The organism is Vulcanococcus sp. Clear-D1, assembly GCF_014654725.1.
Lineage (GTDB): Bacteria > Cyanobacteriota > Cyanobacteriia > PCC-6307 > Cyanobiaceae > Vulcanococcus.
Map to the genome: position 1 here is coordinate 56,544 of NZ_JACVZV010000005.1, position 41,180 is coordinate 97,723.

Genomic DNA, 41,180 nt, shown 5'->3' on the forward strand with positions numbered 1-41,180 from the left:
TCGTGCTCGAGGGGCTGGCCCGTCATAAGGACGAGCTGGGAGGTGCCCTGTGCCCCTGCCGCCATTACGAAGACAAGGAGGCTGAGGTGGCTCAGGCTTTCTGGAACTGCCCCTGCGTGCCGATGCGTGAGCGCAAGGAGTGCCACTGCATGCTGTTCCTCACCGAAGACAACCCCTTCCGCGGCGAGAAACAGACGATCACGCTCGAAGAAGTGAAAGCCCATTGCGCCGGTTGAAGGTCAGTTCATGAGCAACGCACAGGCTGTTGGTGATCTGGTGAGCCAGCCGTACAAGTACGGCTTCGTCACCGATATCGAAACCGAAAAGATCGCCAAGGGCCTCAGCGAGGACGTGGTGCGCTTGATCTCCAGCAAGAAGGAGGAGCCGTCCTTCCTGCTGGACTTTCGCCTGCGCGCCTACAAGCAATGGCTGCAGATGAGCGAGCCCGATTGGGCGGCTCTCGGTTATCCGCCGATCGACTACCAAGACGTGGTGTACTACGCCGCGCCCAAACAGCAGCAAAAGAAAGCCAGCCTCGATGAGGTGGATCCGAAGCTGCTCGAAACCTTCGACAAACTCGGCATCCCCCTCAGCGAGCAGAAGCGACTGTCCAACGTGGCCGTTGACGCGGTGTTCGACAGTGTGTCAATCGCCACGACCTACAAGGACAAGCTGGCCGAGCACGGCGTGATCTTCTGCTCGATCAGTGAGGCGGTGAAGGAGCACCCTGAGCTGATCGAGCGGTATCTCGGCACGGTGGTGCCTAGCAACGACAACTACTTCGCGGCGCTCAACTCAGCCGTGTTCAGCGACGGCTCTTTTGTGTTCATTCCCAAAGGTGTGGAATGTCCGATGGAGCTCTCCACCTATTTCCGGATCAACTCCGGCGATACAGGACAGTTCGAGCGCACGCTGATCGTTGCCGAAGAGGGTGCTTCGGTGAGCTACCTCGAGGGCTGCACCGCCCCGATGTTTGACACCAACCAGCTCCATGCGGCTGTCGTGGAATTGGTGGCTCTCGATGATGCCTCGATCAAATACTCCACCGTGCAGAACTGGTACGCCGGTGATGAAAATGGCGTGGGTGGCATTTACAACTTCGTGACCAAGCGCGGCCAGTGCCGCGGCGACCGCAGCAAGATCAGCTGGACCCAGGTGGAAACCGGCTCAGCGATCACCTGGAAATACCCCAGCTGCGTGTTGCAGGGCGCTGATTCTGTAGGTGAGTTTTATTCCGTGGCGCTCACCAATAACAAACAGCAGGCGGATACGGGCACCAAAATGATTCACGTGGGTCCGCGGAGCCGCTCCACCATCGTGAGCAAGGGCATCAGCGCCGGCCGCTCTGCCAATAGCTATCGCGGTTTGGTGCAGATCGGCCCGAAAGCGGTGGGGGCACGCAACTACAGCCAGTGCGATTCGATGCTGATCGGCGATCAGGCGGCCGCCAACACCTACCCCTACATCCGTTCTCAGCAGCCCCAGGCTTCGGTGGAGCACGAAGCCAGCACCTGCCGTATCTCCGAAGATCAGCTCTTCTATCTGCAGAGCCGCGGCATCGGGTTTGAAGAGGCCGTTTCGATGATGGTGAGTGGCTTCTGCCGTGATGTGTTCAATCAGCTGCCGATGGAATTCGCAGCCGAAGCCGACAAACTGCTCGCCCTCAAGCTGGAGGGCTCCGTGGGTTGAGTTCAGCCCCGTTGCCGAATCGGCGTTGATCCGCCTGCTCCCCTTCCGTTTCTGATTCCGTCCTCGCTCGCTCCTCCGCCGTGATTCGCCCCGACGCTCCCGTACTGCTTGAGATCCGCGATCTCCATGCCCGGGTGGAGGACAAGGCGATCCTCAAGGGCGTGAACCTCACCATCCGTGCCGGTGAAATCCACGCGGTGATGGGTCGCAATGGCAGTGGCAAAAGCACCCTCTCCAAAGTGCTCGCCGGCCACCCCGCTTACAGCGTGACCGGCGGCAGCGTGACCTACCGCGGCGAGAACCTGCTGGAGCTGGATCCCGAGCAGCGCGCTCGCATCGGGGTGTTCCTTGGTTTTCAGTACCCCGTGGAAATCCCTGGGGTGAGCAACCTGGAGTTTCTGCGGGTGGCCACGAATGCTCGTCGGCTGGAGCAGGGCCACGAGGAGCTCGACACATTCGCTTTCGAAGATTTGGTGCGTGAACGCCTGAAGGTGGTTCAGATGGACCCTGCTTTCCTCGATCGTTCCGTGAACGAAGGCTTCAGCGGTGGTGAGAAAAAGCGCAATGAGATCCTGCAGATGGCTCTGCTGGAGCCTTTGGTGGCGATCCTCGATGAAACGGATTCCGGTTTGGATATCGATGCCCTGCGCATCGTGGCTGGGGGTGTGAACCAGCTGGCCAATGCCGAGAACGCCACGCTGCTGATCACCCATTACCAGCGCCTGCTCGATGCGATCACACCGGATTACGTGCATGTGATGGCGGCGGGCCGCATCCTGCGCACAGGCGGTAAGGAGCTGGCGCTCGAGCTCGAAGAGCGAGGCTACGACTGGGTGGATCAGGAGCTCGCTGCCCTGGCGGCGGAGGTGGCCTGATGAGCGCAAGCCTCGCAACACCGGCTGCGGCCAAGGGTGCTTGGCTGGATGCCTGGTTGGCCCATCTGCCTGCCGCCAGTGGTGAGCTGGCGCCGGTGCAGGAGCGTGGCCGCCAGGCCCTGAGCCAAAGCTCGATTCCCTCGGGGCGTCACGAAGATTGGCGTTTCACAGATCTCTCACTGCTGCAGGCGCTGCCTCTTGCTCCGGCGGCCGCGGCAACAGCCACCTTGCCCGTCCCTGAATCCGGGGCTGTGCGGCTGGTGTGGAGCGGCGGCAGCAATCCCCTGGCGGGCCAAGCCCTGCCTGCGGGTTTGCAGCAGCTCACCCCTGGTGAAATTGCCCAGGGGCTCGGGCACACCCTCGCCGCTGCTGGCTGCCAGGAGCATTGGCCGGTGGAGCTCAATCACGCTGCTGCCGAGCGTGTGTTGGCCCTGCGTGTGACCAGCCGCAGCCAGGTGAGCCTGGAGTTGGTGAGCGCCGCGGCCGAGGGTCTGCAGGCGCTGCGCTTGTTGCTGCTGCTGGAGGAGAAGGCCGAGCTGGATCTCTCCCAGTGGATCGAAGCCCAGGCCTCCGGTTTGCACAGCTTGGTGATTGAGGCCCATCTTGCGCGCGGTGCCCGCCTCAGCCATGGCCTGGTGGCGCTGGGGCAATCCGATGCCGCTCTCATGGCTCATGTGGTGATCGAGCAGGAACCGGAAAGCCGGGTGCAACTGAGCAGCGTCACCTCCGGCTGGGGGCTGGCGCGGCTTGAGCCCCGGGCCGTGCAGGTGGATGGCGCGGCCCACACCACCCTGCGGGGCCTGCAGCTGGTGGACGGTCAGCGCATCGCCGACACCCACAGCTTTGTGGAGTTCAAAGGGCCGGAGGGGCAGCTCGATCAACTGCATAAAGCAGTTGCAGCCGGCCAGGGCCGCAGCGTGTTCAACGGTGCCGTGCGCGTGCCCCGCGCCGCCCAGCGCACCAATGCAGCTCAGCTCAGCCGCAGCCTGCTGCTCTCGGATCGCGCCAGGATCGATACCAAGCCGGAGCTGGAGATCGTGGCCGACGACGTGAAGTGCGCCCATGGCGCCACGGTGAGCAGCCTGCAGACCGATGAGCTCTTCTATTTACAGAGCCGTGGCATCGGCGCCGACCAGGCGGCTGGCCTGCTGCAGCGGGCCTTCTGCGAGGAAGTGCTGCGGGAGCTGCCTGCAGCGGCCCGCAGCTGGTGTTCGCTCGAGCGTTTGCTGGAGAGCGCGGCATGACCAGCACCCTCTCGGCACCCCAGGCCGCTGCCGTCACCCAGCCCGACAACCTGGCAGCGCTCACGCGCCCTGATTTCCCGCTGCTGGCCCAGACCGCCTGCCTCGGCCAGCCGCTGATCTATCTCGATCACGCCGCCACCAGCCAGAAGCCCCGCCAGGTGCTGGAGGCGCTGCAGCATTACTACGACCACGACAATGCCAACGTGCACCGCGGCGCGCACCAGCTGAGCGCCCGTGCCACCGAAGGCTTTGAAGGCGCCCGTGCCAAGGCGGCAGCTTTTGTGGGGGCCGCCAACCCCAACGAGATCGTGTTCACCCGCAACGCCAGCGAGGCGATCAACCTCGTGGCCCGCAGCTGGGGTGAGGCCAACCTGCGCCCCGGTGATGAGGTGCTGCTCACGGTGATGGAGCACCACAGCAATCTGGTGCCCTGGCAGCTGCTCGCCGATCGCACTGGTTGCGTGTTGCGCCATGCCGGCCTCACCGACAGCGGTGAACTCGATCTCCACGATCTGCGCAGCAAGATCAGCGATCGCACCCGGCTGGTGAGCCTGGTGCAGGTGAGCAACACGCTCGGCTGCCTCAATCCGATCGCGGAGGTGGCAGCCCTGGCTCACGCCGCCGGTGCCTTGGTGCTGGTGGATGCCTGCCAGAGTCTGCCCCACCTGCCGGTGAACGTGAAGCAGCTGGGCGCTGATTTTCTGGTGGGCAGCTCCCACAAGCTCTGCGGCCCCACGGGTATGGGCTTCCTCTGGGGCCGCGAGGCGCTGCTGGAGGCGATGCCCCCCTTCCTGGGCGGCGGCGAAATGATCCAGGACGTCTACCTCGACCACAGCACCTGGGCCGGCTTGCCCCACAAATTCGAAGCAGGTACCCCGGCGATTGGCGAGGCGGTGGGGATGGGCGCAGCTCTCGATTACCTGCAGGCCATCGGGCTGGATCGCATCCATGCCTGGGAGCAGCAGCTCACCCGCCATCTGTTCGAGCGCCTGCAGGCCATCGATGGCCTGCGCATCCTCGGCCCCACCCCAGAGCAACAGCCGGATCGTGCTGCTCTGGCCGCCTTCCACGTGGAAGGCGTGCACGCCAACGACATCGCCGCTCTGCTCGATTCAGCCGGCATCTGCATCCGCAGCGGCCACCACTGCACCCAGCCGCTGCACCGCCACTACGGCATCAGTGGTTCCGCCCGCGCCAGCCTCAGTTTCACCACCACCACTGAGGAGATCGATCGCTTTGCTGATGAGCTGCAGGGCTCGATCAGCTTCCTGCGGGAGCACAGCTGAGCGGATCCTCTTGGCTCAGGCTGGCGTCAGCACGGCCATCGCCTCAGCGTGTTGGCGTCCATTCCATGCCCAGCGCCACTGCCAACCTGCTGCTTTGGCCGTGGCCTCAATCGCGGCACGGTCGGCGGGGTGGTCGTAAGCGGCCAGGTGGCTACTCACGTGCTCTCGCTGCTGGGCAGAGAGCTGGGGCCAACTGCTGGCAATGCGTTGCTGGTAGCGCTGCACATAAATGTCGCGGCTCTCGCCGGGTTTCCGGAAGACATCCACCCAAATGAACAACCCTCCCGGTGCGATCCGGGTGCGCAGGCGCTCGAGCAGCCACTGTTTCTCCTCGGCGCTGAGGTGATGAATGGCGAAGGCAGAGTGAAGGATGTCGACTGGTTCTGCGTCATCGCCAGCTGGATCGCTTGCCCAACGGAGTAGATCTCCTTCCAGCCAGCGGCATGGATAGGCCACGTTGCCGAGAGCTTGCTGCGCCAGGGGCAGCACCTCAGGCGTGAGATCCAGCCCCGTGTAGGAGCCCAAAGGCAGGCGTTGCAGCAGAGGAGCCAGCAGCGCCAGATCGCCGCAGCCCAGATCCACCATCCGCGGTGCCGCGGCATCGTTGGGGCGAGCCTGGAGCCAGCCCTCCAGGGTTGCGGCCGTGGCGGAGGCCACGGCTTGGTGCTCCATCAGATCGTGCTCCACCACGGCCCGATAGGAGGCCCACTGCTGTGTGAAAAGGTCCATGGTGCTCAGCCTGGTTGGTCGTCGGCGGGTTTCATCCCCCGGGCTTGATAGGCGCTGATGCTGATCGCCGCATCGGGTCGCTCCGCCAGGCGCGCAAATCGCTTGAGCCCAGTCTCGATCAGGGCTACGGCATGGGGTGTGGGCGCAGCCTCGAACAAGGCTGAGCGTTCCGGCTCGATAAAGCCGAGCAGATAGCTGCAAAACCCATCAACCGCATCGCGCTGACTGGGACACCAGTGGTGGATCCCCACCATGGTGTTGTGCACCGCAGTGAAGCCGGCCTGCTCCAGCCAGGGGCCCAGCGCCGGGCCGGCGTGGGCATTGCCGTGGCGGTTGAAATGGGCAACGAAGGCGCTGAGCATCGCCTCAATCGCGGGGTCTGGCGGGGAAACGCGCAGGCTGGAGTAATCGGTTTCGGTGATGTGAATCGTGCCCCCTGGCCGCAGCACCCGCAGGGCTTCGCGCAGCACCGCCAGCGGCTCCTGCAGGTGCTCCACCACCCACACCAACCGCACACGATCCATCGAGGCGCATGCCCAAGGCAGCGCAGCGCCATCCCCCACCGCAAGGTCCACCTGATCCAGGCCCAGCCCCCTGAGGTGCCCTCGCGCGGCCGCGATCTGGTCGGGGCTGATGTCGATCCCGTGCAGTTGGGCATCGGGGTGCCTCTTGCCGATCTGCCCCAGCACCGCACCAACGCCGCAGCCGATCTCGAGGATCTGATCACCAGCCTGGTAATCCAGATTCGCTGCCAGTAGCTCGGAGAGCAGCTCTGCTTGATCAATCAGACGCTCTTGTTCGCGGCGACTCGTCCCATGGATGTAAGGCCGATCCTTCATGGGCTCAGGTGTCGGGCAACGGTTGATGCGGCTAGCTCCCCGGCCTCGATGGCGCCTTCGAAATAGCCGGGCCAGCGCGGGGAGACCTCGGTACCGGCCCAGCACACCCTCCCATGGCTCGCGGGAGCCGGGCCACACTCGGTGCCGGCAGCCAGGCGGGCATGGCTGGTCCAGCTGCCTGGTGCTGGAAAGCTGGTGAAGGCACCGCCGGTCCAGGCTTCGCCATTCCAGGCTTGTTCCACCAGATCGAGGGGGCTGGCGGCGTCGGGGCCCCAATAGCTCACAAGATCCTTGAGGATCAGCGCTCGCCGTTCCGCCTCCGGCAGTGCGGCCATGGTGATGGCCCGCTCCCCCGCCACAAAGCTCGCCAGCACAGCCGGTTGCTCGCCAGGGGGGCCGCTGTCGGCGGTGAGATCCAGCCAGGGCTGTTCACCGGTCCCTAGACCGTTCAGTCCCTGCTCACGCCAGAAGGGCCTGCTGTAGCGCGTGAGGATTTTGGTCATGCCTCCCATGGCTGTGCGTTGCAGCAGGGCTTGATGCGCCGGGGGCAAGGGCGGTTCAAAGCGGATCGCTTGCCGCTGCGGCGGTGGCACCGCCACGATCACTGCACGGGCCTGCAGCGGTTCGAGCCCCTCGGCTATCACGGTTGCCATGGCCTCGTTTTGCTGAATGGCCAGCACCGGGGCTTCCAGCACGAGGGCCTCCGGGCTGCGGGCCCGAAGGTCCGCCGCGAGCTGCAGGCTCACCGCTCCTGCCCCTCCCTGCACCAGCCATGCTTCCGGTGTCTCGGTCTGCGGCGCCACCGCTTGGGTCCAGGCGAGGTGCAGGATCGAGGCTTCCCAGGGTTCAAAGCCGCCCGATCCCCCCACTCGGCAGAGCCAGTCGAGGGGCAGATGGGCCAGGGGCAGGTTGGTCTGCTGAGCAGCCCATGCGCTCACGGTGAGCCGATCCAGCCGTTCGGCATCGGGGGTGAGCCAGGGCTGGCGTGGGTTGATCTGGGCGACGAGGGCGGTGAAGGCTTGCTGCAGGGCGCGGGTTGCCTCCAGCTCCTTCGCATCCAGGTCGAGGGCCCCAGGCTCAAAGAACACCAGGCTGTCCTCAAAACGCTCCGCTAGTGGGGCCTTGATGCACTTCCCTCGCCAACAGAAGATGCCGTCGCCTGCGTAGTAACTCGGATAGCGACTCAGCCCGAGTTCCTGCAGTAGCGCTGCGAAGCGGTGGTGTGTGTTGCCTCCCCACTGGCCTCCCAGATCCACCACGCTGCCGTCGCTGAGGGGCTGGCTCACCATGCGTCCCCCCACCCGTGGCCGCGCCTCCAGCACGCGCACCCGCTGTCCTTGTTCGATCAAGCGGCGAGCGGCGATCAACCCGGAGAGTCCGGCACCCACCACCACGACATCGACGGCATCGCCCATCGCGTCAGCGTTCTCACAGCTGCTGGAATGCTGACCATGGAGCTCTTGGCTGACCACGCGCAGTTGTTTTTGGTGGTACTTGGGGGCCGCACCGCCACCAGTCACATCGAGCTGCACGATGTGCGCTTCGTGGCAGGTGCCTGCATTGACGACACCATTCCTGAGCTGCGCCAGCAGTGGTTCGGGAGGCGTGAGGGCTTGCACCTAGATAGCTACATGGCGGTGCGGGCGATCGATGGCTGGACGGTGAGCCTTGCTCGTGAGCCGGCCGAGCCCCGGCCTGAGCGGCTCTGGTTTGTGAATCTGGGTGCCTATCGCCCCGATTCCCTGGCGGAGTTGCACCACTTCGGCCTGGTGGTGGCCCGCTCGTCTCAGGCGGCCAAGGCGGCGGCAAAGCGGCAGTGGCTGGCAGGGGCGGTCCAGCAGCACAAGGATGATCTCTGTGCCGTGGATGACTGCCTGGCGATCGAGCAGCTGGAGCTGCTCGGGGGTGAGCGGTGGTACGTGCAGCTCCATCCCCATCCCGAGGGGGTAAGCCAGCCCCAGGTGCCGGATTGGTTTGGTTACCGGCGGATCGATCGCTCCTGAACATTGCGGTTGAGGCCGCCGGCGCGGCCCATCAGGCTGGCGGGGAGGCGGCTCCAGGCCACGGGTTGGCCGCTGGCCACCGCAAAGGTGGTCTCCACCAGGGAGTTGTCCTGCCAGTTGATGTCGAGGGTTGTGTAGGTCTGCTGGGGAGGGATGTCTCCCTGGAGCAGGCGTCTGGGGCCACTGCCCATGGCCCCCAGCTGGATCAGATCCAGCTGCCCGCGGCGAGCGGGGAACCAGGCGTGCTGGTGGCCGCTGATGTAGGCCTGCACGCGGCCCTGCTCCAGCAGGCTCTGCACAGCTGCGGCCTGATCCAGGGTTTCGCCGGCGCGGTCGCGCCCCTGGCTCACGCCCACCAGGGGCAGGTGCCCCACCACCAGCCGCAGCCGCGCCTGCTGGGCTTCTGGGCTGGCCAGCTGTTGACGCGCCCAGCTGAGCTGGCTGGCGGGGATGCGGCCGGAGCTGGCATCCCACACCAGCCAGAACACATCGTTCTGCAGGGCGCTGTAGTGGAAGGGGAAATCGGCCACATCCACGAAGCGCAGGCCGAGGGCCTGGCGCCGGGGTGTCCAGAAGCGCCGCACTGCGGCTCGGTCGGCGTCGTAGCCGGGCGATCCATCGTGATTGCCAACGGCCGGCAGGAAGGGCAGGCCGGCCTGGCGCACAGGCGCGAGCACGGTGCGGGCGAAGCCCTCCCACATCGCATCGAGCTGGGCGGCGCTGAGGCCTGGTTTCTGGCCGGCCACCATGTCGCCGGCGCACACCACCAGCGCCGGTTGCAGCGCCAGCAGCTGTTTGAGGCCCTGGCTCACCTGGGGGATGTAGGTGGTGGAGCCGTAGCTGCTGTTGAGGTCGCTGATCAGGCCCAGGCGCAGATCGGGGCGGCGGCCTGGGGCGGCAGCGGACGGTGCCTGTCCCAGGCCCAGCAAGCTCAGCCCGCCGCCCGCCGCTCCCGCGGCGGTGAGCTGCAGCAGCTGGCGGCGGCTCAGGAGCATGGGGCGCTGGGGCGACGAGGGCGGTCGACGGGCAGCATGGAGCATTCGCCACGGCAACGCACCCCATGAAGATCGACGGCAAGGCCTGGCGCACCATCTGGCTCGAGCCCGATGGCCGCTCGATCGGGGTGATCGATCAGATCCAGCTGCCGCATCAGTTCACCACGCGCACGCTGCGCAGTTGCGAGGAAGCCGCTGAGGCGATTCGTACGATGGTGGTGCGCGGCGCGCCTCTGATCGGCGTGACCGGCGCCTACGGGCTGATGCTGGCCCTGCAGGCGGATCCGAGCGATGCCGCGCTGGCGGCGGCCTTCGAGCAGCTCAATGCCACCCGGCCCACGGCCGTGAACCTGCGCTGGGCCCTCGAGCGGGTGCGCGATCGCGTGGCGCCGTTGCCCCCGGCCGAGCGGGCCGAGGCGGCCAGGACGGAAGCGGCGGCCATCGCCGATGAAGACGTGGCCATGTGCGAGGCCATCGGCGAGCACGGCCTGGCGATCTTCCAGCAGCTGGCGGCGGCTCGCCCCGCCGAGCGCCAGGGGCAGCCCTTCAACGTGTTGACCCACTGCAATGCAGGCTGGCTGGCCACGGTGGACTGGGGCACGGCCCTGGCACCGATCTACAAGGCCCATCGCGCTGGCCTCAACATCCATGTGTGGGTGGATGAGACCCGCCCGCGCAACCAGGGCGCCTCGCTCACGGCCTATGAGCTGGGCCGCGAGGGTGTGCCCCACACCGTGATCGTGGACAACGCCGGCGGCCATCTGATGCAGCACGGCCAGGTGGATGCGGTGATCGTGGGCACCGATCGCACCACCCGCCGCGGCGATGTGTGCAACAAGATCGGCACCTATCTCAAGGCTCTCGCCGCCCACGACAACAACGTGCCCTTCTATGTGGCGCTGCCCGCTTCCACGATCGACTGGACGATCGACGACGGCGTGGCCGAGATCCCGATCGAAGCGCGCAGCGCCCGGGAGGTGACCCACATTCAGGGGCGCGTGGACGGCGGCCCGGCCGCCGGCCAGTTGGCCACCGTGCAACTCACGCCCGATGGCAGCGAAGGCTTCAATCCCGCCTTTGATGTGACTCCCGCCCGACTGGTGACGGCGCTGATCACCGAACGGGGTGTGGCGCCTGCCAGCGAAGACGGGCTGCGCAACCTCTACGCCTGACATTGAGCACGATGAGCGAACAGGATCTGCGCGAGCAGCTGGTGGCGGTGGCGCGCCGCATGCAGGCCAGCGGCATCAACCAGGGCACCTCCGGCAATCTGTCGGCGCGCATCCCCGGCGGGATGCTGATCACCCCCAGCTCATTGCCCTATGAGCTGATGCAACCGAGCGATCTGGTGGCGCTGGATCTGGCAGGTAAGCCATTGGTGGCTCCCGAGCCGGGCCGGCCGCAGCGTCGGCCGTCGTCGGAATGGCGGCTGCATGCCGATGTGCTCGCCAACCGGCCGGAGGTGCAGGCGGTGCTGCACTGCCACTCGATTCATGCCACCGCCCTGGCCTGCCATGGCCGCGGCATCCCGCCCTTCCACTACATGATCGCGGTGGCCGGAGGGCACGACATTCGCTGTGCCCCATACGCCACCTTCGGCACCCAGGCGCTCTCCGATGGTGTGGTGGAGGCGTTGCAAGGGCGCCTCGCTTGTCTGATGGCCCAGCACGGCCAGGTGGTGGTGGGCCCGAATCTTGATCGCGCCCTCGCCCTGGCGGTGGAGGTGGAGACCCTGGCCCGCATCTATCTGCAGGCCCGGGCCATCGGTGAACCGCCGCTGCTCAGTGCTGAGCAGATGGAGCAAGTGCGTCATCAGTTCCGGACGCTGCTCTACGGCCACTGATGGCCTGCGCGGCTCGCTGATCCAGCTCGCTACTGCAGCTGAGGCCTTCGCCCAATCCAGAGGCCGAAGGCGATCGAGGCTGCGGTGAGCAGCAGCGCCACGGCGTTGAAACGCGGTAGGCCCCAGCTGGCCACGGCGATCGGGGCCAGGGCCGTGATCAGGCCGCCGCCGAGGAAGGGTTCAAACACCAATTGCTTGAACGAAAAGCTCTCCATGGCCCGGCTGCGCCCCAGGGGGTCGGCCATGCGCAGCAGCAACAGGCCCGTGGCGGTCACACCGGTGCCCTGGCCGAAATCGGCGATGGCGCGCTCAAACCAGTGATCGTGGAAGAAGCGGCGGCCCAGCAGCAGAAACACCGCCACGTTCCAAGCCAGACCCACCAGCGCCAGCAGCAGGAAGGGCAGCCAGTTCTCTTCCAGCATCGGCAGGTTGAGGCTGGCCATCGCTGCGGTGATCAACACATCCATGGCCAGCGATCCCACGCTGGCTTGCACCACGGGGGAGGCCAGCTCGTCGTGCCGGCGCCATTGCAGCACCAGCTGCACCACCAGGCCGCCCAACATCGCGAGCGGAAACACCGGGATCGCATTGAGCAGGTCGGCCGTGGCGGTGCCACCGAGCGCGCCGCCCAGGCGGGTGATGCCGTCTTTGAACAGCACGCCCAGACCCACCGCACCACCTGCTAGAGCCAGGTTCACCGTGAGCGCGTCGATGGTGACGGACCCGTCGCGACCTGGATCCGCCAGGCCCGCCGCTGCTTCCCGCGCCAGCTTGGCTTCCGCCGACATCGGGTCGCTCTCGGCCGCGCGCTGCAGCAGCGAGCCGCCGGCGGGCAGGCGCCCCCGGGCCCCCAGCCAGGCCCGGCTGCGGCCGATCACCACCAGCGCGCTGCCGACCAGCACAGCACTCACCACCCCCACCGTGGCCATGGCCAGGCCCAGGGCCTCGCCAGAGGCGAGGCCGAGATCCGCGAAGGTGTCGCCCATCCCGGCGGCGGTGCCGTGGCCGCCTTCAAAGCCCACTTCAATCAGGCACGCCATCAACGGGTTGGTGCCGAACATCGGCTGCAGCACCAGCCACACCAGCAGTGCCCCCACCAGGTATTGCCCAAAGCCCAGGGTCATGCCGAAGGCGGTTTGACCGGCGGCCCGCTGCCACAGCTGCCGCGGGCTGGGCAGGCGCTGACCCAAAAACAAGGTGGCGAACACCAGCGAGATCAGCACTCCTGGGGTCTGGGCCCACACCGTGTACACCTGTTCGGGGAACACCGGCCAGAAGCTGAACGGACCGATCAGTAAGCCGAGCAGCCCCGCCACCAGGGCCTCCGGGATCCCCAGCTGCCGCAACCAGCGCAGCTTGCGGCGCAGGGTGATCCCCGCCAGCAGCAACAGGCTGAGGCCGGCAAAGGCCACCAGCACATCAAACAGCTTCATGGATGCGCGGCAGATGGTTCAGTGTTGCGTCCGGCCTGGGCCAGCAGTAGGCCGGCGCCACCGGCCAGGAGCACCAGAGCGAAGCAGAAGCCCGTCCAGGTGGGGAGGCCCCAGCCGGCCACCGCCAAGGGTGCAACCACCGTGACCACCCCACCCGCCAGGAAGGGTTGCAGCAGCAGCTGCTTGAGCGAGAAGGCCGGCAGGGCCTGGCTGTGGTCGTCGGGGTCGGCCATGCGCAGCAGCAGCAGGCCGGATGCCGCCACGCCGGTGGCCTGGCCAAACTCCAGCACCGCTCGCTCAAACCAATCAGCCGGCAGCAGCCGCGGTGCCAGCAGCAGGGTCACCGCCAGGTTCCAGGTGAGGCCGGCCACCGCCAGCACAGTGAGCGGAAGCCAGTCGGCGGCCAGCAGGGCCAGGTTGAGGCAAGCGGTGGCCGAGGTGATCAGCAGATCGGCCGAGAGGGTGCCGATCTCGCTCTGAATCGACGCGGAGGCCCATTGGCTGTTGCCGCTGCGCTCAAGCAGCCAGCGCACCAGCAGCGAGCCGATGATCGCCAGCGGGAACACCGGTAGGGAGCGCCCCACCGCGGCGACGCCGCCGCCGATGGCATCGGTGCCGAGGCGCAGCAGCGCCAGTAACCCCACACCGATCAGCACGGCGATGCCCACCAGGGCAAGGTTCACCGCCCAGGCGGCCCAGGCTGGCTGGGCTGGAGCTGAGGTCTCGGTGGCAGAGCCGGCCAGTGGCGAGGCCCCGGGCGCTGCATCCGGCTGGCTTTGGGCCAGCAGCCAGCCCCGCTGGCGGCCAATCACCACCACCACGCCTCCCACCAGGGTGGAACTGAGCAGCCCCACGGTGGCCATGGCCAAACCCAGGTCTTGCCCGCCAGGGAAGCCGAGCGCTGCGTAGCTGGGCCCCATGGCGGCCGCGGAGCCATGGCCGCCCTCGTAGGCCACTTCGATCAGGCAGGCCATCACCGGGCTCACCCCCAGCCACGGCTGCAGCACCAGCAGCACCGCCAGCCCCCCAACCACGTATTGACCGAAGGCGAGCACGAGCGCCAGCGACACCTGGCCGCTCACCGGTCGCCACAGCCCCCCAAGCTTCGGCAGCGGTTTGCCGAGCATCAGCGAACCGAATACCAGGGTGAGCAACACCAGCGGCAGGCCGCCCCAGAGCTCCATCAGGTGCTGCGGCAGCAGGGGTAGGGGCCCGGCCGGGGCGACCAGCAGGCCGATCAACCCAGCCACCAGGGCCTCTGGCACCCCCCAGAGGCGCAGATTCAGGCGCCGGCCGATGCGGCGCCCGGCCATCAGGATCAGGCTGAGCACGCCGGCGGCCAGGGCCAGCCACGCCAGCCCAACCAACGCATCGAGACTCCATGGGTTGGGCAGCAGTTCGCTCATCGCCGCCCCATCACAGCTGGAAGTGGCGGCGGAAGAAGGCTTCCGTGGCCTCCAGCACCTGGATCTGGGTGGCGCCATTGCGGAAGCCATGGCCCTCGTCCGGGAAGAGGTGCACCTCCACCGGAATGCCGTTGGCTTTGAGCGCCGCCGCCATCCGCTCGGTTTGCTCGGGCGGCACCACCAGATCCTCAAGACCCTGGAAAAAGATCACCGGACAGCGGATGCGACCGGCATGCTGCAGCGGCGATCGCGCTTCGTAGGTGGCCTTCGCTACGGGCCAGGGCCCTACGAGGCTGTCGAGATAGCGGGCTTCAAAACGGTGGGTGTCGGCGGCAAGGGCGCTCAGATCGCCCACCCCATAGCGGCTGGCACCGGCCCGGAAGGTGTTGGTGAAGCAGAGAGCGGCGAGGGTGGTGAACCCGCCGGCGCTGCCCCCTTCAATGGCGATCCGTTCAGCGCTGGCCAGGCCCCGGGCTACCAGGGTGTCGGCGGCGGCGGCGCAGTCGGCCACATCCACCACGCCCCACTGGCCATCGAGGCGCTCGCGGTAGGCGCGGCCGAAACCGGTGGAGCCGCCGTAATTCACATCCACGACGCCCCAGCCGCGCGAGGTCCAGAACTGGATGCCAAGGCTCAGACCGGTGCGGGCCATGCTCGTGGGGCCGCTATGGCCCTTCACCAGCAGGGGGGCTTCGGGGTGGCCGCCTCCCGCCGGCGGGTAGTACCAAGCCTGGGTGCGCAAGCCGCCATGGCCGTTGAACCAGAGCGGCTCGCCGCGGCTGATGGCCTCAGCCGCCACCGGGCAGGGGGCGGCGGGCTGATGCCGCCAGTGGCCGCTGCTCAGCTCGAGCTCCAGCAGGCCCGACGGCTCAGTGGCGCTGCTGGCCACGCAGGCGAGCGTCCCGGCTTCGGCGCACAGATCGGCGAGATCGGTGAACGGCGTGGTGATCGCTTGCCAGGTGGCGGAAGCGCCGGGCTGCTCGGGCAGTGCGAATGATCCCAGTGCCCAGCAGCCCTCGCGGCAGTAGAGCGCCAGCAGCTGCGCTCCGTCCCAGGCGTGGGTGCTCATGCCAAACACCCATTGGGGCATGGCGAAGTCCGCCTGCATGGGCAGCAGCGGTTGCCACTGGGGTGCTGTGGCCTCGGCTGTGGTGGTCGCATCGGCTCCGGCCCAACGCTCCAGGTTCCAGAAGCCGCTGCGGTCGTTGCTCACGATCAGATCGGGGCCGGCCCAGATGGGCTGGAACACCGAGCAGCCCTGCGTGTCGTCCGGGGTGGAACCGGCCACAGCCCGCCCTGCGCTGAGGCTGCCATCGGTCTGGATCTCCGCCAGCCAGAGCTGGCTGCGGTCCCAGGGCATGCAGGGTTGCTGCCATTCCACCCAGGCCAGCTGCCGCCCGCTCGGGCTGAGGGCTGGGTAGCCGCAGAAATCCACTGGGCTGTGCAGGGGTTCGGGCTCGCCCCCCAGGAGAGACACCGCCACCAGCTGATCCTGGCCGCCCGCTTCCAGGACCCCGATCCAGCGATTGCCGGCCGGATCGATCAGGCCGCCACCGAGCGCTCCCGGGAAGCGCCCATCGCTTCCGGGCGAGGTGAGGCGCTGCGGTTGCTGATGGCTCTGGCTGAGGGAGAGTCGCCACAGGCAGCGATCGCCGTCGTGCACGAACACAGCCACCGGTTCGCCGCTGTCGAGTCGGCCGATCGCGCAGGCGCCACCGCCGTATTCATGCACCCTGCAGCGCAGGTTCCAGGGCCCTGGCGTGAGCTCCTGCGGCGCCTGATCGGGGCCGCGGCGCGCCATCAACGTGGTGCGCCCTTGCTCCTGTGGCCGCTGCTCAAGCCAGTAAAGAACCCCTCCGAGCAGCTTCGGTTCCTTGAGGCTTGGGGTCTTGCCCAGCACCAGCTCAGCGGACAGGGGGGCAGGGCTGGTGCGCACCGAGGCCATTCAGGGATGGCTCCTAGAATCGCCTGAACGATCCCGCCAGCGAGGACACGCTTTGGCCAGCAGCTTCGCCAGATTGGCGCGAACCGCCGAAAACGCCGGCCGGCTGCAGGTCTCGAAAGAGCCGGTTGACAACCCTCCCTACGACATCCACACCCTGGGCGATCAGGTGTTGCGCACCCCGGCCAAGCGCATCGGCAAGGTTGACGACAGCATCCGCTCCCTGGCCCGCGACATGTTGGTGAGCATGTACGCCGCGAAGGGCATCGGTCTGGCCGCTCCGCAGATTGGGGAGCCGCTGCAGCTGTTGGTGATTGATCTGGAGATCGAAGATCCCAAGAGCCCGCCGCTGATCCTGATCAATCCTGAGATCACCGCCGTGGGCGGCAGCCTCTGCACGTATGAGGAGGGTTGCCTCAGCATCCCCGGCGTCTATCTCGATGTGGTTCGCCCCAGCGTGGTGGATGTGAGCTACCGCGATGAGATGGGCCGGCCCAAGCGGATGAAAGCGGATGGTCTGATGGCCCGTTGCATCCAGCACGAGATGGACCATCTCAACGGTGTGCTGTTTGTTGATCGCGTCACCGATCACGACAAGCTGCGCGAGGGGCTCGGTGAGAAGGGCTTCAATCCGGCCGATGTGCACGCGATCGCCTGAGGCCCTCCAGTCATGCCGATGAAACCCCTGGCCGGAGTGTTCCTGGCCCTGGCCTGCCTGCTCGGAATCGCCGCCACCGGTTCGGTGTTTGAGCTCGCCTACGGCGATCCCGACCTTGGGGTCTCCACCACCCGCCTGATCCTGGGCTTGGCCCTGCCTGGCACGGTGCTGAGCCTGTTGGTGGCGATCCGGATCAACAAGCCGGCCTGAGGGGCTGGCATCGCTGCTCGGCACTTCTACGATCGCCAGGCTGCATGCCTGCGCCTGTGATTCATTCGGTTCGCACCCTCGCTGCACTGCTGCCTTTGGCCGGTGCTCTGGCCCTGCTGGCGCCTGAGCCCGCTGCGGCCAAGGCGTTGTTTGAAGCGGTGGAGGTGGATCAGAGCAAGTTCGTGATCGTGTCGGCACCGATCGGCGATGGCAGCCGCGCCCAGCTGAACATCTACGAGCAGCGCACCGAAGCCCGGCCTTGCTACGCCGTGCAGGGAAGCAACCCGGCTGTGGTGGATCCCCTGCTCTCCACCTTCGACTTCACCAGCATCTGCAACCGTTTCATCGACGGCAATGGCTACTCGCTGCGGATCGGCGACAGCGATCTGGGCACGGTGTATCGCCTCAGCGTGGTGAAGGAGTCGGGCGACACGCTGCTGATGGCGCTGCCCACCAAGCCTGGTGCTGGTCCCGAGTTGGTGGTGGCCCGCAGCGGTGGCTCCACCAATGGGTTTCTGCTGATGGTGCCTGAGCCGGGCTGGAAGCTGATGCGCCGTCAGTTCGGGGGGCGCACCCTCGGTCATGTTTACGTCTATCGCGCTGATTGGCCTGACGCGGCCGCTGCGTCTACCACGCCGGCGGTTCCTGCGGCGGTGCCGCCGGTGCCCACCGCCGGCAGCTGAAGAGCTGACAAGGCACTTGCTACCATCGTCAAACTGCACAGATTCTTGATCGGTTTATGACCCAGGTCACCGTCGGCGAAAACGAGGGCATTGAGTCGGCGCTGCGCCGCTTCAAGCGCCAGGTGTCCAAAGCCGGGATCTTCGCCGACCTCAAGCGCCTGCGTCACCACGAGACCCCGGTTGAGAAGTACAAGCGCAAGGCCCAGCAGCGTCGTCGCCGCCGCTGATCGGCTTCAAGAAACACCCCGATGGGGCCCTGGCGGAAACCGGTGTTTTTACCGGTTTCCGCTTTTTTGTGGCGTGTTGATGATGGGATCACCCCCCGCAGAGGTGTCCCATGAAGCAGCTGATGCAGGTTCTCAATCGCTGGTTCGGCTCGAGCGTTGGCAATGCCTTCGGGAATCCCCTCGAGGAGCGCCAGCACCAGCCACCGCTGGTGGGTGTGCAGCCCTACCGCGATCAGCCGCTGCGGCACTGAGCTGATCAAAGCTGCGGTAACTGAGGGCCTCGGCAATGGCTGAGGCCTCCACCGTGGCCATGCCCCCCAGATCGGCAATGGTGCGGCCCACCCGCAGCACCCGTTCGGCCGCGCGGGCGCTGAGGCCCCGTTGATCGATCGCCGCCTGCCATAAATCGAGCGCCTCGCTGCCAATGGATCCGCACTGGTGCAGGTCGCGCACGCTCAGTGCACAGTTGCTCACTCCCTGGGGATTGCGCGTGTGCATGCGCTCGCGTGCCGCTTGCACTCGCTGGCGCACATCCGCGCTGGCCTCGCCCGCACTGTTGCCTCGAAAGCCTGCGCCCAGGGTGCTTCCCTCCAGCCGCCGCATCACCACCTGCAAATCGATGCGATCGAGCAGGGGGCCTGAAATGCGGCCCCAGTAGCGCTGCTGCATCGCGCTGCCGCAGCTGCAGGTGCGCTCGGGATCGCCCGCCCAGCCGCAGGCGCAGGGATTGGTGGCTGCCACAAGATGCACCGCGCAGGGAAAGCGCAGCCGCTGCCGCGCCCGGCTCAGCCACAATTCGCCTTGCTCCAGCGGCTGGCGCAGCTGATTGAGCACATCACGGCGGAATTCCGCCAGTTCATCGAGAAACAGCACCCCTCTGTGGGCCAGGGCCAGTTCCCCCGGCCGCAGCTTGGCGCCGCCCCCTACCAGCGCGGCGCTCGAGCAGCTGTGATGCGGGCTGCGGAATGGCCGTTGCTGCAGCAGTTCACCCTGGGGCGGCAGCAATCCGGCAGCGGAGTAGAGCTGGGTGAGCTCAAGCCGCTCGGCTCGGTTGAGTTCGGGCAGCAGGCCCGGCAAGCAGCGCGCTAGCAGGGTTTTGCCGCTGCCCGGTGGACCGACCAACAACAGGTGATGGCCACCGGCAGCGGCGATCTCGAGGGCCCTCCGGCCATGCAGTTGCCCCTGTACGCAAGCCAGGTCATTCAGCGGATCCAGTGGCGGTGGCGGGGCATCAGCTGCCGCAGAACGGGCCGCCTGGGTGGCGCGATCCGGGTTCTGCAGCCAGTGCAGGGCTTTGCTCAGGCTGCCGGCCACCACCAGCGGTAGCTGCTCCACCAGCTCGGCTTCGCGCAGGTTGGCCTGCGGTAGGAGCAGGGCACGCGCGCCATGCCGCTGCGCTGCCAGGGCCAGAGCCACCGCGCCGCGCACCGGCCGCAGTTCACCGCCCAGGCCCAGCTCTCCGGCACACCAGATCCCATCGAGTTGGGCCGGATCCAGCTGGCCGCTGGCGGCCAGCACGGCCAGGGCGATGGGAAGGTCGAAGGCGGGCCCCTCCTTGCGCAGATCCGCCGGAGCCAGGTTCACGATCACCCGGGTGAGGGGCATGCGCAGATGGCTGTTGCGGATCGCGGCCCGCACGCGCTGCCGCGATTCCTGCACGGCCGCATCCGCCAGCCCCACGATCTGCAGCCCAGGCAGCCCGGGTGCAATATCCACCTCCACGGCCACAGCCCGGGCCTCAAGCCCCACCAGGGCGGCTCCGCTGCATCGTGCCAACATCGGGCTCACGCAAACCTGCAGTGGTGAAGTGCCACCGCTGTTTCATCGCTGCTCGGTTTTCACCCCCTTCCCCAACAGCCACCGCTGATGGCCGACGCCGCTGCCACCCCGCCGAACGACACGATCTTCGGCCGCATCCTGCGGGGTGAGATCCCCTGCGATCAGGTGTATGCCGATGAGCACTGCCTGGCTTTCCGCGATGTGGCGCCCCAGGCACCGGTGCACATCCTGGTGATCCCGCGGGAGCCTGTGGTGAACCTGGCGGAGGCGGGCGATCAGCACCAGCAACTGCTGGGCCATCTGCTGCTGGTGGCGGCCCGGGTGGCCCGCCAGGAGGGGCTGAGCGGGTTCCGCACCGTGATTAACAGCGGCGAGGAGGCCGGCCAGACCGTCTTCCATCTGCATGTGCACGTCATCGGTGGCCGTCCGCTGGCCTGGCCGCCGGGCTGAGGCATAGCCGGCGAGAATGGCGTGATCTGAACGCCGATATGAACCCCCTGCAGGCCTTCCGCAGTCAGCTCGGCAAGCTGCGGCGCCTCGCCCAGCCCTACTTCCTGCCGGTGGAAGACACTAGTGGCTGGCAGTTCCTGCTGCTGATCGTTGCCCTGCTGACTGTGGTGGTGGGCAGCACCCTGCTGTTGCTCACGGCTGTGGTTGCCGCGAGTGGAGCCCTGATTCCTGAGCTGCAGGCGCGTTTTCTGCCCGGAGTGCCGCAGCAGGTGAGCGCCATCTGGGCCAGCCCCGCCGGGCCGGTGGTGATGGTGTTGTTCGTGGCGGGCCTGATTTGTTTCGGTGCGCTGCGCAGCAAGCTGCGCCAGGGGCGCTGGCTGCCCTGGTTGTTGATGGGGGTGATCACGCTATTGATCCTGGTGATCAACGGCATCAACGTGGGCATTAGCTACATCGCCCGCAACGTTGATAACACCCTGGTGGCCTACAAGGCCGACGAGTTTTGGCAGGTGGTGGCGATCTATGCCTTCTGCCTGGTGCTGGCTCTGCCGATTCGTGCCTTGCAGAGTTATCTCATTCCCAAACTCGGCCTGCTCTGGCGCGAGTGGTTAAGCGGCCGCCTGCTCAACCGGTATCTGAAGAATCGCGCCTATTACGTTCTCAATCCCAACGACGAAACCGCCGAGGAGATCGACAACCCCGACCAGCGGATCTCTCAGGACACAGCCAGCTTCACCGGCACCAGTCTGAGCGTGACGGTGGAGATCGTTTCCGCGCTGCTCACGTTTGTGAGCTTCATCGTGGTGCTCTGGACGATCAGCACCAAGCTCGCCCTGTGGTTGCTGGTGTATTCCGTGGGTGGAACTGCCGTGATCGTGTTCGCCAGCCGCAAGCTGGTGGCGCTGAACTACGACCAGCTGCGCCTGGAGGCGGATTTTCGCTACGGCCTGGTGCACATCCGTGATAACGCTGAATCGATCGCCTTCTATCGCGGCGAACAGCAGGAGTCGCGCGAGGCGGTGCGGCGCCTGGATGGAGCGATCCGTAATTACGACAAGTTGATTGTGTGGGAAGCGCTGATCAGTGTGATTCAGCGCTCCTACGACTACTTCTCGCGCTTCCTTCCCTGGCTGGTGATCGCACCGATCTATTTCGCCAAGGAGGTGGATTTCGGTGTGTTCGGCCAGGCCAGCATCGCCTTCTCCCAGGTGTTGTTTTCGGTGAGCTACATCGTGAACAACATTGATCGCCTGGCAGCTTTCTCCGCGTCGATCAGTCGTTTGGAGGGCTTCCAGGGCAAGGTGGAGGCGATCAACCGCTCCGAGGCCCAGCGCGAACTGCTGGCGGAGGAGTCGTCGCGGCAGGCGCAGTCGCTGTTGGTGCGCCATGTGGATCTGGTGCCGCCGGGCAGTGATCGCCGTCTGATCCACGACCTCAGCCTGGAGGTGGCCCCCAGCCAGCGGGTGTTGGTGGTGGGCCCGAGCGGCTGCGGGAAGACCTCCTTTCTGCGCTTGGTGAGCGGGCTCTGGCCTCCCAGTGCCGGTGAGGTCGAGCGTCCACCTCTCTCGGAGCTGCTGTTCATCCCTCAGAAGCCCTACATGATTCTGGGCAGCCTGCGGGAGCAGCTCTGTTACCCCCAGGATCCGCAGCGCTTCAGCGATGAGCATCTGCGCAGCGTGCTCGAGGAAGTGCGGCTTGGAGCCCTGGTGCAGCGCTACCCCGATTTTGAGATCAAGCAGGATTGGCCGCGGTTGCTCTCCCTGGGTGAGCAGCAGCGTCTGGCCTTTGCCCGCCTGCTGCTCAATTCACCGCGCTTCGTGGTGCTCGATGAGGCCACCAGCGCCCTGGATGTGAGCACTGAGCAGCACCTCTATGAGCTGCTGGCCCAGCGCGAGATGGCGTTTGTGAGTGTCGGCCACCGCCCCACGCTCAAGAGCTTCCACAACCTGGTGCTTGAGCTCGACGGCCAGGGCGGGTGGAAGCTGATTCCTGCCGCCAGCTATACCTTCAACTCCGGCGTCTGATTTCGTGATGACCAGCACCCCTGAACCCCCCGCCACCAGCGCCACCACCAACGACGTTCCCGCCTTTGGCTGGAGCGGCTATGCCGAGCGGGTGAACGGCCGTTTCGCCATGGTGGGCTTTGCTGCGGTGCTGCTGGTGGAGGCGATCAGCGGCGACACGTTCCTGCGCTGGGCCGGTTTCGTGGGCTGAAGGCCCAGGCGCGCTTCAGGGCAACTCCAGCAGATCCACCTGCCAGAGGCCTGCTCGGCTCACCTCCACCGCCAGCACCCGCCCATCGGCGCTGAGGCTCACCCGTTGCGGCACGCCGGCAGGCTCGATCGGCACTGTCTGGGAGGCCTGCAGCGACCGGCGGTGGATCACCAGCTCGCTGCGATCATCCCGTTGCCGCACCAGGGCGATGCGCTCGCCCCGTTGATCCACCGCAACGCTGATCGGCAGGCTGTCGGGACGGTTCAGGCCCGGCAGGGGAACAGGGGCGTTGCGGCGTCGATCGATCAGCTGCACCTGAGCCCGATTGCCAGCGCGGCTGCTGATGAGCGCCAGCCAATCGCTATTGAGGGATGGGCTCTGGCTGTCGCCCAGGCTGCTCAATGGCTGGTTCAGCCCCTGAATGGGGCGCAGGCCCGCCTGGCAGCCCGCTAGCAGCAGGGCCAGTGCGCCACCCCAGAGGCCAGCGCTGATCGAGGCTCGCGGGCTGATGGCTGTCATGGCGGGCCGCCACCGCTTTCGCGTAGGCCCGGAGCGCGATCCGGCTCGAGCATCCCCGCGAGGCTGAACACCTGCAGCCGCCGGCTGCCGCCGTTGATCAGTTCCAGGGCGATGCTCTGCCCGTCGGGCGCCAGGCTCAACTGCTGCGGCTCTTGTGCGGCGGGAAGGAACAGCGGGTGCTGTTGGCCGGTGGCGCGATCCTCAATCACCGCCTGGCGCCGGCTCCCCTGCTGCACCAACAGGGCCAGATAGCGGCCATTCCAGCTCAGCGATGGTGAGCTGTGGGGCTGACGATTGCGCAGTTGGCGTAAGGGCAGCACGCGGCCTGTGCGGCGCTCCTGCAGCACCACTGTGGTGCGTCCTCCACGATCCACGAGGGTGGCCAGAAGACGCCCGTCGCCGCTGAGAGCCGGTTTCTGGCGAGACTCAGCTCCCAGGCCGGCGGGGGGCGTTGGTTGGCGGTTGAAGGGTGAAAGGCTGCAGCCGCTTAAGCCCAGTGCGAGCCCGGCGGCAACCGCTAGCCGCCGCCACGGATCAGTCGTCGAAGCGGGAGCTGTTGTCGCGCGGAGCAGCGCTGCTGGGGTTGTTCTTGCGGCTGGAAGGGGGAACGGGGCGGAATTCGGCATCGCTCACGCCGGCATCACTGGCGGTGCTGGAAGCGGCGGGCGCAGGGATGGTGCTGGGGGCCCGATAGGGAGTTCCCTGGGGCTTGTCCATCGGTCGCTCGCTGGGCCCGGGGCGGCGGCTGGAGCGTGGCATCGGCTCGCTGGTGGCAGCAGGCCGAGTGCCGCGCCGGGTTTCGTCGCGGTCTTGGCGGCGGGCACCGAAGTCGCGGGTTGAGGTGTCAGTCGGGGCGCTGCCGGCCCGGTAGCGACGTTCGCCGCGGTTATCCCATTCATCGCGGGACGCAGCCCGCTCGGGAATGGCGGCTCGGGCCGGTGCACGGCGGGGGCGGTACAGATCATCCTCATCGCGCTCGCCAATGCCCTCCTCGCGGGAGCGGATCCGCCGGCGCAGGGGCTGCGGTTCATCGAACCGATCCACATCGTCGCGCCAGTCGCGGCCGCCACCCATGCGGGGCTTGGGCTCTGGTTCGTCGTCGTCAAAGAAGGAGGAACGCCGGGCCTGCTCGGTGGTCACCCCGCGCAAGCGCACGCTTTCGTAGGCGAAGAACACCGTGGTGCCGGCCAGCAGAAACTGTCCGAATTGCAGGATCGGGTCGAGTCGCCAGCCCTGAAAAAACAAAATGCCGCCGCAGAGCAGGCCCACGGCGGCGAAAAACACGTCGTAATCGCGGGCCAGGGCTGGCTTAAAACTCCTCATGAAATAGAGGAGTGCGCCACCAACGGCCAACACGATCCCAACAATGCTGGCCCAATTCAGGCTGGCGTTGACCACGGATCGCAGCTCTTGTTCAGGCCACTGTAGGCCGGGAGTCGAGAGCCGCTGAGCCGTCTGCCTGGCCCCTGAGCTCAGAGCTTGCGATCAACGCGATCGTTCTGGCTGATCAGGATCACTGCAATGGTGATGGGGATGACCACGATCACCGCACCCCACACGAGGCTGCTCAGGAAGTTGGCGAGGGAGGGGGTCATGGCTGTGACGAATCCGCCCGGGATCCTAGGCAGCGATGACCGCTTCCTACGATCCGATCACTGCTGCTTAGAGCTTTGTGACGGGGAGCCTTGCCATGGCGGGAGTGGAGCAAACGGCAGGATCCGGGGCTGACACCCTGGCGCTGCTGCGGCAGGTGCTGCCCCCCGTGCACCTGGTGCTTGGTCTGCTGCTGTCCGCCTGGACGCTGCTCTTCCTGTTTCGCATCGTGCTCACCTGGTACCCGCAGGTGGATCTCAGCCAGGGGGTGTGGCGCGTCGTCGCTATCCCCACCGAGCCCCTGCTCGCGGCCACTCGCCGGGTGATTGCGCCGATTGGCGGGGTGGATGTGACGCCGGTGATCTGGTTGGGGTTGATCAGCCTGGTGCGCGAGCTGCTGGTGGGCCAGCAGGGCTTGATCACTCAGGTGATGATCCGCGCCAGCGTGCTGCCCGCTTAGGTCGGGGGGAGCATCTCCTGCTCCACAAACTTGGTGTGCACATCGCCGGCCTGGAATTCCGGTCGATCGAGCAGCTGCAGGTGGAAGTCGATCGTGGTGGGGATGCCCGTCACGGCGCATTCCGAGAGGGCCCGGCGCAGCCGCCTCAGGGCGTGGTTGCGGTCGGTGCCCCACACGATCAGCTTGCCAATCAGCGAGTCGTAGAAGGGTGGGATTTCGTAGCCGGTATACACGTGGCTGTCGAAGCGCACGCCGGGCCCGCCGGGCGGGAGCCAGCCGGTGATCTTGCCGGGGGCGGGGCGGAAGTTCTGGCGTGGATCTTCCGCGTTGATGCGCACCTCGATGGCGTGCCCGGTGAGCTTGATCTCGTCTTGGCTCACCGAGATCGGCTCGCCGCCGGCGATCCGCAGCTGCTCCGCGATCAGGTCGACGCCCGTCACCATCTCGGTGACCGGATGCTCTACCTGAATGCGGGTGTTCATCTCCATGAAATAAAAGTTGCCGGTCCGGTCCACCAGGAACTCCACGGTGCCGGCGCCCTCGTAGCCGATGGTGCGCGCAGCGGCCACAGCTGCATCACCCATCTGTTTGCGGAGATCGGCATTGATGGCAACGCTGGGGGCTTCTTCCAGCAGCTTCTGGTGGCGGCGCTGAATCGAGCAGTCGCGCTCGCCCACGTGCACCACGTTGCCGTGGCGATCGGCCAGCACTTGCACCTCCACGTGCCGGGGCCGGTCGATGAATTTCTCCATGTAGAGGCCGGGATTGCCGAAGGCGGCTTCTGCTTCCCCCTGGGCGGCCTTGAACAGGTTCTCGATCTGGTCGGCGCTGGGGACAAGGCGCATGCCCCGGCCGCCACCGCCAGCGGTGGCCTTGATCATCACGGGGTAGCCCATGGATTCGGCCAGGCCGCGGGCCTCATCCACGCTCTCGAGCAGGCCCTCGCTGCCGGGGATGGTGGGCACCCCCACGCTCTGCATCGTGGCCTTGGCTGTCGACTTGTCGCCCATCGAGCGGATCGATTCCGGTGATGGGCCCACGAAGGTGATGCCGTGGGCGGCACAGATCTCGGCGAACTTGTCGTTTTCCGCCAGAAACCCGTAGCCAGGGTGGATGGCATCGGCGCCGCGGGAGGTGGCGGCCGCCAGGATGTTGGGAATGTTGAGGTAGCTCTTGCTGCTGGGTGCATCACCGATGCACACCGCCTCATCGGCGAGCTGCACATGCAGAGCGTTGCGGTCCACCGTGCTGTACACAGCCACGGTGGGAATGCCGAGTTCGCGGCAGGTGCGCAAGATGCGCAGAGCGATTTCGCCACGGTTGGCGATCAGCAGTTTGCCGATGGGCATCCAGTGGCAGGCCGGCAGATCCGGCAGCGCAGGCCGCATGGGACTGTATCAGTGCTCACCAGGGCGAATCACGCCAGGCTGATGGGTATAGTTCCGGGGCGGCGCTCAGGCGTCGTCAGCCCTCACGCCTGTTGCTGCAGTTTTTTCAGACCTACGCACAGACGACCAAACCCCGGTTCAGTCAGCCCTGCGCTGCCGAATCAACAACCACGCGGATGTGGTGGAATTGGTAGACACGCACGTTTGAGGGGCGTGTGACTTCGGTCTTGCGAGTTCAAGTCTCGCCATCCGCACTGATCAAGTTCAACAGCAGGTCCACCGTGTGACCCAGCCCGGCGGCTCCCCTTCTCCCGCCAGGGCATCGCGATTCAGTCCAGCTGAGGCTGCGATCGTGCTCGTGTGCAACGGGCCTGGTGAGCTCAGCACCTGGGTGCGGCCGCTGGCGCAGCGGTTGCACCGCGAATTGGCTATGCGGCCCCTGGATGCGCAGGCCCCCATCAGCCTGCAGCTGGTGCTGGTGCCCTGCCCGAATGCCACCGGGGTCGAGCATCAGGTGGCGGAGGGCATGGGTCTGTTTGAGCGGGTCTTGCCGGCAGCTCGTTTCTGGTGGCTGCTGTTGCGTCCGCGCCGCGGAGGCCCTTGGCCCTCCCGTGGGGTGGTGGTGTTTCTCGGTGGCGACCAGTTCTGGACGGTGCTGCTGTCCGCGCGTCTCCGCTATCGCCACATCACCTACGCCGAGTGGGTGGCCCGCTGGCCCCGCTGGAACGATCGGATCGCGGCCATGGGCCCTGCGGCGGCGGATCGGCTGGCGCTCCGCTGGCAACCCCGCTGCCAGGTGGTGGGCGATCTGATGGCGGATCTCTCGGAATCAGCCCGCAGCGATCAGCCGCTGCCTGAGGGGGAGTGGGTGGCGTTGATGCCGGGCTCGAAGCGGGCCAAATTGCAGGTGGGCATGCCCTTTCTGCTCGACACGGCGGATCGACTGGCTCGCTTGCACCCAGGCTGCCGTTTCCTGCTGCCGGTGGCTCCGACCACCAGCGTTCGGGAGCTGCTGGCCTATGCCGGCCCCGCCAACCCGATTGCGGCCTCTTACGCTGCCGGCGAGCCAGAACTTCTGCAGATCCCTCAGGGTGCCGAGCTCCGCACGCCTGCAGGCACTCGGATTCACCTGGTGGAGCAGCAGCCGGCCCATGGGGTGCTCAGCCAGTGCAGCTTGGCCCTCACCACCGTGGGCGCCAATACCGCTGAGCTGGGGGCTTTGGGGGTTCCGATGATCGTGTTGGTGCCCACCCAGCATCTGCATGTGATGCAGGCCTGGGATGGTGGCCTCGGGATCTTGGCCCGCCTGCCCATCCTGCGCTGGTTGCTGGGGGCTGCTCTCACCGCCTGGCGGATGCGCCATCACGGCTTTTTGGCCTGGCCCAATATTTCGGCGGGCCGGGCGGTGGTGCCCGAGCGGGTGGGGGCGATCACGCCTGCTCAGATCGCCGAGGAAGCGGCCGGCTGGCTGGAGCAGCCAGAACGACTGGCGGGAATGCGCGATGACCTGCGCAGCCTGCGCGGTCAGCCGGGTGCGGTGGCGACGCTGGCCGGCATGGTGCGGGAGCTGCTGGCGGCGGCTCCAGCGCGCCCCTGAGGGATCCGGCGTTGGCTGAGCCCGCTCTTTAGCTTGTGGGGCAGCCCATCCCGCTTTGCATGGCTTCCGCTTCTCCCGCCGATCACGAGCAGTGGCGCGACCAGCTCTCCCCGGAGCAGTTCCAGGTGGCCCGCCTGGGGGGCACTGAGCGCGCCTTTACCGGCATCTACTGGGACAACAAAGCCAAGGGGATGTACCGCTGCGTTTGCTGCGGCAGTGAGCTGTTCAGCTCCGACAGCAAATACGACTCCGGCAGCGGCTGGCCCAGCTTCTGGGAGGGGGTGAACCCCGCAGCGATCACCACCCTTGAGGACCGCAGCCACGGCATGGTGCGCACGGAGATCAAGTGCGCCAAGTGCGATGCCCACCTGGGGCATGTATTCAACGATGGCCCCAACCCCACGGGACTGCGCTATTGCGTGAACTCGGCTTCGCTGCAGTTCGAGCCTGGCCAGGCTTGATTGCTGGGCCGGCCGCGCCTACCAGCGGTCGGCATCGCGGCGATCGAGGGGCTCAACCGGCTCCACGTCCAAGGGCCCCTCATCGCGCACATAGCGCCGGCGGGGAGCTTCATCCTGGTAACCGCGCCTGGGTTGTGGATCGAGCGGCTCCTCATCGAGATAACGGCGCTGGCGCAGCGGTTCGCGCTCGCGGCGCTGCTCCACCTCCACATAGTCGTAATCCTGTTCCGGCTCGAAGCGGCGATTAACAGCCGGCTCGATGCGGCGCTGCTGCTCCTGGGCCGTGGGTTGGCCGGCGGCGAGCTGGTTCTCCACCGGCACCATGTTGAGCCGGTAGCGCTCGCGCTCTTCCTGCTCCCAGCTGGGCCCACCCACGCCCAGCTTCTCCAGCAGGCCCGTGCCCAGCTGCTTGAGCTTCTCCTCGGCGCCCTCGTACACGATGATCCGATCCGGGCCGCTGCTCACGATTTCTTCCACCGTGAGCTCCCAGGTGCTCAGCACGCCCTCGCCCAGGAGGGGAATCCCCAGGGCACCCAGAACCAAGGTAGTGATTTCACCGGTTTCGATATCGAAGCTGAAGCCGAGCACCTTGCCCAGCTGCTCGCCCGCTTCGGTGATCACCTGGCAGTTGATCACGCGCGAATAGCGATCCGGGTTGAAGCCCTCCGCCAGCGAATCGGCGGAATCCACCAGGATCACATCGCCCACCTGACGGATGCTTTGCAGCGGCATCCAGCGGGGCAGGCCCGGGAGGAAGCGGGTGAGTGGGTTGTCGCGTAGGCCCAGCGCCACCACCTCACGCCGGTCGATATCCACCACCACTTCGCCGACCACCCCCAGCCGGCGGCCGGAGTCGCGGGTGATCACCTGGGTGCCCATCAGCTCCGAACGCAGCCAGAGGCGATCACTGGGTGTGGCGGTCGGGTCGCTGCCGGGAGGTGTGCTTGTCATGGGCGCATTGTGGCCGAGCGGCAAGGTGCTGCCCTCAGGCCGCCGGTGGTAATCCCACCACCTGGGTGTGGGCGCCGCGGGCCTGGGTCACGCCGATGGTGCGTGTGGCGGCACCGATCATCGGTCGGCGGTGGCTCACCACCAAAAACTGGGCGGCTTCGGCTTGCTGGGCGATGAGGGCCGCCAGGCGCTCCACGTTCACGCCATCGAGGAAGCTGTCCACCTCGTCGAGGGCATAGAAGGGCGAGGGGCGGAAGCGCTGCAGCGCAAACAAGAAACTCAAGGCTGTGAGCGATTTCTCGCCGCCGCTCATCGACGCCAGGCGGCGCACCGCTTTGCCCTTGGGGTGGGCCACCAGGCTGAGGCCGCCATCGAGGGGTGATTCCGGGTTTTCCAGCTGCAGGTGCCCTTCGCCATCGGAGAGGCCGGCAAAGATCTCGCGGAAGTGACCATCAACAGCCTTGAAGGCCTCCATGAAGGCCTCTTGCCGCAGGGTGGCCACCGTTTCGATGCGCAGCAGCAGCTCCTCGCGCTCCTTGCAGAGCACATCGAGTCGTTCCTGCAGATCGGCGAGGCGGGCTTCCAGCTCTTCGAGCTCCTGCAGGGCGAGCATGTTCACCGGCTCCAGAGCTTCCATGCGGGCTTGGAGGCTCTTGAGTTCGGCCTGCAGCGCTTCAAGACCGTTCTCTCGAACGTCTTCGGGAATCTCCGGCAGCGGATCGGGCAGCTCCCGTTGCAGTTGCTCGAGCCGCAGGGCGCCGCTGCGTTCCTGCTCCGCCAGGGCGGTGAGTTCTTCTCCGAGGCGCTGCAGTTCCCATTCCTGCTGCTGAAGCGTTTGGCGTTGGCGTGAGAGCTGTGCTTCTGCTTCATCACGGGCGCGCCGCCGCTCGCCGAAGCGCGCCTGCAGCTCCTGTTGCCGCGCCTGCAGCTCGCTGCGTTTGGCTTGATCGGCCTGCTGCTGCTCCTTCCAGGCCGCCCGCTCAGCCACCAGGGCATTCACGGCTTGCACCAGCCGCTGCTCTTCACCGGTGAGGGCTTGCAATTGGCTGGCCACCCGCTCGGCCGCCAGGCCCCGTTCCCGCCTGGCCGCGAGCAGGCTGTCGCGTTGCTGGCGGGCGCTGGTGAGGGCGGCATCGGCGGCCTCCAACTCCTGCTGCAGCCCCTGCCAACGCTCGCTGTCGCCGCTGGCCTGGGCGCTGGCTTCCTGCGCCTCCAGCTCCTGCAGGCTTTGCTGCAGCGGTGCCAGCTCGCTCGCGAGGGTTTGCAGCCGCTGCTGGCCGCTGCCCAGATCCGCCTCGATCTGCTGAATGCGCGTGAGCAGTTGGTCGCGGCGTTGCTGCAGGGGGCCATGGGCCCGCTGGGCGGCGCTGCGTTCGGCCTCGAGGGCGGCGCGGCGCTGCTCGAGCCTGCTCAGTTGCGGACGCAGCTCTTCGAGTTGGCGGCCCAGCTCGGCTTCTTTGCGGCGGCTGGCGGCGAGGGTTTCGCCCAGTTCCAGCAGGCGCCGGCGAAGGGGCTCGGCCTCATCGGCGTCGCTGGCGGCCCCGAAGCTGAGCTGGTTGCCCCGCTGCTGGAAGCTGCCGCCGGTCATGGCACCGCTCTTCTCGAGCAACTCCCCATCAAGGGTCACGGCGCGGGCACGGCCCAGCTCGCGCCGGGCGCTGGCCAGATCCCGGAACACCAGCGTGTCGCCGAACACATAGCGGAACACGTCGCCGTACACCGGTTCGAAGCGCACCAGCTCCACTGCCCGGCCCACCAGGCCATCGCCACCGCTACCACCTGGGTTGCTGCCGCGCTGGAAGGCCGCGCTGTTGCCGCTGGAGCCGGCGCCGCCGCGGATTTTGTTGAGGGGCAGGAAGGTGAGGCGCCCAGCGCGGCGGCTCTTGAGCAGCTCGATCGCTCGCGCGGCGATGCGGTCGTCGTCGACCACCACCTGGCCGAGCCGCGCTCCGGCCGCCACCTCCAGTGCCAGGCGGTGCAACTCTTCCACTTCACCCAGCTGGGCCACCGGGCCATGGATGCCATCGAGGCCGGCTTCCAGCAGCAGGCGCAGGGCGCCGGTGCCGCGGCTCTCCTGGATGGTTTCGCGGCGTGATTCGAGGCGGGCGATCTCGCGCTCGAGGGTCACCTGCTCCTGCTCCAGCCGTTGGCGGGTGCGTTGCTGCAGGGCGAGGGCCTCAGCCAGCTCCTGGGCCCGGCCCTGCTGCTGTTGCAACTCGGTGAGCAGCTGCTGCCATTCGCGCTCCAGCTGGCTGAGGGCGCTGGCCACACCATCGCTGCTGGCGGCGTCATCGGCCTGCTCCTGCTGCAGTTCGCTCAGCCGCTCCTGCTCCTGCTGCAGCCGCGCCGCCAGCTGCTGCTGCTCGGCCTGCAGGGGGGAGAGCCGGGCCTGCAGCTCCTGGCGCCGCTGGCTGCGCTGCTTCTGCTCGTCCATCCAGCTGCCGCTGCGGCCAGCCACTTCGCCCAGGCGGCGACGAGACAGCTCCACGGCCGCTTCAGCGCTGCGGCAGCTGGTTTCCGCCTGCTCGAGGGCGGCGTCATCGTCGGGGGCGGCCAGCTGGCTCTGCTGCTGGCGCAGTTCGCCTTGCTGGCGGGCCAGCTCCTGGCGCTGGCGCTGCAGCTCTTCGGCGTTGCGTTGGTGTTTTTCGGCTTGGCGGGCCAGCTCGCGGCCGCTGGCCTCCAGCCCCGCCAGCTCCGATTGCACCGCCAGCAGGCTGTCTTCCCCGAGGGCTTTCACCTCGGCCTGCAGCGCTTCGAGCGCTCTGGCCGATTGCTCCAGGGCGGTTTTGGTTTCGCTGATGGCGGCGCGCTCGCTCTGCTGTTGGCGGCCCAGGGCCTCCTGGCGGCTTTGTAGCTGCCGCTGCTCCTCCTGGGCCTGCTCAAAGCCCAGCACCTGCTCCTGTAAGCGGCCTCGCTGGAAGCGCTCGCGCAGGTCTTGGTAGGTGCGGGCTTTGGCGCAGTCGCGCTCCAGCTTCTGGCGCGATACCAGCAGCTCTTGCTGCACGATGGCGCAGCGCTCCTCACGGTCCTGCACCTCAGCGAGCTTGCTGCGGGTCTGCTCGATGCGGGAATCGAACAGGGCCACACCGGCCAGCTCGTCGATGATGCCGCGCCGCTCCTTGGCGCTCATCGACACGATGCGGGTCACATCGCCCTGCATCACCACATTGCTGCCCTCGGGATCCACCCGCAGGCGGCGCAGCTGCGTTTGCAGCTGCTGGAGGTTGCAGGCCACCCCATCGGCGCTGTAGCTGCTGGCGTAGGTGCCGCCGGGGGCGATGCGCAGCCGGCGGGTCACCGACCATTCCTGCTGGCCCGGTTGGATCCAGGGCCCTTCCTCGGGGGCTTCCAGGCCGGCTTCCGCCTCATCGGGCTGCCAGTCGCGCAGGTCAAAGCGCACCGTCACCACGGTTTCAGCCGCCTTGCCCTGCTTGAGCATGGAGCTGTTGACCAGATCCGGCAGACGTTCAGCCCGCATGCCGCGGCTGCTGGCCAGGCCCAGGCAGAACAGCACGCCATCGAGGATGTTGCTCTTGCCGCTGCCGTTGGGGCCGGTCACCACCGTGAAGCCCTGCTCGAGGGGGATGGTCATCGACCCCCCGAACGACTTGAAGTGCGTCAGCTCTACCTGATTGATGTGAACCAACAGGCCCGAGCGCCGAGCAGCTGCAAGGTAGCGGAGCCCCTGACGTTTTCAAGAGGTTGTCCTTAGCTTGGACACAGCCTGCGGCCCGCCGCGTCCAGCCCCCGCCCTATGGAACAGGACTCGCAACAGGAGCTGCCTCAGCACCCGCCGACGTCGCCCGGCCAGCCGGGCGGTTCTGCCGCGGCCACCCAGTTCCGCGATCGCTTCGAGAGCCTGCTGCCCTCCATTCAGAGGGAGTGGCCTGAGGTGGCGCGCCACACCCTGGAGGCCACCCGCGGCAGCTTCGACACGGTGGTGGAGGTGATCGCCCGGCAGACCGGCCGCACCAGTGAGGGGGTGAAACAGCAGCTGCTTGATCTGCTGCAGGTGACCGGCGACCAGGCGCATCAGCTGGCGGACTCCCTGTGCCCTCTGGAGGAGCAGCTCGAGCAACTCCTGGATGATCTCAACGCCAGCCTGCGGCCTCGGATTGAGAAGCCCGTGCGGGAGCGGCCGCTGATGGCCCTCGGCATTGCTGCGGGTGTGGGCGTGCTGGTGGGTGTGCTGCTGGCTTCGGGCCGGCGTTCGGCATGAGCGAGAGCAGCGCCAACGGTAGTGGCCGTGAGGAGCGCCGTCGGGGGCTGCGCCTGGAGGCGGCGTCCCGGGTCACCGGCCTCGTGACCTCCGTGCTCGACCTGCACGTGCGGATCGCCCTCAAGGAGGCCGATCGCGAGAAGCGGCGCCTGGTGGGCGGACTGGCGTTGCTCTGTGGTGGCCTGGCCGCGCTGCTGCTGGCGGTGCTGGCGGGCGAGCTAGCGCTCCTGCTCTGGTGGGTGATGCTCAAGGGCTGGGGATGGATACAGGCAGCGTTGGGCCTGGCCGTGCTCAACCTTCTGCTCAGCGGCGTTCTGCTGCGGATCGGTGGGCAGCTGACCCGAGGCCCCTACCTGCCGGAAACGATGGCCGGCATCACGAAGACAACCCGGGCTCTGGTGGGCCGCTGAGCCGGCGGCACACCGGTGGCAGTGACAGCCCCTGCACCAGCAGGTTGAGGATCACGGCGACGAAGACGATGCTCTGGCTGTTGCTGGCCAGCTGCGTCGCCAGGGCTGGATCCAGGCCCCTCAGGTTGGGGATGGCGCTGGCCACGTTGAAGGACAGGGCCAGGGGCACCGCACCGCGCAGGCCGCACCAGGCGATCAGGGTGGAGTCGCGCAGGTTGAAGGGCGAGAAGCGCTGGAAGCAGAACACGCTCACCGGCCTGGCCACCAGCATCAGGGCGGCAGCGGCGGCCACCCCGGCGGGCAGGCAGGGCAGCAGATCAGCGGGATTCACCAGCAGCCCGAACAGCAGAAAGATGCTGATCTCCGTCATGGTGTTGAACGGCAGCAGCACCTCCTGAATGCTCTCGTGATTGATCTGCTTGTTCTTGTACCGGAGGTTCGTCATGAACACCCCAGTCACGTAGACCGCCACGTAGCCCGATCCTCCGAGGAAGTAGGAGAGGCCGTAATCCACAAAGGCGATCGACATCGCCACGATCAGCAGCTGCTCCTTCTCCATCACGAAGCGATTGATCACCAGCTTGGCCACATAGCCGAAGCCGATGCCCACCAGCAGCCCGGAGCCCAGCTGTTGCAGCAGGCTGCTGGAGGCCTGCAGCGCCATGGACGCCATCGAATCGCCCGACCCGCTGGTGACGGTGAAGATGCCCAGGCAGATGCTGTAAAGGATCAGGGCCGATGGATCGTTCACCGACGATTCGAATTCGAGAAGGTGACGCACGCGTTCCGGCACCAGTCGTTGCACCTGGCGCAGCACGCTCAGGGTGGCGCCGGCATCGGTGGACCCCAGGCAGGCCGCGATCAGAAAGGCTGCGCCCAGCGGCATGGCGTCGGCCATTCCCGGCGCGAGGGATGTGCCGCTAGCTGAGCTCAGCCAGTAGATGGCCCCGCCCAGGATCACCGTGGAGATCGCTACGCCTCCCACAGCCAGCAGCAGGCCATATTCCAGAAAGCCGCGGATCGACTGGAGGTTGGTTTTCAGGCCTGCATAGAACAGCAGCAGAGCCAGGGCGAAGGTGTAGAGATCTGCCACCTCCCGATGGCTCACATCCAGCACCCGGATGTTGATCATCAGGCCCAGCACCAGCACGCCGAGGATCGCCGGGATGCCGATTCGGATCGAAAAGCGGCTCACGATCAGGGTGCCCAGGAACACCACGCCGATGAAGAGCGCCTGCGCCTCCAGGGGCACCGCGCTCAAGGAGGCATCCGTGGCCCCGGTTGTGCTGCCGAGCAGCAGTCCAACTGGCAGGTGCATCAATGGGGCCGGCGCGCTCGCAGCATTGTGATCCTTCAGCGGATGGCGTAATGCAGCCAGCGGCAATCGATGCCGCCGTTGCTCACGGGGATGCGCCGGCTGGCTTTCATCCGCAGGGCGCCGGTGAGCTCGGGATTGCCGCTGAGCAGCCAGAAATCCCAGCCGCTGCAGCGCTCCTTCACCATCCGCCCCAGATCGGCATACAGCGGCTCCAGGGCATCGCGATCCCCGATGCGTTCGCCGTAGGGCGGGTTGCACACCAGAACGCCGGGCCCGTCCGGCGGCTGGAAGCTGCGGAAATCGCCGCTCTGGATTGTCACGGCATGGCCCACACCCGCCGCTTCGGCATTCGCGCGGGCCTGCTCGGCCACCTCGCCATCGAGTTCGAGCCCCACCACCGGTGCCAGCGGCCGGCCATCAGCGAGCTGGTTGCGCTCGCTCTGGCTGGCCTGCGCCAGCGCCTGGCCCCAGAGCTGGCCGTTGAAATCGGGCCAGCGCTCCAAGGCAAAGCGATGGTCGAGGCCCGGGGCGCGGCCCAGGGCCATGCAGGCGGCCTCGATCAGCAGCGTGCCCGAGCCGCAGAGGGGGTCGGCTAGGGGCACGCTCCCATCCCAGCCGGTGAGTCGGATCAGCCCAGCTGCAAGGTTTTCCTTGAGCGGGGCCAGGCCCATCCGGGGGCGGTAGCCGCGGCGGTGGAGGCTCTCGCCGCTGCCATCCACGCTCAACCGCGCTTGGCCGCCGCCCAGGTGTACATGGATGGAGAGATCGGGGTCTTCCAGATCCACGGAGGAGCGCTCGCCCCAGCGCTGCCGCTGCCAATCCACCAGGGCGTTTTTCACTTGGAGTGCGGTGTAGTGGCTGTGGGTGAGGCCCGGCAGGCTGCCGCTGGCATCCACGCGAAAGCTCAGTTCGGGGGGTAGCCACTGCTCCCAGTCGGCGGCGCGCTGCACGCCTGCATACAGCTCCTCACGATTGCGGCAGGGAAACACCGCGAGCTGGCGCAGCACCCGGAACGGCAGCCGGGCCTGCAGTTGCATCCGGTAGAAGCCGGCTAAATCAATGCGAAAACCCACCGCGCGATGCAGGGCCTTCACCCCGGTGGCCCCGAGATCGCTCAGCTCTTCAGCGCCGCAGGCCTCCAGCCCAGGGGGCAGAACCGCGGTGCACTGGATCTGCTGCTGTTCGGTCATGCCCACCCCTGCGCCGTGCCTTGGCTACTGCCACAATGCAGGAGTCCGGTTTCGGCCGGACTAGGTGGCTCACACCAGTGTTTCGGACAGCGGTTCGATTCCGCTCAGCTCCACTTTTCGGGGCTGCAATGGTTTCGACGGGGCATGAGGAGGGTGACTGAAGCCTGCTCGGTAAGAGCAAACACGTAACAGCGAACAACATCGTTCGTTTCTCCCGTCAGACCGCCCCTGTGGCCGCCTGACCCTAATAAGGGAGATGGGGTGAGATCAGCCTTATCAACCAAATGATCCATGGGGGCTGGAAGGCCCCTTCAACCGTTCTGGCGCAGGCGATCTGGCGATTACGTCAGACCCTCAAAAAAGCGGTGTTGCCAAAAGTGTTGTCAAAATCCCTGCGGTCTTGGACGGCATGGATAAGGCAGAGGCGTTGGCTTTTGTCAGTCGTTTGTTCGATGCCGCTGATACTGGCGCCGTCCTCTGGGGCGATGAGCTGCTGCTCAAGCGGTTCCTCACTCAATGCAGCCGCACCGGTAGCCAAGAGACGCGGGACGGGTATCGCCGCGAGCTGATGCATTACCTCCGTTGGCGTGATCAGCACCACCCCCATCTGCACTTGCGAGAGATCGCGCCAGCCATGGCTCAGGACTGGATTGATGCCTTGCGGCAGCAGGTGGATGCTGGTCTGATCAAGCCCCGAAGCTTCAACAGGCGCGTTAGCGCGGTCAGCTCCCTCTACCGCTGGGCTTCAGAGCTCTCCCGCTCGGCAGTCACGGGCGTGCCGCGGAACCCCATCCCCCCGCGAGTGCAGCTCCATGCGCCAAAGCTGGCTAAGCCGCTGCCTGAAGCCGATCTGTCGGCAGTGCTGGGCAGGATCAGCCAAGCGAAAGCCCAAGGCTCAAAGACAGCAGCTAGAGATTTCGTCTTGGTGCGCGGCAGCTACCTGCTCGGTTGCCGAGTCACTGAGCTCTCTCGCTTGAAGTGGGGAGACATCGAGGCGGTCGAGGGTGGTGGTCAGGTCACGCTCCTCGGCAAGGGCAGTAAGCAGCGCACTGTCAAGGTCAGCCGTGAGACCTTGGAGTTGTTTGAGTCGCTTGGCCGCGGCGAGCCTGATAGCTGGGTCTTCCCCTCAAGCCGGAAGAACGGTCCGTTGAGCCGTCAGGCGATTGCTGAACGGATGCGGCGCTGGGGCAAGGCGGTGGATGTCCATTTGCACCCTCACAAGCTCCGCCATACCCATGCCACCCATGCGATCCGCCGCGGGGTAGATGTCTTCACGCTCCAGAGCACGCTCGGGCACAGCAGTACAGCGACCACTTCTGGTTATGTCGCCGCTAACCCAGCGGACTCAAGTTCGCTAAGACTGGGTTGACGTAATACCGGTTGTGCCTGTCGCGAATTTCCACGGCTGGCATGCAGGTGTAAACTTGCACACCGCTTATCACTTGATTCATGTCAATCCTTGTTTCCGTTGTCTTTGTTACTCAAGATCTGGTTGTGGGGACAGCGGAAGCTGCCATAAAGGCGCTGTGCTCGAACGATTTCGTCTCAAACGGTACATATCCCTTTGAGGCTGATTCCTTCGTTTCGGTAGTAAAAAAGCATGCCGTGTTTATTGATGATGAATTGGTCAAGGTTTGTGAAAGCCTTGGCGAGGCCGAGGCGGTAGTGCAAAAAATAGAGAAAGCCATCCAAGCGGTTGAGCAATTAGGTGTAAATGAGCCTGTGTCTCTTCTTGACTTATTTGAACATAAGGAGATGTTCGGTCAAGATGAAGAGACAGAGGTGACGTGCCGGCGGATTCAGCTCTAAATTATGGACGCGAACAAGGGTGTCAATGAGCGAGAGTTCTTGTTTGAGAGGAAGCACTGGAATATGCTGCTTCGAAAACTTGCGCCTTCGCTTCAGTTGAAGGTAAAGCAGCACATCCGATTTAAGGAGACGGTAATTGTATTTGGTCCTGATAACGAAGATAGGTCTGTGGAAAGGAGCCTTTCCCTTGATCTGAGCCTTAAAAGGGGTTCCGAGCATTTGGTGCGATATAATCAGGCGGAAATAAAGTTAATGGAGAAGGAGATAGGAGTCGCCCTGATCAGCACTCTTGCTGACCTTCGAGCTTTCCCAAAAGGCGCAACAAATAATGGAAAGCTTATTCAGCCTGAAGAATCAGATCGCAGCTCTGGCGAAAGCGACTCATGCTTGGGCTTTGTGTATTTGATCCGAAATCAAGATCTCTTCAAGATAGGTATTACTTTGGACCTTAAGCGAAGAATGGAGGAGCTTAAGCCTGACGAAATCGTAAATACTATCAAGTGCAAGAACTTTAGAGATGTCGAAAAGGATCTCCATTCGCTCTTCAGGAATGAAAGGCTGCCGCAAACCGAGTATTTCAGGTTGGACCAAGAACAGGTTCAAAGGATTCAGTCATTAATGGTTAAGTTGGCGGAATTCTGACGTAATGCCTCTTATGAATTACCGGTCAATGCTTCTAGGGCTGCTTGTCAGCCTCCCCCTTCTCCTTCACTCCGAGGCACACCCCAGTTCATGGGAAGAAATTGGTGCCAGTCGGTATGGTGGAGCTGTATATGTCAAAAAAGGCTCTATCAAAAAAACAAAGAGCGTCAATTTTAAGGGCACTATTTATGTTGGCGCTGATTTTTCCTACAGCACCTTTGGTCGCACCGAAAGATCGAGATACGTATTCGACTGCAGTCTTTCCGCTTACAAAACAAGCGAGGCCGCTAGTGGCTACTATGTTGACCTTTCATGGGTCACTCCTTTTGACGGGAGCGATTCGGTCAAGAGGATAGCGTTCGACTACTTGTGTCCCAATATTGAGAATCCTTGGCTTAACTTTGGCGAAACTGACGGCGCTCTTAGTGAGATATATTATCTAAACAAGCAGACTTTGTCGAATTCGCGCAACTCTCGCTATGGGGAAGTGATTTCGGGTATTGTGGTAAAAGGATACGAAAAGAGCATGATTAGCCTTGATGCATTTGCAATTTATGTGTCATGCGGCAGGCGTCTTCTTGGAGCTCTGGATATGCTCTACTATAAGAGCCCTTCGAATCCCGCGATAAGCCTTGAGGAGCCCAATCCCGGGAGCATTGGCTCGTTCTGGCTTGATCTTTTCTGCTCAAAGAGCTAGATGCTAGATATAGTTGCATTTGATGTAGCCCAAATGCTTGTGATTTGCTTCTGAAAGACTGCGATACTGTGCTTTACTAGATAAGCTCGATAAGTCAAATACTCTGCCGATTGTTTGGCTTCTTCGAAATAATATTGTTGCCTTTGCCTCTGGGTATGCTGTGGCGGAGTGGCTTTGTTCTGAACTGCTCTTGAACAGTATTACGCAATTTCTGATGACAAATCTCATCGCCAGTTAGGCATAATTAGTCGCAATGACCCTTGCGTAAAGCTGAGAGTTTTGACGTCGCAACCGTCATTACATCGCGTTGATCCGATTTTCGAGATTCGCAAGTTCAGTCTCAGCGATCAGTACCACGCCCGTTGACTCAGCTAGTCGCTTTGCAGCGCGCGTAAATTCTGCGTTCGAGACGACAACTGCATGCGTTCCATTCCAGTGGGTCATGCCTGCTGTGACTTCTTGAACGGCTTTGTTCCCTACTGGGCTTGAGTAGCGCTTGCACTGAATGCAAACACGCGCATTGTTCTTTGTCGCAATTAGATCGACCCCCTGGTCCCCTGTTACGGCTGTATCGCTTACCGACCATCCCGCTGCTTCCAGGAGGTCAGCGCAGTGCTTTTCGTAGTCAACCCCGCTCATCTCGCCCACGGATTCAAGAGGTCCCGCCTGAAGTACGGATTGGCATGCCTCTTCTATGTAGGTCGCAATCTCTGCGTACCAATCCTCTTCGGTCTTATCTCGCTCGATGCGCTCATTTCCGCTCACGTCGACTACTTGTGAGTAGACGCTGCGATATTGCTCGTATCTTTCGAAGAAAACATCGACGTCCTCGGCGGGCTCTCCTGTATTGCCAGTGCGCGGGAGTATTACTTTGTACCAGAAATAGGGCATCCCTTTCAGGAACCACTCATCATTACCAACAAGAAATTGCAGCTTGATCATGCTTTGCATTAGCATTGGCTTGCCGATCCACTGATCAAGGTTTTCATTGCCATAAGCATCCTTGAAGACATATTTCTTTCTCTCTGCAACAAGGTTGTACTTGTGTTCTTCAATAATTCCTTTGATCTCATCGGCGAAGGTGTCCGCTTTTGATTTCTCTTCTTCCAGGCGCTGGGCTCTTTGCCTTTCGAGTTCCCGTTCTCTCTCAGCCGCCCTACTCCGTAGTGCCTCTTCTCTCTCGGCGCGCTCTTGTGACCAGCGCCTAAGGGTCCTCTCAATTTTGCCTGGGACCCCTGCCCAGAAGAACAGCCCGACGCAAATGATGAAGGCGAGGCTTGCGGTAAAAACCACTGCTGCACTAGTCGTTAGCCATGTTCTAGACCAGCCTCGCTCAAAGTGGTCTTGGTCGTAATCGTTATTGCGTCTAAGGAATCTCTGGACAAACGGGTTTGAGCGACCGCAGTGAGCAGGAAAGAGTG

At 65.3% G+C, this 41,180-nt stretch carries 43 protein-coding genes and 1 tRNA gene (1 of these 44 only partly in view); 25 read left to right on the top strand and 19 right to left on the bottom strand.

The features are described 5' to 3' along the window. From H9532_RS01635 to H9532_RS01655, 5 genes are all read left to right on the top strand, one after another. A protein-coding gene (locus H9532_RS01635; RefSeq protein WP_010304579.1) for a ferredoxin-thioredoxin reductase catalytic domain-containing protein crosses the window boundary here: on the top strand, window positions 1–236 show its 3' portion. It extends 118 nt beyond the left edge of the window; only the last 236 of its 354 coding nucleotides appear in the window; its start codon lies beyond the left edge, outside the window; the stop codon is at window positions 234–236. Window positions 237–246: 10 nt separating this feature from the next. Further along, window positions 247–1,689, top strand: a complete 1,443-nt coding sequence (sufB, locus tag H9532_RS01640) for a Fe-S cluster assembly protein SufB (protein WP_296365155.1) — start codon at window positions 247–249, stop codon at window positions 1,687–1,689. 80 nt (window positions 1,690–1,769) lie between these two features. Continuing rightward, a complete protein-coding gene (gene sufC, locus H9532_RS01645) occupies window positions 1,770–2,564 on the top strand; it encodes a Fe-S cluster assembly ATPase SufC (RefSeq protein ID WP_296365157.1) in 795 nt (264 codons plus the stop codon). Next, a complete protein-coding gene (sufD, locus tag H9532_RS01650; protein WP_296365159.1) occupies window positions 2,564–3,808 on the top strand; it encodes a Fe-S cluster assembly protein SufD in 1,245 nt (414 codons plus the stop codon). Before sufC ends, sufD begins: the two co-directional genes overlap by 1 nt. Continuing rightward, window positions 3,805–5,094, top strand: a complete 1,290-nt coding sequence (locus H9532_RS01655) for a SufS family cysteine desulfurase (RefSeq protein ID WP_296365161.1) — start codon at window positions 3,805–3,807, stop codon at window positions 5,092–5,094. Before sufD ends, H9532_RS01655 begins: the two co-directional genes overlap by 4 nt. 15 nt (window positions 5,095–5,109) lie before the next feature. On the opposite strand, the gene H9532_RS01660 is transcribed toward H9532_RS01655, so the two are convergent. Genes H9532_RS01660 through H9532_RS01670 form a run of 3 tightly spaced genes read right to left on the bottom strand, consistent with a single transcriptional unit; the run spans window position 5,110 to window position 8,077 of the window. Next, window positions 5,110–5,823, bottom strand: a complete 714-nt coding sequence (locus H9532_RS01660) for a class I SAM-dependent methyltransferase (RefSeq protein ID WP_296365163.1) — start codon at window positions 5,821–5,823, stop codon at window positions 5,110–5,112. Between the two features lie 5 nt (window positions 5,824–5,828). After that, entirely contained in the window at window positions 5,829–6,662 is an 834-nt protein-coding gene (locus tag H9532_RS01665; RefSeq protein WP_296365165.1) for a methyltransferase domain-containing protein, read from the bottom strand. Then, a complete protein-coding gene (locus tag H9532_RS01670; RefSeq protein WP_296365167.1) occupies window positions 6,659–8,077 on the bottom strand; it encodes an FAD-dependent oxidoreductase in 1,419 nt (472 codons plus the stop codon). Before H9532_RS01670 ends, H9532_RS01665 begins: the two co-directional genes overlap by 4 nt. A gap of 36 nt (window positions 8,078–8,113) precedes the next feature. Here H9532_RS01670 and H9532_RS01675 point away from each other — a divergent pair, with 36 nt between their 5' ends. Continuing rightward, window positions 8,114–8,665: a DUF1543 domain-containing protein gene (locus H9532_RS01675; protein ID WP_296365170.1), complete on the top strand. Its 552-nt coding sequence runs from the start codon at window positions 8,114–8,116 to the stop codon at window positions 8,663–8,665. On the opposite strand, the gene H9532_RS01680 is transcribed toward H9532_RS01675, so the two are convergent. Then, the gene (locus H9532_RS01680) at window positions 8,641–9,660 is read right to left on the bottom strand and encodes a metallophosphoesterase (RefSeq protein WP_296365172.1); all 1,020 of its coding nucleotides are present in this window, start codon (window positions 9,658–9,660) and stop codon (window positions 8,641–8,643) included. The genes H9532_RS01675 and H9532_RS01680 overlap by 25 nt on opposite strands. Before the next feature lie 65 nt (window positions 9,661–9,725). On the opposite strand from H9532_RS01680, the gene mtnA reads away from it, so the two are divergent. Then, window positions 9,726–10,832, top strand: a complete 1,107-nt coding sequence (mtnA, locus tag H9532_RS01685; RefSeq protein WP_296365174.1) for an S-methyl-5-thioribose-1-phosphate isomerase — start codon at window positions 9,726–9,728, stop codon at window positions 10,830–10,832. Window positions 10,833–10,843: 11 nt separating this feature from the next. Next, complete coding sequence (locus H9532_RS01690; RefSeq protein ID WP_296365175.1) at window positions 10,844–11,503, top strand: class II aldolase/adducin family protein; 660 nt, start codon at window positions 10,844–10,846, stop codon at window positions 11,501–11,503. 29 nt (window positions 11,504–11,532) lie between these two features. Here the strand turns inward: H9532_RS01690 and H9532_RS01695 are convergent, their stop codons facing one another. From H9532_RS01695 to H9532_RS01705, 3 genes are read right to left on the bottom strand one after another with little or no spacing between them, the layout of a single operon-like run. Then, window positions 11,533–12,936: a sodium/glutamate symporter gene (locus H9532_RS01695; RefSeq protein WP_296365177.1), complete on the bottom strand. Its 1,404-nt coding sequence runs from the start codon at window positions 12,934–12,936 to the stop codon at window positions 11,533–11,535. Continuing rightward, window positions 12,933–14,342, bottom strand: coding sequence for a sodium/glutamate symporter (locus tag H9532_RS01700; RefSeq protein ID WP_296365179.1), 1,410 nt, complete (start codon window positions 14,340–14,342; stop codon window positions 12,933–12,935). Before H9532_RS01700 ends, H9532_RS01695 begins: the two co-directional genes overlap by 4 nt. Window positions 14,343–14,352: 10 nt before the next feature. Then, on the bottom strand, window positions 14,353–16,287 hold the full coding sequence (locus H9532_RS01705) for a prolyl oligopeptidase family serine peptidase (RefSeq protein ID WP_296365181.1): 1,935 nt from the start codon (window positions 16,285–16,287) through the stop codon (window positions 14,353–14,355). A 52-nt stretch (window positions 16,288–16,339) separates the two neighbouring features. Here H9532_RS01705 and def point away from each other — a divergent pair, with 52 nt between their 5' ends. Genes def through rpsU form a run of 4 tightly spaced genes read left to right on the top strand, consistent with a single transcriptional unit; the run spans window position 16,340 to window position 18,062 of the window. Further along, complete coding sequence (gene def, locus H9532_RS01710; protein WP_296365183.1) at window positions 16,340–16,942, top strand: peptide deformylase; 603 nt, start codon at window positions 16,340–16,342, stop codon at window positions 16,940–16,942. 12 nt (window positions 16,943–16,954) lie between these two features. Then, on the top strand, window positions 16,955–17,152 hold the full coding sequence (locus H9532_RS01715; RefSeq protein WP_010304536.1) for a hypothetical protein: 198 nt from the start codon (window positions 16,955–16,957) through the stop codon (window positions 17,150–17,152). 44 nt (window positions 17,153–17,196) lie between these two features. Then, window positions 17,197–17,835 carry a DUF3747 domain-containing protein gene (locus H9532_RS01720; protein ID WP_296365186.1) on the top strand — a complete coding sequence of 213 codons (639 nt, stop codon included), beginning with the start codon at window positions 17,197–17,199 and terminating at the stop codon, window positions 17,833–17,835. A 56-nt stretch (window positions 17,836–17,891) separates the two neighbouring features. Then, on the top strand, window positions 17,892–18,062 hold the full coding sequence (rpsU, locus tag H9532_RS01725; protein WP_010304532.1) for a 30S ribosomal protein S21: 171 nt from the start codon (window positions 17,892–17,894) through the stop codon (window positions 18,060–18,062). A 132-nt stretch (window positions 18,063–18,194) separates the two neighbouring features. On the opposite strand, the gene H9532_RS01730 is transcribed toward rpsU, so the two are convergent. Then, a complete protein-coding gene (locus H9532_RS01730) occupies window positions 18,195–19,841 on the bottom strand; it encodes a YifB family Mg chelatase-like AAA ATPase (protein ID WP_296365189.1) in 1,647 nt (548 codons plus the stop codon). Window positions 19,842–19,928: 87 nt separating this feature from the next. Between H9532_RS01730 and H9532_RS01735 the strand changes: the two genes are divergently transcribed. From H9532_RS01735 to H9532_RS01745, 3 genes are read left to right on the top strand one after another with little or no spacing between them, the layout of a single operon-like run. Further along, on the top strand, window positions 19,929–20,291 hold the full coding sequence (locus H9532_RS01735) for a histidine triad nucleotide-binding protein (protein WP_296365191.1): 363 nt from the start codon (window positions 19,929–19,931) through the stop codon (window positions 20,289–20,291). A gap of 38 nt (window positions 20,292–20,329) precedes the next feature. Beyond that, complete coding sequence (locus H9532_RS01740) at window positions 20,330–22,315, top strand: ABC transporter ATP-binding protein/permease (protein ID WP_296365193.1); 1,986 nt, start codon at window positions 20,330–20,332, stop codon at window positions 22,313–22,315. Window positions 22,316–22,322: 7 nt separating this feature from the next. Beyond that, window positions 22,323–22,505, top strand: a complete 183-nt coding sequence (locus H9532_RS01745; RefSeq protein WP_296365195.1) for a chlorophyll a/b-binding protein — start codon at window positions 22,323–22,325, stop codon at window positions 22,503–22,505. Window positions 22,506–22,520: 15 nt separating this feature from the next. Here H9532_RS01745 and H9532_RS01750 read toward each other — a convergent pair whose 3' ends face one another. The 4 genes from H9532_RS01750 to H9532_RS01765 all read right to left on the bottom strand — a co-directional run bounded on the left by H9532_RS01750 (window position 22,521) and on the right by H9532_RS01765 (window position 24,619). After that, on the bottom strand, window positions 22,521–23,024 hold the full coding sequence (locus H9532_RS01750; RefSeq protein ID WP_296365198.1) for a hypothetical protein: 504 nt from the start codon (window positions 23,022–23,024) through the stop codon (window positions 22,521–22,523). Further along, the gene (locus H9532_RS01755; RefSeq protein ID WP_296365200.1) at window positions 23,021–23,398 is read right to left on the bottom strand and encodes a Tol biopolymer transporter periplasmic protein; all 378 of its coding nucleotides are present in this window, start codon (window positions 23,396–23,398) and stop codon (window positions 23,021–23,023) included. Before H9532_RS01755 ends, H9532_RS01750 begins: the two co-directional genes overlap by 4 nt. Before the next feature lie 160 nt (window positions 23,399–23,558). Next, window positions 23,559–24,422: a Ycf66 family protein gene (locus H9532_RS01760; RefSeq protein ID WP_296365203.1), complete on the bottom strand. Its 864-nt coding sequence runs from the start codon at window positions 24,420–24,422 to the stop codon at window positions 23,559–23,561. Between the two features lie 74 nt (window positions 24,423–24,496). Beyond that, window positions 24,497–24,619: a photosystem II reaction center X protein gene (locus H9532_RS01765; protein ID WP_010304513.1), complete on the bottom strand. Its 123-nt coding sequence runs from the start codon at window positions 24,617–24,619 to the stop codon at window positions 24,497–24,499. 95 nt (window positions 24,620–24,714) lie between these two features. Between H9532_RS01765 and H9532_RS01770 the strand changes: the two genes are divergently transcribed. Continuing rightward, complete coding sequence (locus H9532_RS01770; protein WP_296365240.1) at window positions 24,715–25,077, top strand: YggT family protein; 363 nt, start codon at window positions 24,715–24,717, stop codon at window positions 25,075–25,077. On the opposite strand, the gene accC is transcribed toward H9532_RS01770, so the two are convergent. Continuing rightward, complete coding sequence (gene accC, locus H9532_RS01775; RefSeq protein WP_296365242.1) at window positions 25,074–26,426, bottom strand: acetyl-CoA carboxylase biotin carboxylase subunit; 1,353 nt, start codon at window positions 26,424–26,426, stop codon at window positions 25,074–25,076. The genes H9532_RS01770 and accC overlap by 4 nt on opposite strands. Before the next feature lie 211 nt (window positions 26,427–26,637). Here accC and H9532_RS01780 point away from each other — a divergent pair. From H9532_RS01780 to msrB, 3 genes are all read left to right on the top strand, one after another. Next, window positions 26,638–26,719 (top strand) — tRNA-Leu (locus H9532_RS01780). 95 nt (window positions 26,720–26,814) lie between these two features. After that, window positions 26,815–28,062, top strand: a complete 1,248-nt coding sequence (locus tag H9532_RS01785; RefSeq protein WP_296365244.1) for a glycosyl transferase — start codon at window positions 26,815–26,817, stop codon at window positions 28,060–28,062. A gap of 59 nt (window positions 28,063–28,121) precedes the next feature. Further along, window positions 28,122–28,523 carry a peptide-methionine (R)-S-oxide reductase MsrB gene (gene msrB, locus H9532_RS01790; RefSeq protein ID WP_296365206.1) on the top strand — a complete coding sequence of 134 codons (402 nt, stop codon included), beginning with the start codon at window positions 28,122–28,124 and terminating at the stop codon, window positions 28,521–28,523. An 18-nt stretch (window positions 28,524–28,541) separates the two neighbouring features. Here the strand turns inward: msrB and H9532_RS01795 are convergent, their stop codons facing one another. Further along, window positions 28,542–29,474, bottom strand: a complete 933-nt coding sequence (locus H9532_RS01795; protein ID WP_296365210.1) for a PRC-barrel domain-containing protein — start codon at window positions 29,472–29,474, stop codon at window positions 28,542–28,544. A 34-nt stretch (window positions 29,475–29,508) separates the two neighbouring features. After that, window positions 29,509–33,120, bottom strand: coding sequence for a chromosome segregation protein SMC (smc, locus tag H9532_RS01800; protein ID WP_296365212.1), 3,612 nt, complete (start codon window positions 33,118–33,120; stop codon window positions 29,509–29,511). A 108-nt stretch (window positions 33,121–33,228) separates the two neighbouring features. Here smc and H9532_RS01805 point away from each other — a divergent pair, with 108 nt between their 5' ends. Beyond that, the gene (locus H9532_RS01805; protein WP_296365214.1) at window positions 33,229–33,693 is read left to right on the top strand and encodes a hypothetical protein; all 465 of its coding nucleotides are present in this window, start codon (window positions 33,229–33,231) and stop codon (window positions 33,691–33,693) included. Beyond that, window positions 33,690–34,103 (top strand): phage holin family protein, encoded by a 414-nt coding sequence (locus tag H9532_RS01810; protein ID WP_296365215.1) that lies wholly within the window; start codon window positions 33,690–33,692, stop codon window positions 34,101–34,103. Before H9532_RS01805 ends, H9532_RS01810 begins: the two co-directional genes overlap by 4 nt. On the opposite strand, the gene H9532_RS01815 is transcribed toward H9532_RS01810, so the two are convergent. From H9532_RS01815 to H9532_RS01825, 3 genes are all read right to left on the bottom strand, one after another. After that, window positions 34,069–35,421: a cation:proton antiporter gene (locus H9532_RS01815; RefSeq protein ID WP_296365217.1), complete on the bottom strand. Its 1,353-nt coding sequence runs from the start codon at window positions 35,419–35,421 to the stop codon at window positions 34,069–34,071. The two genes, H9532_RS01810 and H9532_RS01815, sit on opposite strands and share 35 nt — an antisense overlap. Before the next feature lie 35 nt (window positions 35,422–35,456). Further along, window positions 35,457–36,611, bottom strand: a complete 1,155-nt coding sequence (locus H9532_RS01820) for a THUMP domain-containing protein (protein ID WP_296365219.1) — start codon at window positions 36,609–36,611, stop codon at window positions 35,457–35,459. Between the two features lie 346 nt (window positions 36,612–36,957). Next, window positions 36,958–37,218, bottom strand: a complete 261-nt coding sequence (locus tag H9532_RS01825) for a hypothetical protein (protein ID WP_296365247.1) — start codon at window positions 37,216–37,218, stop codon at window positions 36,958–36,960. Between H9532_RS01825 and H9532_RS01830 the strand changes: the two genes are divergently transcribed. From H9532_RS01830 to H9532_RS01845, 4 genes are all read left to right on the top strand, one after another. Then, window positions 37,105–37,980 (top strand): tyrosine-type recombinase/integrase, encoded by an 876-nt coding sequence (locus tag H9532_RS01830; protein WP_296365245.1) that lies wholly within the window; start codon window positions 37,105–37,107, stop codon window positions 37,978–37,980. The two genes, H9532_RS01825 and H9532_RS01830, sit on opposite strands and share 114 nt — an antisense overlap. Before the next feature lie 80 nt (window positions 37,981–38,060). Then, window positions 38,061–38,420, top strand: coding sequence for a hypothetical protein (locus H9532_RS01835; RefSeq protein WP_296365220.1), 360 nt, complete (start codon window positions 38,061–38,063; stop codon window positions 38,418–38,420). A 3-nt stretch (window positions 38,421–38,423) separates the two neighbouring features. Further along, complete coding sequence (locus H9532_RS01840) at window positions 38,424–39,062, top strand: GIY-YIG nuclease family protein (RefSeq protein ID WP_296365222.1); 639 nt, start codon at window positions 38,424–38,426, stop codon at window positions 39,060–39,062. Between the two features lie 13 nt (window positions 39,063–39,075). After that, entirely contained in the window at window positions 39,076–39,759 is a 684-nt protein-coding gene (locus tag H9532_RS01845) for a hypothetical protein (RefSeq protein WP_296365224.1), read from the top strand. Between the two features lie 297 nt (window positions 39,760–40,056). Here the strand turns inward: H9532_RS01845 and H9532_RS01850 are convergent. Beyond that, the coding region (locus tag H9532_RS01850) for a restriction endonuclease (RefSeq protein ID WP_296365226.1) at window positions 40,057–41,180 on the bottom strand (1,124 nt) is incomplete at its 5' end.

Coding starts and splice junctions, on each gene's coding strand:
- sufB (WP_296365155.1), top strand. CDS start 247: ATGAGCAACGCACAGGCTGTTGGTGATCTGGTGAGCCAGCCGTACAAG.
- sufD (WP_296365159.1), top strand. CDS start 2,564: ATGAGCGCAAGCCTCGCAACACCGGCTGCGGCCAAGGGTGCTTGGCTG.
- H9532_RS01655 (WP_296365161.1), top strand. CDS start 3,805: ATGACCAGCACCCTCTCGGCACCCCAGGCCGCTGCCGTCACCCAGCCC.
- H9532_RS01660 (WP_296365163.1), bottom strand. CDS start 5,823: ATGGACCTTTTCACACAGCAGTGGGCCTCCTATCGGGCCGTGGTGGAG.
- H9532_RS01665 (WP_296365165.1), bottom strand. CDS start 6,662: ATGAAGGATCGGCCTTACATCCATGGGACGAGTCGCCGCGAACAAGAG.
- H9532_RS01670 (WP_296365167.1), bottom strand. CDS start 8,077: ATGGGCGATGCCGTCGATGTCGTGGTGGTGGGTGCCGGACTCTCCGGG.
- H9532_RS01675 (WP_296365170.1), top strand. CDS start 8,114: ATGGAGCTCTTGGCTGACCACGCGCAGTTGTTTTTGGTGGTACTTGGG.
- H9532_RS01680 (WP_296365172.1), bottom strand. CDS start 9,660: ATGCTCCTGAGCCGCCGCCAGCTGCTGCAGCTCACCGCCGCGGGAGCG.
- mtnA (WP_296365174.1), top strand. CDS start 9,726: ATGAAGATCGACGGCAAGGCCTGGCGCACCATCTGGCTCGAGCCCGAT.
- H9532_RS01690 (WP_296365175.1), top strand. CDS start 10,844: ATGAGCGAACAGGATCTGCGCGAGCAGCTGGTGGCGGTGGCGCGCCGC.
- H9532_RS01695 (WP_296365177.1), bottom strand. CDS start 12,936: ATGAAGCTGTTTGATGTGCTGGTGGCCTTTGCCGGCCTCAGCCTGTTG.
- H9532_RS01700 (WP_296365179.1), bottom strand. CDS start 14,342: ATGAGCGAACTGCTGCCCAACCCATGGAGTCTCGATGCGTTGGTTGGG.
- H9532_RS01705 (WP_296365181.1), bottom strand. CDS start 16,287: ATGGCCTCGGTGCGCACCAGCCCTGCCCCCCTGTCCGCTGAGCTGGTG.
- H9532_RS01715 (WP_010304536.1), top strand. CDS start 16,955: ATGCCGATGAAACCCCTGGCCGGAGTGTTCCTGGCCCTGGCCTGCCTG.
- H9532_RS01720 (WP_296365186.1), top strand. CDS start 17,197: ATGCCTGCGCCTGTGATTCATTCGGTTCGCACCCTCGCTGCACTGCTG.
- rpsU (WP_010304532.1), top strand. CDS start 17,892: ATGACCCAGGTCACCGTCGGCGAAAACGAGGGCATTGAGTCGGCGCTG.
- H9532_RS01730 (WP_296365189.1), bottom strand. CDS start 19,841: ATGTTGGCACGATGCAGCGGAGCCGCCCTGGTGGGGCTTGAGGCCCGG.
- H9532_RS01735 (WP_296365191.1), top strand. CDS start 19,929: ATGGCCGACGCCGCTGCCACCCCGCCGAACGACACGATCTTCGGCCGC.
- H9532_RS01740 (WP_296365193.1), top strand. CDS start 20,330: ATGAACCCCCTGCAGGCCTTCCGCAGTCAGCTCGGCAAGCTGCGGCGC.
- H9532_RS01745 (WP_296365195.1), top strand. CDS start 22,323: ATGACCAGCACCCCTGAACCCCCCGCCACCAGCGCCACCACCAACGAC.
- H9532_RS01750 (WP_296365198.1), bottom strand. CDS start 23,024: ATGACAGCCATCAGCCCGCGAGCCTCGATCAGCGCTGGCCTCTGGGGT.
- H9532_RS01765 (WP_010304513.1), bottom strand. CDS start 24,619: ATGACCCCCTCCCTCGCCAACTTCCTGAGCAGCCTCGTGTGGGGTGCG.
- H9532_RS01770 (WP_296365240.1), top strand. CDS start 24,715: ATGGCGGGAGTGGAGCAAACGGCAGGATCCGGGGCTGACACCCTGGCG.
- accC (WP_296365242.1), bottom strand. CDS start 26,426: ATGCCCATCGGCAAACTGCTGATCGCCAACCGTGGCGAAATCGCTCTG.
- msrB (WP_296365206.1), top strand. CDS start 28,122: ATGGCTTCCGCTTCTCCCGCCGATCACGAGCAGTGGCGCGACCAGCTC.
- H9532_RS01795 (WP_296365210.1), bottom strand. CDS start 29,474: ATGACAAGCACACCTCCCGGCAGCGACCCGACCGCCACACCCAGTGAT.
- H9532_RS01805 (WP_296365214.1), top strand. CDS start 33,229: ATGGAACAGGACTCGCAACAGGAGCTGCCTCAGCACCCGCCGACGTCG.
- H9532_RS01810 (WP_296365215.1), top strand. CDS start 33,690: ATGAGCGAGAGCAGCGCCAACGGTAGTGGCCGTGAGGAGCGCCGTCGG.
- H9532_RS01815 (WP_296365217.1), bottom strand. CDS start 35,421: ATGCACCTGCCAGTTGGACTGCTGCTCGGCAGCACAACCGGGGCCACG.
- H9532_RS01820 (WP_296365219.1), bottom strand. CDS start 36,611: ATGACCGAACAGCAGCAGATCCAGTGCACCGCGGTTCTGCCCCCTGGG.
- H9532_RS01825 (WP_296365247.1), bottom strand. CDS start 37,218: ATGGGGGTGGTGCTGATCACGCCAACGGAGGTAATGCATCAGCTCGCG.
- H9532_RS01835 (WP_296365220.1), top strand. CDS start 38,061: ATGTCAATCCTTGTTTCCGTTGTCTTTGTTACTCAAGATCTGGTTGTG.
- H9532_RS01840 (WP_296365222.1), top strand. CDS start 38,424: ATGGACGCGAACAAGGGTGTCAATGAGCGAGAGTTCTTGTTTGAGAGG.
- H9532_RS01845 (WP_296365224.1), top strand. CDS start 39,076: ATGAATTACCGGTCAATGCTTCTAGGGCTGCTTGTCAGCCTCCCCCTT.